We start from the raw sequence: 57671 nt of genomic DNA, 5'->3' as shown, positions 1-57671 counted from the left end.
GGTGAGCGTGGATGTAGCCGTCGCGCGTACCATATAAAACCAGGCACGGTATGTGTTCCAAGCGCTGCAACTCGGCGGTGCAATCATAATGGAGGCAGTCTTGATACAAGCGATCAACCGCCACGGCATCGGCCTTTTTCCCATAAGCGCGGAGCTCTTGTTCATCCTTTTCGTTTGTCTTATGGGTAAACGCCAGGAGCCTGGCCAAAAAATCGGTTTTGCCCGCCTTCATGAGCCAAATGCCGGCATGGAACAACCGGCGCAACAACCACGTGGACACTTTCGGAAAACCGCCGGACAAAATGAGCGTTCGAACGCGTTCCGGGTATCGCAAAGCGAAGTCCAGGGCGATGACGCCGCCCGCGGAATAGCCGACGATATGGGCGCTCTGTAAACCGAGATGGTCGAGCAATTCCCGCAAATCATCGACATGGCGGGCCAAGGCATCCTTCCCGCCCCGTCCCCTGCTGCGCCCGTGGCCGCGCAAGTCGTAGAGGATCACCCGATAGTCGGTTTGCAAAACGCGTTGATGTTTAAAGACCACGTGTCCCATCAGCGGCGGGTGAATGAAAAGGATGGGGTCCCCCGCAGCGCCGAAGATTTCATAATACAATGGCACGCCATCCGAGGTTTCCATTCGAGGCACGGCGGCACCTCCCCGTGTTATTTAGAAGAGGCGATCATGGAGACGATCCATTCAAAAGTGCGAAATCCGAGATAAATGCCGATGATGCCGGTGATGCCGGCAAGCGCAGGCGGCGCGGGAATCGGCAGCTTGAGCCAGGCAAAAAGGAAGCCGACGGCAAATCCGGTTAAAAGCGCAAGAATGGCGACTTTCATCATCATTTCCCCCTTCATCGCTATTGTTTGCCCGTTCCGAAAAAATCATGTGAACGAGTGAATTCAAAGTAAAATTTAGTGTAAGAAAATTGATGCTGATGGTCAATCGATATAAGCATATTACAGAATTTGTTGAAATCTTGTATTATGCCAAGAGTTTTTTGTCGATTCCGATCAAAAAAAACCCTTTCGGAAGCCGTGACGGGCTTCCGAAAGGGTTTTGCCAAAAGAGGCTTTTTTTGCCTTCATGGCCGTATCCTCGGCTTTTTCTGAAAAGCCCAAGCCATCCATCGTTTTGATTCATCCATAACGGGAGCATTTTAATGCGCTTTTTTCAGCTGAAAATTGAGATGAAACCAGCCGACATCCTGTCCCTGCAAGTACAAGTGATAGCCTAAGTCGATGTGCCCGCAGCCTTGCTCCTCATGCCAACGGACATGGCAACGGTCGGTTTCCGTCAATGTGCGCATCATTCCCAAGGGGGTTTCATAGGTGCCTTCCGTCGACGCGCCGGCTTTTAACGGCTGGCGCATGGCCACCGGCCCTTTCCGCAAAATCATCCCTTCGCCGTCTTGGATTTTAATCGTATGGTCGACCGGACCGATGTCTTTGACTTCCTCGCGGTAGCGAAGGTAAAAGACCGCGCCCTTTTTGTACAGGACGCCGTCCGTATACAACTCCATCTCTTCCGTCGGCCCATCCGGCCGCATGACTTTGCTTATTAAATGAATCATGACCGGTTGTTGAAAATCCGCTGCTTGCTTGTCGGTGTAGGATCGGTTCACGTTGTTCATCGCAAAAACTCCTCAAACCAACGCCCATGCCTTGGTCATCGAACCATGGTTTAAGCGCCGGAAGCCGGCTTCCCTACCCAACCGAGCAACATTTCACGGACGAATTTGCTGGCGGCGATGGCGGTCTGCTCGGTCGGATCATAGGCGGGAGCCACTTCGACGAGATCGGCGCCTACCACGCGGACGTCGGAACGGGCGATGAGAACGATCGCTTCGAGCAGCTCCTTGGAGGTGATACCGCCGGCCTCGGCCGTGCCCGTCCCGGGCGCAAAAGCCGGATCCAGCACATCGATGTCGATCGTCACATACACGTTGCGGCCGGCAAGGGTGGGCAAATGGCGCTTCAACGGTTCGGCGACTTCGAACTTTTCCAAGGTCATGCCGGACGTCCGCGCGTATTCGAATTCCTCGCGCATGCCGGAACGAATGCCGAAAGAATAAACGTTTTCCGGACCGAGAAGCTCGCACGCCTTCCGAATGGGGGTGGCGTGCGACAGCGTTTCGCCCTCGTATTCCGTGCGCAGATCGGCGTGCGCGTCGATATGGATCAACGCCAAATCCGGATATTTTTTATGCATGGCCTTGAGGATCGGCCACGTGACGAGATGTTCGCCGCCGAGCCCGAGCGGAAATTTCCCGTCGGCCAAGAGCCGATCGACATACGCTTCAATCATGTCAAGGCTCTTGGCGGGGTTTCCGAACGGCAGCAACATATCCCCCGCATCAAAATAACGGACTTCCTCCAGATGGCGATCCATGTAAGGCGAATATTCTTCAAGGCCGATGGACGCCTCGCGAATCCGCGCCGGGCCGAAGCGGGATCCCGGCCGGAAGCTGACGGTGAAGTCCATCGGCATGCCATAGATCACCGCATCGGCCGATTCATAATCCGAACGGCTCATGATAAAGACTTTTCCCGAATACGCTTCATCAAACTTCATCGGTGCGCTTCTCCTTTCCTATCCGGATGCCCCAACCGCCGCGCGCTCCGGCATCCGCCATGACTTCCGTAAAGAATTTCTTCCGCATTCCAAACGGCTTTTGCCCCGAGTATAAACTCAGTCGAAAACCCGGCCACGGCGGCTGAAGGGTTAAGCTTTCAAGGCCGCCGCTTCCATGGCGAAACGGCCACCGCCTTGCCCGTTCGACCGCGGCCGTTTTCCTTCATTTCGTCAAATCCGCGACAAATTTCGGCAACACAAACGCCGCGAAATGCAGATCCTTGGTGTAGTATTTCGTGCCCACATCGCGGAAGCGCCCCGCGTCGACCTTCAGCGGATCGTACTTTTTCGAACCGAGCGTAAACGTCCAAAGCCCGCTCGGATAGGTCGGGATATTGGCGGTATACAAGCGCGTGATCGGGAAAATTTCCTTCACGTCCCTGAATACTTTACGGATTAAATCCGCTTTGAACCACGGGTTATCGGTCTGGGCGATGAACAGCCCGTCCTCTTTCAACGCCTTGGAAATCCCTTCATAAAATCCTTTTTCAAACAATTTGACGGCGGGGCCGACCGGTTCGGTGGAATCGACCATGATCACATCATAGGCGTCGCGGCTTTCCGCGATGTGCATAAAACCGTCGCCGACGATCACTTCCACCTTCGGATGGTCAAAAGCCGACGCAATCGACGGCAAATATTTTTTCGACGTTTCGATGACCTTGCCGTCGATTTCCACGAGCGTGACTTTTTCCACTTCCGGATGCTTCACGACTTCCCGCAACACGCCGCCATCGCCGCCGCCGACGACCAACACGCGCCGAGGGTTCGGGTGGGTGAACAGCGGCACGTGGGCGACCATTTCATGGTAGACAAATTCGTCTCTCTCCGTCGTCATGACCATGCCGTCCAGCGTCAGCATGTTGCCGAATTCTTCCGTTTCGAGCATATCCAATTTTTGATAAGGCGTTTGTTCCGTATGTAAAGTCCTTTTAATCTTCGCCGTGATTCCAAAACGTTCCGTTTGTTTTTCCGTAAACCAAAGCTCCATGTGCTTCGTCACTCCCTGCATGTCCTTTGATCACCGCTCCGCATGGCAACCGTAAGCCAAACCGGGCCGGTGCGTTCGTTCCATTTCCCTGAACGCCGGATCGATCCTCTTCTTATTGCGGTCTTTGCGGAGGATCTGCCGCCGCGTTGTCCTGCGACATCTATGCGTTTCGATATCTTTTGCACCGAACAGCCGCGAGCCCCGCTTATTCGGCAACGGACGGACCCGCTTCATCCGATACAAAAAAAGTATAGTTGAATGGCTGTAAAAAGCAAGAACGGAAACGGCTCGGACGTTCGCAGGCCTCCTCAGTCAAACGGCCGACTTCGACCTGCCGTCCATTGCAACTTTAACTTTGAATCGAAAGCCGCAACGTTCGGCAGCCCTTTTGCTGTCTAACGATCCGCCATCGCCTCGAAAAACCGGCCACGGTTCGAAAAATCCGTCCCAACAATCGCCCCATCGACAGGGCGGGCGATATGGCGCCGATCCGGTCGAGAAAAGGCGCGGCCCAACCGACAACTGCAACGGATCAAACCGCCAATCCTCGACGGAAACGGCCGCCGGGCGGCAATGGCCCGAATCGGGTCGAAAGCTGCCCATCGAAACCTGAACAGCGGCAGACAACCGGGCGGACGTTGCGACTTCTTTCGACACCCTTGGAAAACGGGCTTAAAAAAGGCCGGACCGTCGGCGAACGGCCCAACCCGCACATCGAACGTTTACCGCCCGCTCCTTTTTTCCATACTGCAAGTGTAGCCGATGGGGCTGCAAACGAAACCGTGAGTCATAAAGGTCACGCGCCGATCACGGCAAGCTGGCCGCCACGTGGGCAGCTGCCGTCCACATTTTCCAAGAAATCCGGCGAATCCGGGCAGCAAAACCGGGGACCGCGCCGGCCGTCCAAAGCCGGCCTCCGCACCCGCCAAGCCAAACAGCCTGACGCGCGCACCGAAGCGGATACCCATGCCATTTTGTAAAACCGGATACCTTAACGTCGGAAACGACCGCCGTCCAATACAACCAGATACACCGTGACGCCATCACGGCACACAGCTAGATGAGGGGGCGAATGAGATGGACCCTGTGGCCGGCAAGTCCCGCAAACCCAAAATGTATTTGAAATGGTTTATGAAGATCTGCATCGGGAGCGTCACCCTCTGCGCGTTCCTGTTTGCGAGCCTGCTGCTCTATGCCAAAATTCTCGGTCCTCCTTCTATTAAAGTGCCGCAAACCACGCTTTTTTACAGCGCCGACGGCAAAGTGTTCGCCGAGGCCGAACATCAAAACCAAAACCGCTATTGGGTGCCGCTCAACGAGCTGGCCGAACCGCTCGTCAGCGCCACGGTCGCCGTCGAAGACCAGCGCTTTTTCAAGCATCACGGTTTCGACGTCCGCCGCATCATGGGCTCGGCTTTAAAAGATGTCGCCACCCTGTCGAAAGCGGAAGGAGCGAGCACGCTGACCATGCAGCTGGCCCGCAGCCTTTATCTGTATAACGACAAAACGTGGAAGCGGAAATTCCTCGAAGCCTTTTATACCCTGCGCCTTGAAACGAATTATTCCAAAAAGGAAATTCTTGAGGGCTATTTGAACACCGTATATTACGGCCACGGCATGTACGGGGCGGAGGCGGCCAGCCACTATTACTTCGGCAAGCGCGCCCGCGATTTGAATTTGGCGGAAGCGAGCCTGCTCGCGGGCATTCCGAAAGGGCCGAGCTACTATACGCCCGACGACTACTACGCAAACGCGAAACAGCGCCAGCGCATCGTTTTAAACGCGATGGCGAAAGCCGGCTACATCAGCGCAAGCGAAGCGCAAAGCGCCTATCGTCAACCGGTCCACATTATCAAAGACCATCCTTCCGGACCGAACGAGGCGCCCTATTTTCAAGAGGCGGTGCTGGATGAGCTGCACGACAAGATTCATTTGGACGACCAAACGATCGCGACCGGAGGCTTAAAGATTTATACGACTCTTGATCCCCGCTTGCAAAAAAAGGCGGAGAAATGGGTGAACAAAGTCATCGATCCCGGCTCCGACATCCAGGCGGCATTGGTGACGATGGATCCGAGAACCGGTGCGGTGCAGGCGCTGATCGGCGGCCGCGATGGCGCCAAACAGTCGTACAATTTGGCGATCAAAGCGAAGCGCCAGCCCGGTTCCAGTTTTAAACCCTTTTTATATTACGCCGCCTTGCGCCATGGCTTCACGCCGTCGACACCGCTTTCAAGCGAACCGACCACCTTTGTTTTCGATCACGGCCACAGCAAATATGCCCCCGAAAATTACGGGGGGTATTACGCCGGCGGCCCGATCACGCTGATGCAGGCGCTAGCGCTGTCCGACAACATCTACGCGGTCAAAACGCATTTGGCAATCGGCATGAATCAACTGGTCGACACCGCGCGGAAAATGGGCATCACAAGTCCGCTCTCGCCCATTCCTTCGCTGGCGCTCGGCACGAAGGAAGTGAGCGTCATGGAAATGGCACGGGCGTATAGCACGATCGCCAACGGCGGCGCGCGGATCACGCCGCACTATGTCACGAAAATCGTCGATCGGAAAGGAAACACCATCTACGAATGGAAACCCGAAAAAGAACAAGTGCTGGACAAAGCGACCGCATTCGTCTTATCCCAGCTGATGACCGGCATTTTTGATCCGAAACTCAACGACTACGCGAAAGTGACGGGCGAGAGCGTCCGCCATCTGTTAACCCATAAGATCGCGGCCAAAACGGGCTCGACAAACACGGACAGCTGGATGATCGGCTTTACCCCGCAGTTGACAACGGCGGTTTGGGTCGGTTACAACGATCATCGCACCATTCAGACCTATCCCGATGCCGGCTATTCAAAAGAAATTTGGGCGCATTACATGGAGGATGCTCTTAAAGGCAAACCGAAAAACAGCTTCAAACCTCCAAAGGGCGTCGTCAAGGTTTGGGTGGATCCCGACACCGGGAAGCTGGCGACCGACGCCTGTCCGAACGCCCGTGCGACCTACTACCTCGCTGGCACCGAACCGACCGAAACCTGCGACCAACATAAAGGCCACCGCCTCGATTTCGGCGCGCCTTCCAAACGCCACAAACATGACGGCGACCACTTTTTCAACCGGATTTTCAATCATTGGCCTTGGTGAAAAACGGGGCTCGGGTGCGGCTTAACGCATACCCGAGCCGTTTTGTTTTACACTTGAACGTGGGGACCGCAACGATTTTTACGCGGAACCGCGGGGATGAGGAAAGAAAAGGCCGGAAAGCCCGGCGGGTATGAAGCCAAGCGAAAATAGAGGCGGGGCTGAAAAGAAAGCGATGCCAAAACGGTACGCGGCGCGAATGGACGCCAAATGGTCGTCTTTCATCAAAGCATGAAAGCAAGGCTCGGACTCGGACGCTTGGGCTGCCCGCGGATCGGGGGAATCCGCGCATGGGCCGCCTTCATTGGCGTCCGAGCAGGCAAGCGGCGATCTTTTTATCGCTTTCTCGGCGAACGGGCACCTAACTGCCGAGCGAAACCCGAACGGCAAGCCCGGCGCCCTCCGACAAACAAAAGCCGCGAGCCCGGGCTCACGGCTTTTGTTTGTCCTGTAATATGCGCGCTATCTTCAGTTTACGGTCAGAACGAGATGGACACAAGGTTTTCACTAAATGTTCAAGAAAGTGTCATATTTTTCATTCAGGGGCTTGGCTTCAAACGTCCAATTGTTTTTTCAGTTCTTCGTTGGCGCGCTCCCACATGCCTTTGTCGTGATTGATGAGAAAGTCGCGCAAGATTTTTTTCGACTCGACGTCCATTTCATCGAGGACGACTTTCCCCTTCAGCGCCTTATCCATCTTATTGACGTGATCGGCCAAGATTTTATAGCCGCGCTTTTTCTCGCGGTTGATCACCATTTCCGCGGCGCCGGCGCCGGCATAATACGGGCCGTCTTTGCCGCGCTCCGTCATGAGCCAGACGAGCCAATACAGCTTGCCCCCGGCTGAATCTTCACGGTTGGTCGTAAACCGGATGCGCCGCTCGACCTGGCTGCGCGCATGGAGGGCGCCAAAGTCCACCGTGGCCGTTTTCTCCTGCGGATCAATGATAATCGGCGAGATGTTGTCCAAATTGATCGTCCCGACGCCGAAACCGCCGTGACCCGATGTCGAGTCGCCGCCCAATATATTAAAGCCCGGGTTCTTCTGTTCAAAAATATCCTTCATGCATCGTTCCTCCTTGTGAACCATGCCCATTGCGGCTATCGTTCCAATCCACCTGCTTTAAGTTTATCATATCCGCTCTGCCTTGAGGAATGATCAAGCCGCCCGTTTGCTGACGGTCGTTTATACACTAAGAATGGACCATATCGGCACCGCCCATTCGCCCTTTAAGACCGTTCGCCCAACGGTAGAGGATTGGCGACGTTCTCGAGCGGAACCCGATGACAGGCGACGAGCCGGCCGTCCGCCTCAAAAAAGCAACGGTATTCATAAATTCCCGATTCGTTGAGCATCATCGGCAGGAAACGTTTGACGTGGGCCGCCACGCCGAGGTTATCCGGATGGATAATCCAATCCAACGCTTTCCATTCGAGGATGCCTTCATCGGTCACTCTAGGCGTCGCGTAATCATAATCGTCGGGCAGGGCGGCGACAAAGGCATACATTCCCGACCCGTTGCCCCGGTTCCACGTGACGATCCCTTTGAACTCGACTTTCCGCAGCGGGATGCCGGTTTCTTCGCGAATTTCCCTGATCACGCCATCCTCGGGTGTTTCCCCCGCTTCCAGCTTGCCGCCGACGCCGTTCCACACGCCCATCTGCGGCGCGGTGTTGCGGTTGAGCATCAGGATGTCCTTCCCGCGTTTGATAAAACAAATCGTATATTTCAACATCGCGAACCGCCTTTCCGTGATTCACCCGGCTTCGTCTTCATTGTTGAAAAGAAAAATCGTGCCGCGCCACGAATCGCCCCTCATCGCTCTTTCATCAAACCGGCCCTTTGTGTAACCGCTGATGACCTGCCGCCAAAAGGCTCGGGCTCCGCCATTGCTTTCCGCGACCCGCACTTCCCAATCGCCGCGATGCTGGGCAAAGACGTGCCGGGCCGCCGCTTCGCCGATCCCTCTCCGCCGGTATTTGCGCATGACGAAAAACTCGGCGATGGAATGTCCTTCCACCAACAAAACGCCGTGCCGGTTTACGAGCGCGAAGCCAGCGTACTGTTGGTCGACCATGATGAAATAAGGAAAACGGCCGGCTTCCGTCCAGTAGTGATCGAAAAATTTGTATTCGTAACGGCCGTGGCGATTGACGTCAAAACCCGCAAATTCGCTGAAATCGTAAAGATAAAATTGCATCAGGTGGCGCAGCACTTCTTTTTCTTCGAATGGAACGAGCTTGATGACGATCTCGATCAAGCCGAGCCTCCCCTTTATCCTTTACCGCGGTTGTCGCTCCGTCCACATGGCAAGCGCCTGATGAACCCAGCACCCCTCCAAACGCCCGCAGGACGAATGCTTCGTTTTTAACGCTCAACTTTTTGAAGCATCGGTCTTCAACAAGCTGTAGATTTCGACATCCACAAAATGATCGTAAAGCCATTGCGCATCGCGCAGCGTGCCTTCGTGAACAAAACCGAGCCGTTCCGGCACGGCCCGGCTTTTGCGGTTTTCCGTCGCGCAGCGAATGACGACCCGATGGAGATCGAGATGATGAAAAGCGTAATCGATTAAAGCCCGGCAAGCGCGCGTCATGATACCGCGGCCTTCATACTCTTTGGCAAGCCAGTAGCCGATCTCCGTGGAGCGGTTGGCGCGGTCGATGCCGTGAAAACCGATCATGCCGGCAATCTTCCCTTTGTAAAAGATTCCGGCTTGAAATCCGTTTTCTTCGGCGAATTGTTTGCGCCACGCCGCCAAAACCGGCTGATAATCTTCGGGCTTGTTCATGTTATCGACCCACGGCAACCATTCGCGCAAATGGGCGCGGTTGCGGTCGACAACGGCGAAGAAAGGCGCCGCGTCCGCCTGTTCCAACAACCTCAATACGATTTCCTCATCGACTTTATAGCTGAACATCATCCATTCCCCCCGCCGGTTACAAATAATAAGCGGACGCATCGCCGCTCGAAGCGCCGCCTTTCTCGCTTCATAGGGCGGAACCGCCCACAACCTTGGAAGTTGCGCCCCTTAACTGAGGATACCTCTGCTTCAACCCGGTCCGAGATGTCTTCAGAACAAGGAGCGCTCCGAACATGAGCGGGTCCACCTTATAGGTGAAAATGGGAAGACGCGCCCGTCTCCGCCGCAGCCTTTTGTAAAGAAGCGATGAACCGAAACGCTTCGTCGATCTCCTCGTCGCTGTAATGCTGCTTTTGTTTGACGACCTTCACTTTTTCGATGACGGCTTCTTTCGGCAAATTATTAAAATACAAAACCGTGGAGACGAGTTCGAGAAACCGGGCGTTTTGGTCGTTCAACGTTTGCACCAGCGCGTCGATGCCCGGCATGTCGATCTCATAGTGGCTCAAAAACCGCTCGCCCTGTTCGGTTAAGGTATAGCGGTACTGATGATAGCCACCCTTTTCTTCTTTGAGCTCGTCCATCAAATTCAAATTGCAAAGCTCTTCAATCTTCAGCGTCAATTCTTCCGAATAGGGGCCGTAAAAATGAAATTGGAATTTTTCTTGGAACGGGTAATTCAATTTTTTCAATATGTATATCATCTTTTGCAGCTTTTTTCTGCCAACGATTTCGCCCGCGTGCCGGATGAGGCCGAGCAGTTTGGCGTGCTCTTCCAACATGCTGATTCCCCCTCGTCATTTCAACAACTCTTTAATCCTTAACTTCGCCGCCCGGCGGTCGCTGAGATCGTCGATGAAATCGGCGGGATAGTAGAGTTTATGGTCGGTGCGCTTCTTGCCCGATATCGCTTCGACGACATCGGATTCACGCGACAGTTCGCGCAGGCTTCCGTCCGGCATTAAAAGGTGAATCGGCAAACGTTCGCCTTCTTCTCCGGGCCGGTAAAAATCATATGGCAAATCCGATGAAGAATCGACGACGAGATAATAATCCGGATCGATCCCCGCCTCCGTAAAAGCCTCGCGCAATTCCGTATACCGTTCGAGATTCGTCGGGCTGAATTCCACGTACTTAAAAAGCCGGCGATTGACGAAACGCGAGCAGAGGTCGGCGAGGATCGGGTCCGGTTCGTCCTGCCATACTTCAAAATAATAGAGGATGACGGCTTCATCGAGGCGGAGGTAATCGGCGAGCCCGATGTTATCCCGGAACAGCGGCGAAAGCAGGCCCGGTTCGTGTTTAAAGCGATAACCGGTTTCGAATAGCTTTTTCGCCCGGTGCAAAATCTTGCGGAGGATGACTTCCGCGCTCCGCGTCACGGGGTGAAAATAGACCTGCCAGTACATTTGATAACGGCTCATGATGTAATCTTCGACGGCGTGCATGCCGCTGCGCTTGAAGACGACTTGGTCGTCCCTGGGCCGCATCACCCGCCAAATCCGCTCAAGGTCGAAATGCCCGTAGCTCACCCCGGTAAAATAGGCATCGCGCAACAAATAGTCCATGCGGTCGGCATCGATCTGGCTTGAGATGAGGCTGACGATCAATTTGTTTTCATAGGTTTTGGCGATGACGTCCGCGACCTTTTCCGGAAAATGCGCCCCCATCCGCTCGAGCACGGCATGAACTTCCGTATCGCCCAAAATGATGTCCCGCGTGAACTGCTCGTGATCCGTCCCGAACACTTTTTCAAACGAATGGGAAAACGGCCCGTGCCCGACGTCGTGCAAAAGCGCCGCCGCGAGCGCAAGCAGCCGTTCTTCTTCATCCCAATGGACATAGTTTTTCAATTCCTCGATGATTCGCCGCATGATCTCGTAAACGCCGAGAGAATGGCTGAAGCGGCTGTGTTCGGCGCCGTGAAACGTCAAAAACGTCGTGCCGAGCTGGCGGATGCGGCGCAACCGCTGAAATTCCTTCGTGCCGATCAAATCCCAAATCAAGCGATCGCGCACGTGCACATAGCGATGGACCGGATCTTTGAACACTTTTTCCTCATCAAGCTCTTCAAACCGCCGCGTCAACATGCCTCACATCCTGTCTAATCTTGTTTTTCATTATAGCGATTTCGCTTCCGGTTTTAAATAACTTCATCGGAAATCCCGGAACCGGCGCTTGGGTTCGCCTGCAGCGGGGAAATCCGCCTCTCATGGCGCCGCATCAACCTTTTTCTCCTCCGCGTTCAATTTTCATGATGAAAAAACAAGTGTGATACAATAACAGCGGCAATCGGAAAAACCGCCGTCCAACCGTGCGCCGTAACCGGACGGATTTCACGGCTAAAAGAAGACGGCTGACAACCGTTCCAGCGCAAGCGGCAGTTTGCCTTGCTCTGATGCGCGATTCGATTTGAAACCGAACAAGCGAAGGTGACACGATGCTTTTACATCTCATTGACCGTTGGCGTTTCTTCGACCAAACCGCGCCGCGGGCCTCATTTGATCCCAAACACTCATTCGCAATTGATGATACGCTTTGCCAATCGGTGGGAACCGGCGATTCGCCCGCCGTCGTCCGCGCTTGGGTGCATCGGCCGACCGTGTCCCTCGGCATTCAGGACACCCGCCTCCCCCACTTGGATGAAGGGCTAAAGTGGATAAAAAACCGCGGTTATCGATACATCGTGCGGAATTCCGGCGGCCTCGCCGTCGTGCTTGACGAAGGGGTGCTCAACCTGTCGCTCATCCTCCCGGACAAACAGAGGTTGTCGATCGATGACGCCTTTGAAGCGATGGTCGAACTCGTCCGCCGCACGCTTGCCGATTACCGCTTAAACATTGAAGCCAAGGAGATCGTCGGATCGTATTGCCCGGGCCGTTATGATCTGAGCGTCGGCGGCAAAAAATTCGCCGGCATCGCTCAACGCCGGCTGCGCAACGGCGTGGCCGTACAAATTTACTTGTGCGTCACCGGTTCCGGCGCCGAGCGGGCCGAGCTCATCCGCGCCTTTTACATGATCGCGTCGGGAGGCGATCTTTCCGCCCATCGCTGCCCCGATGTCCGTCCTGAAGTGATGGCCTCTCTTGAAGAATTGGCCAGCCGCGCCCTCACGATCTCGTCATTGACCGCCGCCCTTCGCCGTGCGCTCTCGGAAAACGCGACCGTTGAAGACGGGGCGTTGACCGCCGCCGAAACCGAGCGATATGAACGGGATTACGCGCGCATGCTCGAGCGCAATCAAAAACTGCTCGGTCCGCTCGCCGAATGACCGCCATCCTTCCGGCTCACCGCCGCCGCAGACATGGGCATTCGTGCATTTCTCCGGAATCGCTTCGTCATTCCCCGGCACATCGGAAAGATCGCATCCGCGAAAAGGCCGCGCTCGGCGCCGGAAAGCGGCCTCCCCGTGATCAAACGCACAGCGGCCATCACTACAATTCAATAAAAATGGGGATAAATAGTCCTATCATTGAAAAGATCCAGCAGCCCAGTGCGCTTTCAAAGGAGGACTGCACATGGACCCTATCATTAAAGAACGGGTGCGCGACCGGCGCCTGCACCCTCTCATCGTCACGGCGGAGGAAGCGGCTTCGTGGATCGAAGACGGCATGACGTTGGGCCTGAGCGGTTTTACCCGGGCCGGCGACGCCAAAGCCGTTCCCCTCGCTCTCGCCGAACGGGCCAAACAATCCCCATTAAAGGTGAACCTCTATACCGGGGCATCGCTCGGTTCGGACGTCGATAAAGTCCTAGCGGAAAACGGGGCGGTTAAAAGGCGATTACCTTTTCAGGCCGATCGCACGATGAGGGAGAAAATCAACCGCGGCGAACTTTTATATATCGATCAGCACTTATCCCATACCGCCGAAGACGTCCGCACCGGCGTGCTCGGCGCCATCGACTTCGCCATCGTGGAGGCATGCGCCATCACCGAGGACGGCGCGATCGTCCCAACGACCTCCGTCGGCAACACGCCCATCTTCGTCGAAATGGCGAAGCACATTATCATTGAATTGAACATCGCCCAACCGCTCATCCTCGAAGGCATTCACGACATCGGCTCCGTCGGCCCTTACGGCGCGCGGGCGCCATTGCCGATCCAGTCGCCGCGCGACCGTTTCGGCACGGCCGCGATACCGGTGGATGTGAAGAAAATACGGGGGATCGTCATCACTGAAACGCTCGACTCACCGTCCACCATTTCGCAACCGGATGACGAGACCGCGCGCATCGCCGGGCATCTCCTCGACTTTCTAGAACAAGAGGTGAAAGCGAAGCGGCTTCCGGAAAACCTTGCGCCCATTCAATCGGGAATCGGCACGATCGCCAACGCCGTGCTCGGCGGATTGCTGGCGTCACCCTTCTCTCACTTAGAATTCTATTCCGAAGTGCTCCAAGACGCCGTTTTTGACCTGCTGGACAGCGGCAAGGCGGACTTCGCTTCAGGCTGTTCGATCACGCTTTCGAAGGCGCGGATGCAAGAGGTGTTCACCCATTTCGAGCGCTACCGCAACCGTCTCGTCCTTCGGCCGCAAGAGATTTCCAACCACCCGGAAATCATCCGGCGGTTGGGCGTGATCGCCATCAACACCGCTTTGGAAGCCGACATTTACGGGAACGTCAATTCCACGCACGTCCTGGGCACAAACATGATGAACGGCATCGGCGGCTCGGGGGATTTCGCCCGCAATGCCCGGCTTTCTATTTTTGTGACGAAATCGCTCGCGAAAGACGGCCGCATCTCCTCCATCGTGCCGTTCGTCTCCCATGTCGACCATACCGAGCACGACGTCGACGTCCTGATCACCGAACAAGGTTATGCCGATTTGCGCGGACTGGCACCGCGGGAACGGGCGCGACTCATCATCGACCGTTGCGCGCATCCTTTATATAAAGATCCGCTCCGCGACTATTTCGAAGAGGCGTTGGCGCGCGGCGGCCAGACGCCGCATCTTCTCGAAAAAGCCCTTTCCTGGCACATTCGCTATGCGCGGACCGGTTCCATGTTGGAAGAACATTCCATCACTACTGGAAAATGAGGACGGTTCAACGTACACAAGGCGGCCGAAGACGGCACGCCTACTTTTTATACGTATCCTCCTGGTCGACTCGTGCGAGCAGACGATCCAATTTTTCCAGCCATTCGCGTTGCAACGCGGCCTGATCGCGAAAAAAGAGAAATCCCCTGTACAAGAACAGTGCAACCAAGACGAAAAAGCATAAAGTCATAATGGTGATGAGACTGAATATCACCATGCAAATCGCCGCGCTTTTAAAAAACGGGTGTTCCCGAAAACCGAAGCCGCCGTGTGCATTCGCGCTAACCGCAATGACATGGCGGCCATCCCTTCTTACTTCTTTATTCGTCATCAGCCGGCCGGCTCCTCCCAACCAACCGGAGTTATGCGATGGAATCGGCGGAACGCGTCGGTCGCAAAAAAGGATCGGCCAAGGCGCCCAAAATCGGACGAATTTATGACAGTCGGCTTATGGATGGGGCTGTATGGGCGGCCGTCGTGGTAATATAAACGTAGTGATCACGTATTTCGAGGAGTGAATGCGATGAACGAGGCCATTCAAACGTTGGACGGTTGGTATTGTTTACACGATTTTCGCACCATCGACTGGGCAGCGTGGAAACAGCTTCCGAGTGCGGAGCGGCAGAAGGCATTGGATGAATTCGGAAGATTGCTCGACAAATGGGACGAAACGATGAAGGCAAAGGCAGGCAGCTATGCGTTTTATTCGATCGTCGGGCAAAAAGCCGATTTTCTCCTCATGTGGCTGCGCCCGACAATGGATGAGTTGAACGACATCGAAACCGCCTTCAACAAAACAAGGCTCGCCGATTTTACCCAACCGAGCTATTCCTACGTCTCGGTCGTGGAATTGAGCAACTACCTCGGCTCCCAGTCCGATGAGGACCCTTACGAAAACCCGCGCATTAAAGCGCGCCTTTATCCGATTTTGCCGAGGACGAAATACATCTGTTTTTACCCGATGGACAAGCGCCGCGCACCCGGAGAAAACTGGTACATGCTGTCCATGGATGAACGGCGCGAACTCATGAAGACCCACGGTGAGACCGGCCGCCGTTACGCCGGCAAAGTGAAACAAATCATCACCGGTTCCATCGGGTTCGACGATTGGGAATGGGGAGTGACGTTGTTCTCCGACGACGTCCTTCAGTTCAAAAAACTCGTCTATGAAATGCGCTTCGATGAAGTCAGCGCAAAATACGGCGAATTCGGCGAATTTTTCGTCGGTCCGCTTTTAACCAAAGAGAAATTTGCGAAAATGCTTGCCGTGGACTAAAAAAGATGGAGGCGACCCGAGCGAAGTCAGGCGCTTGCGGTCGCCCCTCTCTTTTTCCGCACCGTTTACGCCTGCGACCAGCGACCGCCCCCAGGCGCTCAGGCGGCCGAACCCGCCCGCCCTTGCCAAACCCCCGATTCTTGAAGCATATTTCCCCGCCATCCGTCATAAACATGATCGTAGAGCTTGCGTCATCGACCGACGCCCGCCGCCACACCCCCTTCCTTTCTGCTGACCGTGATTCTTTCTTAAAAGCATAGCACCCGTTTTATATCCTTTTGTGAGGAGTGAGCGCCATTGGCGAATGAAAATTCTTTCAGACCCAATCCGCAAAACTGGCCATACGGACAAGCGCCGCAAGCCCCGGCGTCCCAGGGCCAGGCGCCCAAACCCCAACCGATCCAGGGGCAAAATCCGCAAGGGCAACCGCCGTCGGGCCAAGGCCCGCAAAGCCCGCCGTCATATGCACCGCCATACTATCCCCAATACGCTCCGGGGCCATCCCAACCGTATTCCGGTCCGGCCGCCGGCCCTCTTTATCCGACGCTGGGCGGGATGCCAACTTCACCGCAGCAAGTCCTGCCGCCGACCATGGAAACGTCTTACATCGAGAACATTTTGCGCCTGAATCGTGAAAGGGTCGCGACGGTCTACATGACGTTTGAACACCAAGGCGGCGGCGAATCTAAGGTGTTTCGCGGCGAAATTGAAGCGGCCGGCCGCGACCACGTCATCATCAACGACAACAAGACGGGCACGCGCTACTTGCTCCCGCTTGTCTATTTGGATTACGTCACCTTCCAGGGCCCGATCAACTATTTTTACCCTTACCGTTGACGCAAGGCGGCCGGATGAAACGATGCCCACGCGGAGGCGATCGCTCCTAAGACATGCACGGGTTAGGGCGGTAAAAAGACGAAATGGCGTCCCAGAAGGGATTCGAACCCCTGACCGACGGCTTAGAAGGCCGTTGCTCAATCCAGCTGATCCAAGCATCGCTGAAGCCGGCCTGAAGACGCGCGGCTTTTCACCGTCACACTCTGCTTTTACATCGTTTTGACAATAAAGAACGCCCGGGGCTCCCATCACCAGAAAGCCCCGGGCGTCGTTTCGTCGATTGACCGACCCATACGGGCGATAACCTGTTCAACTTATTAATAGAAGAATACAGAACGGCGGCTACGCTTTGAGCACGGCAACGATCACAAGCAGCCAAGAGGCGAGGAACAAGAGACCGCCGATCGGCGTAATCGCACCGAGCCCGTCGATGCGCGTCACGCTTAATAGATAAAGGCTGCCGGAGAACAAGACTATGCCGGCAAACATCAACCAACCCGCCCAGCCGATTAAAGCGTTCTGGCCATCGGCAAGTTTTCCCGCCAGAATGCCGATTAATATGAGGCCAACGGCGTGCAGCATGTGATACTGAACCCCGGTGTGGTAAATGTCCAAATAGTGCGCCGACAGCTTGTTCTTCAAACCGTGGGCCCCGAACGCGCCGAGCGCGATGGACAGAAAAGCGTTGGCCGCCCCTAATGCGACGAAAAGTTTGAACACCCTCATCCCCTCCTTTGCGGTAAACTCCAGCGCCAAAATCGTTGCATGCCGGGCTACTTCGACGCCTTCAGGCGATCGGCGAAGCGATAAAAGCGGGCGACGACGGCCTGCATGCGCCTTTTGTTCGCGCCGAAGTCGGAAAAGCCCAGGCGGGATGCGGAGCGAAAGTGAATCACTTTTTTCGCCTCGTCAAAATAGAACTCCACGTCGTGGTAAAACTCGAAGAGATACGTCCTCGCTTCCGCATAAATATAGGGCCCCTCGTCGATTTTCACCTCGGTCTTCGGCAAGGTTTTCAAAACGGAAAGAAGCGTCGCTTTGGCTTCTTCCAGCGTCAGCCCTTCATAATTGATCGGCGGCATGCGCCGGTTCGGATTTTTTTGCTCCGTCGACACGCAATTGGCCGTTTTCGGGCAGGGTGCCAACCCGCCGTTGACAAGCCCAGCAGGACCGGCCTTTTTCGTCATGATCATCATCCTTATATAAGACCTTCACCCCGCAAAAATGGATGATGCCGCTTGAAAAAAGCATGCCGTCATCCTTCACGCGCAGATGAAAGCCGAAATAAAATTTTATAACCAGCGGCGACCAAAACCCGCCGCCTCCTCATTCATATCAAACACTTTCATTATAAAGATTTCGGACGGCCCGGGTCAAAAGGAGCGCCCTTGCCGACACGTAAAGGCCACCCTCAGCCGGATGAAACCGACTTGGGGTGGCCTTGCCATTGCCCGTTATAACACCGGTTTTATAATAATTGAATATTTCTCGTGATGGGAATATCTTTCATCGTCTGCAATCCGGGTTTGCCGTCGAGCGCAACGATTTTCGCTGTATTAATTACAATGGACGCCGTCGCGGAATCGCCAAAAACCCCGCCCGGAATCACGAGTTTTTGCTTCATGTCGCCGTCGATTTCGATGGTGTCTTCGGGATCATCGACCGAAGCCGCCATGACCAAATCAAGTTCAATCCGTCGGCCGTCTTTTGTAACCGCCTTGGATATTTGATGCAAGCCAATGACCTCTCCCGCTTTCACATCAAAATGCGGCAAGGTCAACGGCTGATCCGTCACGACCGGGCTGATAAAGTTTTCGACTTTTTCAAGCTCAAAACGGAGACCGGCAGCAATCAGGCGAAGCGATTCTTCAAGGCCAACGTGGCCGATTTTACCTTCCGCGGCCAGTCGATTGAACTCATCGACCGCCATGCCCATGCCAACTTTTTTCTGTAAAGGCAGGCGGCGTTTCTTTACATCCACGCGGCGTGACACCCGTATCGACGAGATCGTGCTTAAAACCGATGTCAAGCTGAGGACGAGCGTATCCATGACATATCCGGGGTTCACGCCTGAGCCGATGATCGTGACGCCTTTTTCCTTGGCAAAGCGGTCCATTTCCTCCGCCAGTTCCGGATAGCGGTGCCAAGGATACGAAAGTTGTTCACAGGTGGACACGACGGAAAATCCACAATCGACCAATTCTTTGATTTGCGGCCACACGACGGACAAGTTCGAACCGGTCGCGTGAATGGCGATCAGAGGATGCCTGCCGGCCCGTTGGACTTCCTTAATAGAAGCAACCACTTGAATGCCGCGTTTTTCGGTTCCGATTAATTCCCCGATATCTTTGCCGACTTTATTCGGATCAATATCAACCGCTCCGATGACCTTGCCCGGCAAATATTGCTCGCATTTTTTCAAAATTTCCAATCCGATTGGCCCAAGTCCGTAGACAACCAGTCCTAAACGTTCCAGTGATTCGGTCATCTCATTTCCCCCTCCCAGTAGCACCCAAATCTTAACAAATCGAGCCGGGATTGAGAAATACGGCCTTCTTATATATTGATAAGGGAGAAATATAAATCCGCGCGGCTTTATCGATCCTCTTTTAACGCCATCAGCAACTGAATCAGCGCTTTTACATGTTTTCTCATATACGGATTTTGCTCCCAAATTGCGGCAATCGAAATCTCTAAATGCGTATCCTCCAGCTCCAAATAAACAACCCCTTTATTTGGATCAATCAATTTGAACATATCCATGGGCATCAAGGTGACGCCGAGATTGTCCGCTACAATATTCGCAATCGTCATCAGTTCGAAACCGCTGCCGATCGTTTTAGGCGTAAACCCCGCCGTTTGACAGGCCGTTTGTACCAGCTTGTGAAGCGCCGCGGAATGATGGGAGTCATAATTTAAAAAGATATCCTCTTTCAATTCGCGCAAAGATATGGTTTTCCGCGCTGCAAGCTTATGATGGGCGGAAACGACCGCGCCGATGGTTGAGCGTTCCAGCTCTAAATATTCAATTCCATCTTGATTCGTTGAAGGGCGGCCGCCCACCGTCCGAATGAAGCCGATATGAAATTCTTTATTTTTTATGAGTTGAGTCACCATCGCCGAGTTCGTTTCCAAAATACTAAATTCAATAGAGGGAAATTGTTCATGCAAAGCCTTCATGACTTTAGGCAAAAACAAGCTGGCCGCCGTCGGGATCGTCGCAATCTTTAAAACGCCGGGCGCCTTCGTTGCATCCATGATATTTGAAATCGTATGTTCAATCTGCTCAAAAGAATGGACGACTTTCTCAAATAAGTACTTCCCCTCTTCCGTCAATTCGACTTTCCGGGTCGTTCGATGCAATAACTTAATCCCCAGTTGTTCTTCAAGCATATGAATTTGCTGACTGATCCCGGGCTGAGAAACGTGAAGCTTCTTGGAAGCCTCGGTGAAGTTTAAATTCTTGGCGACTTCGACAAAATATCGTAAGGCGAGCAAATTCATCCGATCACCTCATACGCTGAACACATCAAATCTTTCATAACAAATAAGAGATGCCCGCGCAAATATGCCTAAATATTTTAAGAAGAGGAGACGTTTACATATCTTAAAGTATAACAAAATTCGATAAATATTAAGCGGAAACGCGGAAGATTCGACCATGCCGCAAACGGCTTCCCCGTCGGAGACACGTCCACCTGCATTCACTCAGGGGGCACGGGACAATGCCGCCGCTTCCGGGGAATTCATAACTTGAGCTTATTATTATATACACATTTATTATTTTACAAATCAATTCCGTTTTGCTAAGATCTTATTATCCCGCTTTATGCAATTCGACTCACCCAACACAATGCAAGCGCTAACAAGAATTGGAAAACCCGGCTGCAGGAACGATCATCACTATAGATGCAAGGGGGAGAATCTATGAAAAAGTTTTTTGCTTTTCAAGTACTCATCGGCATGGTCATTGGTGCCCTGATCGGCTATCTCTTCCCTAATTTCGGTCAAGCCTTAAACCCAATCGGAACTATGTTCATCAATCTAATAAAAATGATTGTTGTACCCATTGTCTTTACGACCATTGTTATTGGCGTAGCAGGCAGCGGCGGAAAAAAAAGCATGGGAAAATTAGGGCTTAAAACCATCATTTGGTTCGAGTTTATTACAAGCCTGATATTGATCATCGGCCTTGTGCTGGCCAACCTTTTGGGGCCGGGCAAAGGCATTGATCTCTCACATCTTGCCAAACAAGATATCGGCGCCTTGCAAGCAAACGCCGCCAAAGTCGCCGACTTTAAATCCATGATCGTGGATATCATTCCAAGCAACGTCTTCAAAGCGATGGCGGACGGCAATTTATTAGCGGTCTTGTTCTTCGCGGTGGTCTTCGGAGTGGCCGCCGGCAAAATCGGCAAGGCATCGGAACCGGTCTTGAACTTTATGCGATCGACCGCGGATATTATGTTTAAAGTCACACAGATGGTCATGGCCACCGCGCCCATCGGCGTCCTGGCCCTGATGGCCTCTTCGGTCGGGAAATACGGTTTAGCCCTATTGGTGCCGATGCTGAAATTGATCGGCGTGGTTTATTTAGGGTTGCTCATCATTATTTTCGGTCTGTTCCCGCTCATCGCCTACTTCCTTAAGATCCGCTATTTTGAAGTCTTTAAAATGATATGGGACTTGTTCCTCATCGCCTTCTCGACAACGAGCAACGAAACCATCCTTCCGCAATTGATGAAGAGGATGGAAGATTATGGTTGTTCAAAGCGCGTCGTTTCATTTGTCATTCCATCCGGATTATCGCTGAACTGTGACGGGTCAACGCTCTATCTGTCGGTATGCTCGATTTTCTTGGCGCAAGCTTTCGGCATTCCGATGGATTTAAAACAACAGCTGTTTTTGATGCTGGTGTTGGTCGTCACATCCAAAGGCATCGCCGCCGTGCCGTCGGGTTCTCTCGTCGTCCTCTTGGCGAGCGCCACGGCCGTCGGTCTTCCTGTTGAAGGCGTCGCGATGATCGCCGGCATCGACCGTGTGCTGGACATGGCCCGCACGGCTTGCAATACGCCTGGACATGCCTTGGCGTCCATTGTCATTTCAAAATGGGAAAATGAATTCCGCCAAGAAAACCAACCGGCTTCTTCGATTAAAGAACCGGCGCCTTCAAATTCATAATTGCGCCCATGAACGCTTTTAAAAAGCATATCTTATGTTCCTCAAAATTAAATGAAGGGAAGACCCCTCCGTTCATCGGAGTTGAACCGGGTCTTCCCTTTTTTATCTGCCCATTCCTCTCCCGGCTTTTGATTCATTTTTATGCACTCCCCGTTTTGCAAGCGGGGCGCCGCGTCAGCTGAACGCCGGCGCCTTTTCCAAAGACGGCGCGCGGCGATGGCGCGTCGTCTGCTCAAAAGCGTAGCCCATCTCGATGAGTTTCGGTTCTTCAAACGCGCGCGCCGTAAACGTGATGCCGACTGGCTCCCCTTCATCGGTAAAACCGGCCGGAACGTTGATCGAAGGATAACCGGCTTTCGCGGCGATGCCGGCGCCCCAGCTTGACGGGAAGACGAGCGCATCGAGCCGGTATTCCGCCATGACACGGTCAATCCCGTCCGTCCTCGCATAGCGCAAATCATCGAGCCTGGCTTGGATATACTCGCGTTCGGCCAACGTCCCGCTCGTCTTTTCAGACGCCTCGAGAAGCGACTGGCCGTAGCGCAAGGCGGCATCGGCATGCGCGGCGTTGAAAGCGATCAGCTCCCGCAGACTGTGAACGGGCACGTGCGGAGCGACGCTTTTCAAATAATGGTTCAAAGCCGGTTTGAATTCATAGATTAACACGTCGATGCTTTCTTCCGCCGGCGCTTCCGGGATCGTGACCGGATCGAGGATTTCCGCCCCGAGCGCCTCCATCGCTTTCAAAGCCTCGTCGATGCGCGCGACGATGGGCGCCGGACAACCCTCGTAAAACCGCGGCCGCGGCACGCCGATCCGTTTGCCTTTCAGCCCGTTCGCGTTTAAAAACGCGGTGTAATCTTGCGCCTGATGAAACGCCGCCAACCCGGTGACGGGGTCCTCGGGATCTTCACCGGCCAAAAAATTCAACAACAGGGCGGCGTCCCGGACCGTCCTCGCCATCGGCCCGGCGGTGTCTTGACTGTGGCTGATCGGAATGATGCCCGTGCGGCTGACGAGGCCGATCGTCGGTTTGATCCCGACAATATTGTTTTGGCTCGCCGGGTTAAGTATCGATCCCGATGTCTCGGTGCCGACGGCGAGGGCGGTGAAATTGGCGGCGACCGCGGCCGCCGAACCCGAGCTTGATCCTCCGACGTCGAAGCGGCCGGGACCGTACGGATTTTGCACTTGGCCGCCGCGCGAACTGTATCCGCTCGGCATGCGGTCGCTCATAAAATTTGCCCATTCGGTCATGTTCGCCTTGCCCAATATCACCGCTCCGGCCTTCCGCAGTTTTTTTACGATAAAAGCGTCCCGGGCGGCGTAGGCATCCTTTAACGCGATCGAGCCGGCGCTCGTGTGGCACTTATCCGCGGTATCGATATTGTCCTTCAACAACACCGGGACGCCGTGCAGCGGGCTGCGCGGCCCCCGTTCTTTGCGCTCGGCGTCGCGCGCCGCCGCTATGTATTCCGCGTCGGGATTTAACTCCAAGACAGCATTGATCAAATCGTTATATCGCGCGATCCGCTTCATATAAAAATGGACGAGTTCCACTGAACTCAAGGTTCCGTCCGCCATGGCCCGCTGAAGGCTGTGAACGTCGGCTTCCAACGGAAAATCGGTCGGTTTCACCATCACCAGCATCCCCCCGGTTTTTATTTTCCTTCTTTTCAGATATAAACGCGCACAGATCCCTGGGGCGCAACGATTTGACATCCATTGACAAAGGCGTTTGTCGATAGGATACCTGAATTTTCGCCATCGTTCCAGTCGCCACTCCGACGATTTTCCCATTTTTCGTTTCTTGCCGCAGAAAAAAAATCGGGGCGCTGCTGGATAGCGCCCCGATCCGCTTTTTTTATGCTTCTTTCGCTTTCTTTTTCGACAGATAGTTCAAAAATTCTCCGATGATGACGACAACCACTGCCAGCAGAACGGGGATGCCTTTTTCGGCGATCACCCCGATCTCCTCGACCCACTCTTTCAGGATATCGTCGCCGACGATCATTTCTCCGGCCGTATAGCCGAGCAGCGCGGCACCGAGGACGACGATGATGGGCATGCGGTCCATCAATTTCATCAACAATTGACTGCCCCAGATGATCAACGGGATGCTGATGGCCAAACCGACGATGATCAACAACAGATTGTTGCCCGCGATTCCCGCCACCGCCACGACGTTATCCAAACTCATAATAAAATCGGCAAGGATGATCGTCCGGATCGCCCCGAACAAGGTCGAGCTCGCCCTCAGATCGGTTTCTTCATCCCCTCGCAGGAGATTGACGGCAATCCAAACGAGGAGCAAGCCGCCGACGATTTTCAAAAACGGTATTTGCAACAGCTCAACGGCGACAAAAGTCAATACGACGCGCAAGACAATGGCGCCGAAACTCCCCCAAAATACCGCCTTCTTCTGCTGCTCTCGCGGCAATTTTCGGCAGGCCAGGGCAATGACGACGGCATTGTCACCGCTGAGCACGATATTTATGAGAATGATTTTCAATAATCCGATGATAAATTCTCCATCCATTTGCGCCCTCTCCTAACTTTACCCTTCCAGTATAAAGTTTCGCGGGCCGTTGATCAACCAAATCCCCTTTTGCGGATTATTCCGTTTTATAAATTAGGTTCCTTTCGATTTATTCTTTATTTTATAATCAAGTGTTGAGAGGGGGACTTTCTATGAGGACAATGCGACAGGCCATGACGTGGCTCGTGCCGGTCGGCATCGCCGCCATTTTGTTCATGGCCGCCTGGGGGAAAGCGTTCACGGAAGAAAGGCAGCTGCCGTCGGAAGGTTGGAGCCGGACGATCCATCCTTCCCTGTCTACCGATTTGAAACAACCATTCGTCGATAAAAATCGCGACGGCGTCCGACTCTATACCATCGACCGGAACCAGGTCCATGTCAGTCTGTTAACCCCGGATTTAAAACTAAAACCGCTCGCCGCGCTGAAGACGGGAGCGATCGACCGCATCATCTGGGCGAAAGACCGCCAAGTGATATATAAGCGGGACGACGGCCTCTATCGCTTTGACGGAAAATCCGTTCGTTTGATCGCCGAGCGGGCCGAAGCGACCGCTTGCGTCAACGGCGAAGTGTTCTACTCCGATCCCGACAGACTCAAAGCCTACGATACCGCTACCGGCAAAACGGAAACGGTCGCCGCGTTCCAAGCTCCGGTGGAAGCCGTCGCCGCCTACGGAACAAAAGGGGCGGCCAAAATCGTGGCGATCACAAAGGCCCCGTCGGCCGCCTACCGCTTTTACATGATCAGCGAAGACCATCCGGCGCCGCAGCCCAAGGCGTTCGCGCAATGGGGCAGCAACTTCCAAGGAACCGTCGGCGATGTGCAATTGATCGAACACGGCGGCAACGCGGGCATTTTTTATACCACCCATATTTTCAAGCAAGGGGACATCGTGTCCCACTATTATTTCGAAAGGCCGTTCAATCAGCTGGAAAACCCGGAAAAACCGAAGGTCTTGGACGATCGGCCGCTCTCATTCATCGACAAAGCGACGGGAGCCGACTTGCGCGATCCCGATGATTTGCGATTGGCCATGATCGGCGGAAAACCGGTCCTTCTGTTCAGCGCCAAAGGCAAACGGACGCTGCGCGACGACGCGATCAATATTTATGAAGCGCACACGGATCCAAGCGGCCGTTGGGTGGCCGAGCGCCGCAGCACATCAACGAATATTTCCCGCCTGCCGTTTTTTATCGACGAGCAAACCATCGCTTGGTTAGACCTCGATTCCGGATCGCGGTATCAAATCGGCCTGGCGAGTCGAGATCCCCATGCGATCGAACGGAGCATGAAGGTCACGGCGCAAGACTTTTCGCAATCCTTCTCTGAAGCGGCGCTCTCCATATCGCGGATCTTCATTTTGTTTTTGCTTTCGATCGGCTACGCCATTCCGGCGATCGCGGTTTACGCCTTGATCGCTTTTCTGAAAGTGGAGTGGATCGAACGGGACTCGCCGTGGGTCAAACGGCTCGTTTTGGGCGCTTTTCTCATCGCCCAATACTTTCTTGCCTCCCGCATTAAAACGCCGCTTTTTCAGCATTATGCGCCCGGCTATTTATCGTTTCCGATGAGCGAATGGGTCATCCCGACCGTGCTGGCGGTTGCGGCGTGGCTCTTGACCCGATGGGTGAAGCGCCCCGCTTGGTCGATCCTCGCCGAAACCTTTTACGCCATGGGCCTCTTTGCGGTCATGGAACTCTTTGCGTTCGGCCCGTACTTCTTTTAAGGATAAGAACGCTTCGAATGAAGCTAAAGGCCTGGTCAAAGGCATAGCGCCGCCTTGAAAGCCCGAGATTTGACCATCCCTTTTGCCGACCTGAGCGAATCTTTCAAGATGACGAAACGTCCTAAACGCGGGCATAGGCAAACAGTTTGACAGAAAAAAAACAGGGTCTCGGCAACGACCCTGCTTCAAAGCGGCGGGACACCGGAAACCGGCGTCCCGTTTTTTACACCCCAAACCTGCGATCCGCCGATTGAGACGGGGCGGCAGATTCGTTTTTTCGATCGTCCCCGCCGACGACCCTGTCCGCGCGAACACCCAAAAAGCAAGCGGGCAATGCTCGCGCCGCGAACGCCTCATTCTTTATAGAGCTTGTAGAGCGCTTGCGTGCCGCTGTCTGCCTCGCCCCGTTCGGCAAGCGCCTCATAACGCTCTTTGGCAAGCGCCAGCCCCGGCGCGCGCAGCCCCATCTTTGCGGCGCTCTCCAACGCAATCGTCATATCCTTGATGAAATGTTTGACGTAAAAGCCGGGGGCAAAATCGCCTTTTAACATGCGCGGCGCCAAATTGGACAACGACCAGCTCGCCGCCGCCCCGTTGGAAATGCTCGCGAGCACGCGTTCCGGATCCAATCCGGCCCGCTCGGCGTAGGCCAGCGCTTCGCACACGCCTAGCATGTTCGCGGCGATCGTGATTTGATTGGCCATTTTCGTATGTTGGCCGCTCCCCGCTTTCCCTTGGTAGACGATATTTTCGCCCATCGCTTTAAAGATCGGCAACATCCGTTGAAAGGCGTCTTCATCGCCGCCGACCATGATGGAAAGCGTGCCGTTTCGCGCGCCGATGTCGCCGCCGGAAACCGGCGCATCCAAGGCGGCGATCCCTTTGGCTTTCGCCTCTTCATAAATTTTGATCGCCAATTCAGGCGAGGACGTCGTCATGTCGATGACCGTCGCCCCGGCCTTGGCGTTGTCGAGGATGCCGCCGTTAAAATAAATGGCCTCGACATCTTTCGGATAGCCGACGATCGTGATGATGATGTCGGCATCCTTCGCGAGCTCGGCCACGGAATCCCGCCAGACCGCCCCGTCCTTGATAAGCGGCTCCGCCTTCGCTTTCGTGCGGTTAAACACGCGGACCGAATATCCGGATTTTAAGAGCTGGCGCACCATGCCGCTGCCCATCACGCCGGTGCCGATAAAGCCGATGACCGGTTGTTTCTCCATGCTGCAAGCCTCCCCTTTCCAATCGTTCTTACGTTCATCGTATCATAAAATTCGCGCTTGGTCGGCCGGCGTTTTCCTTACTGAAATCCCTTTCAAAGGGCGGCTGATAATTATCGGATGAATCGCATCATTCCTCCTGTTTAAAGAAATTAATGAACACAAAAATTATGTTTTATATTTTTTTAAATATATTTGTCAAAACTTTTAATTCCTATTTTTTAGTTGAAATCCGCTGTGTTTTTTCCATTTATTAGCATTTCGCGAAGAAATATAGGACAAAAGTCCCGGTTGAGAGGGAGAAAATTGTCGGAACTGAAGAAAAGTATCGGACGTTCAACGCGATTCCGGCCATCACGGCAACATCGGCCGGCGATGACGCATCCTCCCATCGGCCGTTCCTTGATCGGCCGGAATCGTCCGCATCATTGAGCGATTTTGTTGTCGGTCAAGGTTTTTGCGGCGGCCGCTCGGTTTTTTTTCGCCCCCAAGGCCACCACTCCGCACATGGCGGCAAGGATCACCGCATACTTGATGAGCGGATGAGGAACGAGCCCGGCGACGAACGGTTCGGCGAAGATCATCTTTCCCGCCGTGTAGGCAAGAATGGCGGATCCGGCATAAATCAGCCAGCTGAAGCGGTCGAGCAACCGAATGAACAACGTGCTCCCCCACATCACGATCGGCACGCTGACGAACAGACCAATGGTGACCAGAAGGTAGCTGTCATGGCTGGCGCCGGCAATGGCGAGGACGTTATCCAGCCCCATCAAAGCATCGGCGAGGATAATCGTCCGCACGGCTTTCCAAAGCGTCTCGCCCGCCGGCACTTCTTCTTGCTCCTTTTGATCGACGAGCAAACGATAAGCGATGCGAAGGAGCAGCAATCCCCCTATAAGATGGAGACCGGGAATCTTTAATAGCGTCACGATGAGGACCGCCGCCAGCACGCGGATTCCGACCGCCCCCAAGGCGCCCAAGAGGATGACTTTTTTCCGGTCGCGGGCCGGCAGCTTCCGGGCGGCAAGCCCGATGACGATGGCGTTGTCCCCCGCGAGCACGAGATCGATGCCGACGATCAACAAGAGCGACGACCAAAACTCCCATGAAAAAATCGCCATCAACGTTACGCCCCTTCTGTTGGAATTCAAACAGCCCCCGCCCGATCAGGCGAAGGCTGTTCAAACAAAAAGACCTTCGCCTGTCTTAAGGCAAAGGTCTTGCCAACAACGGTAACGTTGCCAACAAGGCCGGGGACGGCGTCCCGTAATGACGACCTTGCTGTCCGGCTACTCCCCTTTGGGCTGTTTAATTACTTTAATTTTATGAAGCGTGCGAGCCGCCGTCAACCAAAAACTTTCACAAAATGGTGACATTGAGGTGAACGTTTTTCCGGTTCAGGCATCCGTGCGCCGCCAACCGAGGCCCTCGGGAGCGGGCGTCCGTCTACACCATCGCCCGATGCCCACCATACCTTATTGTTGAAGCCAATGATCAAGGGGGAGATAAGATTGACGGACAACGGCCAAAACTTGCCGAAAAAACCCGAAAATCCAGTGGTGCCGTTCATCGGCGGCGATTTATTGAGGAAGATCGATGAATTCTTTAACAGCGATTTCCACCGCAGTCTTTTGGACTCCATGGATGCTTTTTTTCAAAATCATCCGTTGGCTTGGGGCTTTCCCGTCGACGTGTATGAAACGGAGACGGAATGGATCGTGCGGGCGGACCTTCCCGGCGTCGACAAGGACGACATTCATATCGAAACGCTTGGGGACCGCTTAAGAATCGCCGTGATCAACAACGAACAGCTTGAGGAAAACAACGAAGCCAGCAATTATTACCGCCGGGAACGCCGCTACCATCGGGCCGAACGCGTCATCCCGCTGCCCTACACGATTCACAGGCCGCAAACCCGGGCCAGCTACCGCAACGGCATCCTGGAAATTAGGGGCCCGAAATATCCGAAAACCCGCCAAACTTTGGACATCGAATAAAAAAGGATCGCGCGCGGCGATCCTTATTGTTGCGGGTGCGGACAAGCCCACCCTTCTCCAATCGAAAGGAACGGCGTGCCGACCGATTGGCATGCCTGAGCCCGCCAAAGAGTCCTCACGGGGCAGGTTGGTCTGCATCGCGCGGCCCATCCCATACGAGCCGAGTGACGCGCGTGTAATCCCCCCGGGCCACCTCTTCTTTGGTGGCCTTCGCCTCGAGCTCCGCATCGTCGTCGATTCCGGTCGCGATCGTCGGGGTGTCAGGTGCCTTTCGTTTTTCCTGGCGGTCCAATGAAACGGCCTCCTTGCTAAAAGATGATCGCGCCCATGCGCTTTGGCTTAGTTTGTCCGGAATCGAGCCGTTTCATCGCCGCAGCCGCCCGGTCGATCCTTTGGAAGGTTTGCGAAAGAGCGCACCGGTCGGTCGCACGAACCGACGCTGCCAAAAGATCACTCTTCGTAAATCATCTTCCGCGTCATCCCGCCGTCGACGATCAGGTTAATGCCCGTTACAAAATCGTTCGTTTCATCCGACAAATAAAGGCACGCTTTCGCGATGTCTTCAGGTTTGCCGACGCGGCCGGAAAAATGTTGAAGATGGTCGCGCTCGCTCAATGCGCCGTAATCGCCCGTTTCGATCCACCCCGGGCTGATCGCGTTCACCGTGATGCGCGCCTCGCTTAAAGACGCCGCCAATGCATGCGTCAATCCGATGATGCCGGCCTTCGTCGCCGCATAGGCTTCCGAATGTTTTTCGGACATGAGCGCTCGCGTCGAAGCGATATTCACGATCGAACCGTGAATGTTTTTTTCCTTCATCAGCTTGGCGGCTTCGCGGGCGCACAGAAAATAACCGCGCAAATTAATGTTCACCACGTCATCCCATTCTTCGATCGTCCATTCGTCCATCGGCTTAAAGCGGGAAACCCCGGCGTTATTGATCAAAACGTCCACGCGACCGAACGCGTCGCGCACGTAGTTAAAAAGAGCCACCACATCGGAAGGACGGCGGACATCGGTGTGATGAAAATGCGCATCGCCGCCGGCTTTACGGATGTTCGCAGCGGTCTGTTCGCCGGCGTTGTCGTCGATGTCGGCGAGCACGACGGCGTCCCCGCGGCGGGCGAACGCCTCGGCGACCCCTTTTCCGATGCCGTTCGCCCCGCCGGTCACGACGACGACCCGATTTGTCCCGTTCATCGCTTCACCCCCTCATCCTCCGCTTTCTCTCGCCCGAGACAAGCGGTTTTTATCGGGTTTCGTCTTTGACGACTTCTATAACGATCTTGCCTTTGGCATGGCCGCTTTCGCTGCGTTCGTGCGCTTTCTTCAGCCCTTCTTCGCTGAACGGCAACACCGTATCGATGAGCGGTTTCAAGCGGCCGTCTTCGATCATTTTTCCGAGCTCTTCCAGCTGTTTGCCGTTCGGCTCCATCCAGATCAAACCCGCCTTGACGTTTTTCGCCTTGGCTTTTTCTTGATCCGGCGCCTGCAAGATCGACACGAGCACACCGCCCGGCTTGAGGACCTCGAAGCTTTCTTCTTGCGTCTTTCCGCCTATGGTATCCAAGACGACATCAAATTCGCCGGCATCGGAAAGCGAATCGGTCACATAGTTCAAGAAATGATCGGCACCGAGATTTTTAATGATTTCGGCGCTTTGGGAACTGCCCGTGGCCGTGACCTCCGCGCCTTTCGCCTTAGCGATTTGAATGGCAAAGCTGCCGACGCCGCCCGCACCCCCGTGGATGAGGACGCGATCGCCCTTTTTGAGGCCGGCGAATTCGACAAGGCTTTGCCAAGCGGTGAGACCGGCAAGCGGAACGGCGGCCGCTTCCGTAAACGTCGCGTTTTTCGGCATGGGGGCAACGTGCGCCTCGTCGACGGCGATATATTCGGCATACGTGCCGCGTTCGGTCGTCGCCGGCCGCGTAAAGACGCGATCACCCACCTCAAAGCGGGTGACCTTTGCGCCGACCCGTTCGACGACGCCGGCCGCGTCCCAACCGAGAATAATCGGGAAATGAAAGGGCAGGCGGCTTTTCAAATAGCCTTCGCGAACCTTCCAATCGATCGGATTGATCGAAGTGGCGTGGATTTTAATCAAGACTTCGTTATCCTTCGGCAACGGTTTCGGCACTTCGTATTCTTTCAGTTGATCCCTTCCGCCGTATGCATTAATGACGATCGCCTTCATGGTTTTTCATGACCTCCTTAATGATTTAAGGGATGCGCCGCATCCCGGGCAGGAATGCGTTGGCAACGAATGATCGCGCAGCGTTTGCCTAGTGGATAACGAAAACAAAAGCGGCGCCCGCCACGCCGCCCCGCTTGGGCGCCGCGGGCGAAACCTTCGGGAAGCGTCGCCCCGGCCCCTTCCCGTTTCAAACCGCCATCCAGGCGGAACCCATCAACCTTTGGGGCCGATCGTCGCCGGTACGGCAGGAGGCCGCGCCTTTTTTCAACCGGATCAAGCAAAAAGGCCTCCGCCTTCCGGGCGGGCATCTTATTCGGAAACGCCGCGCCCCATCCGCCGATTAAAAAACGGAGGCCGAAGCGGTTAGGGCGAGGGCGCGACGCGGATGCGGACGGGTCAGGAGATTTCGTCGGGATCCCGTCCCGTGCGCAGATTTTGGTTGAGCGCATCGATTTTTTTCATGTCCTCGTCCGAAAGCTCGAAATCGAACACGTCGGCGTTTTCGATGATCCGCTCCTTGCGCACCGACTTCGGGATGGTGATGAGCCCGTGCTGCAAATCCCAACGGATGATGATTTGCGCCGGCGTTTTGCCGTATTTTTTCGCGAGGTCGACGAGCGTCGGCTCATCCATCAAGCGGCCGCGCATGAGCGGGCTCCACGCCTCGACTTGAATGCCTTTTTCCTTGCAGTAAGCCCGGACATCTTCCTGCGTAAGGCGGGGATGCAATTCGATTTGATTGACCGCAGGCGTCACTTCACTGTCCTCGAAGAGTTCCTCGAGATGATGAATTTTAAAATTCGACACGCCGATGGCGCGGACGTAGCCCTCTCTATAAAGCTTCTCGAGCGCCCGCCAAGTCTCTTTGAATTTTCCTTTGATTGGCCAGTGAATCAAGTAAAGATCGACATAGTCAAATCCAAGTTTTTTGCGGCTTTCCTCAAAAGCGGCAAGCGTCGACTCGTAGCCTTGGCGATCGTTCCACACCTTGGTCGTGACGAACACGTCTTCGCGGCGGAGGCCGGACGTCCGGATCGCTTCGCCGACGCCTTTTTCATTTTCATAAAAAGCGGCGGTATCGATCGACCGGTAGCCCGCCTCCAAAGCGGCGTGAACGGCTTGAATGACTTCACCGCCGTCCTTCACCTTATAGACGCCGAGGCCGAGCCGCGGCATGCGCACCCCATTGTTCAGCTCGACCGTATCCGCAATATCGCGCACCATCGAAACCCCTCCTCGTATTCTTTTTTATAATATTGCCACAGCCGGACGAAAAAGCGGTAACGGGCTGCTCGATCACACAGGTCTTTTCCGATCCGGTACATTCAAAAGTCCCTGATGAAGAGGCGACGTTTACATTTTTATAACCCATGAACCGGACGCGCGATCGGCGACGGCCGACCGCCGCAAGCCTCGCCCGACGCCGTCACGGCAGGTTGCGGATGCGCCAATCGATTTCTTTTTCGCCAATGCTTTTTAAAAAAGCGTTCGCGCGCGAGAAGGGGCGGCTGCCGAAAAACCCGCTGTAAGCGGAATACGGGCTCGGATGCGGCGACTTGATGATAAAGTGGCGCGACGTATCGATGAGCGCTTCCTTTTCTTGCGCGTTTCGCCCCCAAAGGATGAAAACGATCGGCTTGTCCCGGTCGCTCAACTTGCGAATGATGCTGTCGGTGAGGCGCTCCCATCCCTTACCGCGGTGGGAATTCGGCGCGCGGTGGCGGACGGTCAGCACCGTGTTGAGCAGTAAAACGCCCTGCCGCGTCCAATCGACCAAACAACCATGGTTGGGGATGTCATATCCCAAGTCGTCGCGCAGCTCCTTGAAAATATTTTGCAGCGACGGCGGCTGCGGGACGCCCGGTTTCACGGAAAAGCTTAAGCCGTGGGCCTGACCCGGCCCGTGATACGGGTCCTGGCCAAGGATGACCGCCTTGACATCCTTATAGGCGGTGTAATGCAGCGCGTTATAAATGTCGTGGGGTGCGGGATAAACGATGTGATGGGTGTACTCGTACTTTAAAAACTCGCGCAACCGCAAATAATAATCGCTGGCAAATTCTTCTTTCAACAGTTCGCCCCAATCGTTTTTCAAACGAACGGCCATCGAATCCCTCCCCTTGCCGCATCAGGCGGTTTTTCTCATTCTCTCGCATCCCGGGTCGCACCCCGCGAACACCCGAGACTGATGAAGCAATCAACCTATGCGATGGCGCACGACAACCCGTTATTTTTGCCCAGGTTCCGGACCCGGACGTCGGAGCTTAATAAACGACTTGCCAATTGCCGTCCGTTTCCGCCTTGATCACTTTGTGTTTCAATATGTAATTGGCAATGAGTTCGGACATGTCGATCGGGATGTCTTTGACGACCGGCTTGCCTTTATACATGTGATAATTTCCGCCGCCCGCCGCGCGGTAGTTGTTCATGACGACGTCATATTCACCGTCCGGATCGACCGGCTTGCCTTTGTAATTTAATTTCGTCACCCGATCGCCCTTCGGCCGCCGGATGTCCAAGACATACTCAATGCCTTCCCACATGTCATAATTATAATGCTGCGGCTTCGGCGCCGTAAATTCATCGCTCACACGCACGCCGCCGTCCTCGTCGATTTCGAAGTAAGTCGCCGACCTCTCCAGGGCGGCTTTAATGTCCCGGCCGGTGACGCGCAGGACGACGAGCGTGTTCGGGTATACATAATTGGCCACGACGCTGCGCATCGTCACGTCGGGGGGAAATCCCGGCGATTGATTATCGAAAAGCGCGGTATTGGAGATGTCGACGCCCGCCGCCTCCATTTGCACGCGGTTGATGAATTCGATGAGCGGATGGTCCTTCAGTCGGACGGCGAGCGGATCGTCGATGCGCATATCCCCTTCGATCCGTCCGATCGGCTGGTCGAGCCAGCGCTGAGTCTGCTCTTCATACGGCGCGATCAAACGGACGACGTCGGCATCCGCCTCCACATCATTGACGCATAAGAGCTCAGACGTTTTCGACTGCACACGGAAGCCTTCCGGCGTTTTTTCCAGCGTGACGGTCACTTTGCCGAGACAGGCGCCAAACGATCCCGGCTGGATGACGGCGACGCCGTTGACCGTTTTACCCGCAATCTTCTGATGCTGGTGGCCGGTGAGAAGAACATCGATGCCGTCGACCTCCATGCACAGTTCATATCCTTGGTTTTCACCGGTAAGTGCTTCCACCGGCTCGCCGGTGTCGAGATCGCGCTCAAACCCGCCGTGATAAGAAACGACGACGAGATCGACGCCTGCCTCTTCCTTTAAATGCTTCACCCAATGCTTCGCGCAGATGACCGCGTCGTCAAAGCGCAAGCCACGGATGTGATCGGGTTTTTCCCAGTTGGGTATGTATGGTGTCGTCAATCCAAGCAGCCCGACGCGCAGCCCGTTGGCAAAAGTTTTTATGATATAAGGTGTGCCGAAATGCGGCTCGTCCGTTTTGCTGTCCACGATATTGGCAGAAAGCCATGGAAAGCGGGATTCGCGGACGGCCTGTTCAAGGAGGCCCAAGCCGTAATTGAACTCGTGGTTGCGATGATCGCGGCGTCATAGCCGAGGTGATTAAAGATTTGCATCATCGGGTTCGGCTCATGTGGTTGGAACTTGGCGTAATGATACGTCAACGGCGTGCCCTGGATGCTGTCACCGTTGTCGACAATGAGCAGATATTCATTCAGCGCTTTTTCGCGCTTGATGAGCGTCGCGATTTTCGCGAGGCCTGAAGCTTCCGGCTGGTTGGTTCCGTAATTGAGGGGCAACACATGCCCGTGCACATCGCTCGTCACCAAAATCGTCACCTGACATGTTCCCATCGAATCTTTCCTTTCATCTATACTCGTATCTCGTATTTTGTCAAAAATCGCGCTTATTTTACAGTATACCAAACCGGATGATCATGAACAGACCGCCCCTTGGGTTTCTGCCCGACCCAGTGACCCGAGGAAACAGAGCCGCCGTTTCGCCGAGCCGGTTCAGTCTTGTAAACTAAAAACTTTTAATAAGCTAAACAAAAATTATAATTTTTCTTTACAAAAAATTGATGTTTAACTCTTTTTTTATGCTATATTTATTGAGAAGACATTTTTGATTTTTAGGGAGGTTCCTTCATGCTCAAACGCTTGACGGTCTTATTCGCCGCCCTCTTCTTGCTTTTGGGCGTGCTCGCCGCCTGTGGAAGCAATAAAGATGACAACGCTTCCAACGGCTCCAAATCTTCGGGCAAGGGCTATGTCCCGAAACAATTGACGATCGGCTTCGTGCCGTCGCAAAACGCCGAAACCTTGGAAGCGCGCGCGAAACCGCTCGCCGAACTCCTGCAAAAACGGCTTGGCATTCCGGTTAAGGTCACCGTGACGACCGACTACAACGCGGTCGTTCAAGCCATGAAATCCAAACAATTGGATCTCGGCTTCCTGCCGCCGACCGATTATGTCATCGCCCACAGCCAAGGCGCCGCGGACGTTCTGCTGCAAGCGCTCCGCTACGGCGTCAATCCCGAAAACGGTGCGAATACCGATGAACTCGTCGATTACTACTACGCGGTCATGCTCGTGCGCAAAGATTCCGGCATCAACGACGTCAAAGATTTGAAAGGCAAAAAAGTCGCGTGGCAATCGCCGACCTCGTCCGCCGGTTACGTCTGGCCGGCCATTTACATGAAAGAACACGGCGTGGATGCACAAAAAGACGTGAAAGGCGTTACCCTTCAAGGACACGACAAAGCGGTCGAGGCGCTCTTGAACGGCGACGTCGACGCGGCTGCAGTGTTCCTCGACGCCCGCAACATTGTCAAACAAGAGCATCCCGACGCATGGGATAAAACGAAAATCCTCTTTACGACCGAAAAGATTCCGAACGATACGATCAGCGTCCGTCCGGACATGAACGACAAATGGAAAAAGAAAATCGCCGACGCTTTCGTCGCGATCGGAAAAGACCCCAAAGGGAAAGACATCATTTTCAACATTTACTCTCACGTCGGATATACGCCTTCCAAAGACTCCAACTTTGACATCGTTCGCGAGTACAACGATAAAATCAAAGAAATCGGCAAATAAACGGAACAGGCGCTTCCCCGCGGGAAGCGCCTGTTTGATCCATGCCGCCTTTTACATGGCCACGCCGAAGAAAGTCCGTTATAAACCGTATAAAAATATCGGCCAACGCCACTTGTTCAATTGAATCAATTGCTTATGCAATTTCCCGTCGACCCGCCAATAAACGAGCACCTCGACCTTGTCGGTATCTTTGGGCCGTGGAACAAAATCAACAAATCCCGTCCCATTGCTAGTATCCGTGGCTTTGCGTTTAATGGTGAAATCTTCTTCTTTCTCGCCCGCTTCAAGCTTTCCATTTATTCTGTATTGCGTAAGCGTTACAATTGCCCGCTCGCCTTCTTTTTTAGAACCTTTCCATTCCAAGAATCCATAATACAACTTATAATGTTTCTCCATCAACAAGATACCTTTCCAATTGTGATCCTTGCTTCGGCCTACCCATTTTGGGGCGGTGAAAAAGTACACGCAAGCCAAATAAATCGCAAAGAACACCATTACACAAGCGAGCGGAACCGTCATCCACAATATTTTTTTCAATGTTTCACCACTTTCACGGCCATGAATCGGCCAATTCGATAATATCAAAATGGGGATACTCCCATAAGTAATTTTATAAATTGCACTATTGTTTCACCGAAGAATCGACGCCAAAAAAGAGGGATAGCACATAGATAAACTACCGAGGATTTTTATGGGTTGCGGGCGGATTTTATTTATCTTTACTTGCAGGTTTCTTTATCGTTTGATGGAACAATCCCCGGGGCGACGGGCCCCCGGGGATTTCCTTAAACCAAGCGTTTGCGGATCGCGCCGGAAATGTAGTCGATGATCGTGACCATCACGATGATGCCGATCAAAATGATGCCGACGCGGTCCCACGTATGCCCTTGCAAGGCGAAGATGAGCGGCGCGCCGATCCCGCCGGCGCCGACGATGCCGAGGATCGTCGCGGCGCGGACGCTCACTTCAAACCGGTACAACGTATAGGACATGAATTCCGGCAGCACTTGCGGAACGATCGCGAACCAGAGCGTTTGCAGGCGGTTCGCGCCCGATGCGATCAGCGCCTCGCGCGGAGAAAGATCCATGTTCTCGATCGATTCCCCGAACAGCTTCCCAAGCATCCCGACCGAATGAAAGCCGAGGGCCAGAATGCCGGCGAACGGCCCGAGCCCGACGGCGGCGATGAACAAGATCGCCATGATGAGCTCGGGAAAGACGCGGATGGCGGACAAGACGAATTTCCCGGTGCCGGAAATCCAGCGCCTGCGGCTCATGTTCCGCGCCGCCCAGAAGGCAAAGGGAATGCAAAGCACGGCGGAAATAAACGTGCCGAGAACAGCGATGGCCAGCGTGTCGATGAGCGCGTGCAGCAAGTCTTCGCCGCCCGGTTCTACGATGTAATCCCAGTCGGGGTGAATGATGCCGTTAAATATCGCTTTGATCGACTGACCGGCGTTCGGATTGATTTTGAAGTCCTTAACAAATCCGCGAAAGGCCCAGGCATAAATGAGGATGACGACGGCGGCGATCACCCCTATTTTCAGGCGCCGCCAAATGAGCCGTTTGCGCACGTCTTTGGGCAACAGAGCTTTCTTGTTTACGGTTTCTGTCCTCATAGCAATTTCTCCCGGATTTTGTTGCTTATAAATTCAATAACGGCAACGACGATCAGCGTATACAAAATGATCGTGATCACGCGGTTGTACTGAAAGGAAGCCAGCATGTTGTTCAAGATGATGCCGATGCCGCCGGCGCCGACATACCCGAGAATGACCGCCGCCCGCACGTTGATTTCAAACGCATACAGAAAATACGACATAAAATGGGCCGCGACCTGCGGGACGACGCCGAAAAACACCCACTGGATTTTATTCGCGCCGACCGCTGTCATCGCTTCGAGCGGTCCCGGGTCGATCGCTTCGACCGCTTCATAGGCCAGTTTGGCGATGATGCCGAGGGAAAACACCGTGATCGCGCAAATGCCGGCGACCGGACCGATGCCGAAGATCGGAACGAACAGCGCGGCGAGCAAAAGCTCGGGAATCGTCCGGATCAAATTTAAAATGAATCGGGCCGGATAAAAGAGAAACGGCGAGCGCGTCACGTTGCGCGACGATAAAAGAATGATGGGGATGGATAAAATTCCGCCGAAGGTCGTTCCCAAAATAGCGATGCGGATCGTCTCTAACATCGGACCGGTGACGTAATCGAAATAGCCCCAGTCCGGCGGCAGCATATCGGCGAGCGCCGAAAAAATGTTGGGAATGCCCGAGAACAAATCCTGAAACGAGACTTGCGTGCGATAGCCGCTGCCCCACAACAATAAAAGAAGAAAAATAACGGATAAAAGCGTTTTGATGCGAGAAAGCTGCCTTCTCTTTGCAACATCCATCATTTTTGCGCCTCCAACAGCTCGTCTTCTTTGATCGGGCGCCCGTAAATTTCGGCGAATACCGCATCCGTCGCCGCTTCGACGGGACCGTCAAAGACGATTTCACCGGCGCGCACCCCGATGATCCGCTGCGCATATTGGCGGGCGAGATCGATAAAATGCAGATTGACAATGGTCGTAATGCCAAGCTCTTCATTAATCCGCTTCAAATCGTCCATCACTTGCCGCGTCGTCAACGGGTCGAGCGAAGCGACCGGCTCGTCCGCCAAGATAATCTTGGCTTGCTGGGCCAACGCGCGGGCGATGGAAACGCGCTGCTGTTGGCCGCCGGACAATTCGTCGGCGCGCGCGTACGCCTTATCGCGGATGTTGACGCGTTCCAACGCTTCGAGGGCCAGCCGTATGTCTTCCTTCGGCCAAAGGCCGAGCAGCGTCCGCAAGGTGGAATGGTAACCGACGCGGCCGGACAGAACGTTGCGCAACACCGATGACCGCTTGACGAGGTTGAAGTTTTGGAAAATCATCCCGATGTCGCGGCGCATCTGCAACAACTTTTTTCCCCTCGCCGCCGTAATCGACTCGCCGTCGATGAAAATCTCGCCTTCCGTAATTTCGTGAAGCCGGTTGATCGACCTTAAAAGCGTGGATTTCCCGGCCCCCGACAGGCCGACGATGACGACAAATTCGCCTTTGTTAATCTTTAAGTTGATGTTTTTCAAGCCAACCGTTCCGTTCGGATAAATTTTGGTGACTCCCTTGAACTCGATCATGAATACAACCAACTTCCTTTAATAAATAGTTTTTAATTTTTAGCCTCCAACGACGGTTCATTTTAAATGTAACAATCTTTATTTCTTAACTCAATACACAATTCCGCTTTTTCTAAGAGCCCCTATGGAAAACGGAATCTGGATACGGCAGACGGACGCTTTTCGCCCGGCCGCCGGCCAACAGGTTTGTCCCGCTACGCTCTTGTGACGCCACACCCTTTTTGAACAAAAAATAAAGCCCGGGTTTCCCACGGGCTATCTCCCTACCTCTTTGCCGAACGCGCAATTAAGGTTCAAAGGCGATCGGTTCGTTGATTTCAATTAAATGGCCATCCGGATCGCGGAAATGAGCGACGCGGATTCCCCAATCTTTTCGGTCATGCGGTTCGTTGATGAAACGCACGCCTTTCTCACTTAAGGTTCGATAGTAGGCATCGACGCTGTCGACGCGGAAGACCAAACAATGCGTGTCCATGGAATCGCGATCGGCGGGCAAATGGCCGGTTCCGAGCGCCTCGGCCATAAAGCGCCGATCGAACAAAGCGATTTCGGAGCCGCCGTTGGTTTTAAAATCGGCGTACATCGATTGCTCATCTCCCCAGCCAACTTCAAAACCGAGCACATCGCGATAAAACAAAAAGCATTCTTCATAGTTTTGGACCAACAAACGGACATGCGTGAATGTCAAGCGTGCCTCCTCCATTTCTTTAATCGATTCCTTTTTTCCTTCGACAGGCTCCACCAAAATCCTTCTTCATAAAACCTTGGGATTTGCCGAATTTCCATGCATTTCGAGGCATGCCGTCAAAAAGTGTCCGATAGGAGAGGGACAAAAGATTCGTTCCTTTCATAGAGAAATCTCCCGATGATTTCTGCCGGAACCGGCCGGTTTTCGTTTTTCGGGCGATTTATTTATAGGAAACCGCTTGGCCGCCGAATTGATGCCAAGCCGCAAGAAAATCGGATTTGTCGGCGCGGCGGTTTTTCTCTCCGGTCAACGGATCGTTGAAGTAGACGGCGTCGCGGTCGTATCCCGTAAGCAAAACCGCATGCTCTTTTTTCGTCACTCGAATGGTGCCCGCATCCGTCACCCACGTTTCCCATTCCTCGTCGGGCACTTTTTTAAATGTGCTCGAAACGATCACCCAGACCGGCTTTCCGGCTGAAAGGCTCGCCTGCACCACCTGAAAGCCCTTCCCCGTCAAATCGACGACGCGATCGTGCAAATAGCGCCTGGCCAAGTCGGCGATCGGTCCATGGTAGACGCCGAGGCCCGGTTTTTCATAGCTGTAAATGTCACCGACAAAGCCGACGTTCGGATTGCCGAAATGGACCTGCCCGTCAATGATGCGCCGCGGAGCGGGGTCTTTCTTGATTTCCTTCGCCAACGTCATTTTATCGACGCGGACGCCCGCCGATTTTAAGAGCATCGTGAGGCTGGCCACTTCACAGCCGCGGTCAAGTTCGGGCTGTTGCCGGACGACCGGCGCCTCGATGCGCACGCCGTCCTTCCGCTGCGCGGGATGCCGTCGCGCCGGGTCGATGACGACATGGTAATAATCAGAAAAATGGACATGGCCGCGAACGTCGGCCGGCTGATCGCGCCATGAGACAACGATGGCAGCCGCGGTGCCAACGATGGCCACAAAATATATCAAAATCGACAAGGTTTTCCCCAACATCTTCTCCCTGCCCGAAAAGATATTCTTAAAGAATTATAAGCCGGTGCATTGCCGGTGCAAAAGCCCCATTTTTTAAAACGGATAAACATGAATTTTTTTGTCCGGATATTAAAAATTGCTAGAATCCCCGCCATTCCTAGGCTAAAATACCTAGCGAGAGCCTTTGGCTTTGCAAATTCGTTCATATTTTAGAAGAAGATAAATAGATATAATCATATTAAGGAGGGGGTCCAATGTCCGTAAAACGCCTGGCGTTCGCCTGCATCGCCGCCGTTTTGCTCGTCCTGTTGAACGGTTGTTCCAAAAACGAAGAAACGCCGTCCGCGGCGTTCAGCCGATACATAAAAGCTTGGAACGATCAAAACTTTGAAAAAATGTACGGCATGTTGTCGACGAACGCGAAAAACGACATTTCCAAAAAGGAGTTTGTCAAACGCTATAAAGACATTTACGCCGGCATCGAAGCCCGCCATTTAAAAGTGACGTTCGACCGGCCGAAAAACGAAAAGAATTCGGACGACACGAACAAACAAGCGTTGACCTACCACGTCAAAATGAGCACCATCGCCGGATCGCTCCGGTTTTCGGGAAAAGTCAACCTCATTAAAGTCAAAAAAGGCGATAAAGTGAACTGGACGGTCGACTGGAACCGCTCCATGCTCCTGCCCGGGTTGAAAGATGGCGAATTTGTCCGCGTTAAAACGATTCCGTCGAAACGCGGCGAAATCGTTGACCGCAACGGCAACGGACTCGCCATCAACGGCCAAGCGGTGCAGATCGGTCTCTATCCCGCCCAATTGGAAGGGCATGCCGACACGAAGGCGAAGCTGGCCGCGCTGCTGCACATCCCGCTGACGTCCATCGAAAACGCCCTGTCCGCGTCATGGGTGACGCCCAATACCTTTGTGCCCATAAAAACCGTTTCCGCTCTGGACACGAAAACCATTGAACAAGCTTCCCGGCTTCCCGGGGTCATGACGCAAAACGTGGCGGCGCGCGTCTATCCGTGCGGAGCGGCTTGCGCCCATCTTACCGGTTACATCGGAACGATCACGAAAGAACAGTTGGAAAAGTACAAGGATAAAGGCTATACGGCGACATCCGTCATCGGAAAAAACGGCCTTGAACAACTCCTCGAGGATAAACTGCGCGGCATCGACGGCCATGCGATCGTCATCACGGACGAAGAAGGCGACGAGCTCCGGACCGTGGCCGAAAAGCCGGCGAAAAACGGCAAAGACGTGCAATTGACCATCGACGTCAACGTGCAAAAAGCGCTGTATAACGAATTGAAAAAAGATACGGGTACGGCGGCGGCGATGGATCCGACGACCGGCGATGTCCTCGCCCTCGTCAGCGCGCCGTCATTCGACCCGAACGCGTTCGCCCTCGGCATCTCTCAGTCCGGCTATGACCAACTGATAAACGATCCGAATAAACCGTTGTTGAACCGCTTCTCCAAATCATTTGCGCCGGGCTCGTCGATCAAACCGCTCGTCGCGGCGATCGCCCTGAAAAACGGAACCATACAGCCCGACACCACGATGACGATTACCGGAAAAACGTGGAAGAAGGAGAATTGGAAAGACTTCCACATCACGCGCGTCGACTCGCTCGCCAAAGTCAATTTGCGCGACGCCATCGTGTATTCCGATAACATTTATTTCGCCCGGCTCGCTTTAAAAATCGGCGCCGATCGGCTGATTTCGGGATTGAAGGCTTTCGGTTTCACCGAGACGCTGCCGGTTGAATACCCGATGGACGCCTCCCAAATTTCGAACAGCGGAAACTTCACGAGCGAAGCGATGCTCGCCAACTCCGGTTACGGCCAAGGCGAAATCGCCGTCAACCCGCTGCATCTCGCGGTGACCTATACCGCCTTCGTCAACGGGGGCAACATCGTCAAACCGCATCTGATCAAAACCGGCGAAACGACGAAGCCGTCGTATTGGAAAAAAGGCGTCATATCGGGGGAAACGGCCAAAACGATCTATAACGACATGGTTCAAGTCTTTTCGAGCCCTGAAGGCACCGCTTATAAACCGATCGTCGAGGGCGCGCCGCCCCTCGCCGGCAAAACCGGCACGGCCGAATTAAAGGACAAACAAGGCGAAAAAGGCACGGAAAACGGCTGGGTCGTCGCCTTCAACACCAACCGTCCGAGCCTTGAAATCGCAATGATGATCGAACATGTCGAAAACAGGGGCGGCAGCCATTACGTCGTCGGCAAAGTCAAAAACGCTTTTAAAACGCTATGGAAATAAAAAGCCGAAAATCAAGCAGAGGCTCAATGAAGCCAATTGGACGGCTCGGTGTCTCCTCTCCGCGCAGCCATGATTTCAACGGTTGCGCGGACCGAAACAAAAAGCCGGCCGGCGCTCCAACATCTTGAGAGGAAAAACAGGATCCTGCCTTTGTGCAGTCGGGCGCTGCATCCGGGACCGGGCCTTCATGAATCAACCGGCTGGCCGGGCCTGCCACACAGAAAAACCGCGGGGATTGCCCGCGGTTTTTTTCTTATTGGAAATGTTTTTTGACGTAAGCGACGACGTCTTCAGCGGTATCGAGATTGAGAATCGCGTCCGTGTGCGATTCCGCGATTTGTTTCGAGAGCTTCCGCAATTGGCTGCGCGCCGGCAGGATCGACGTCGCGCTCATGCTGAATTCATCCAGGCCGAGGCCGAGGAGAATCGGGATCGCCGTCTCATCGCCCGCCATTTCTCCGCACATGCCGACCCACTTGCCTTCTTTGTGGGCCGCTTGAATGACTTGGTGAACGAGCCGCAGAATGGCGGGATGGTACGGTTGATAGAGATAAGATACCCGTTCGTTCATGCGATCGGCGGCAAGCGTATACTGAATGAGATCGTTCGTGCCGATGCTGAAGAAGTCGACTTCTTTGGCGAAACGGTCCGCCAGCACGGCTGTCGCCGGAATTTCGACCATCATGCCGATTTCCAAGGCTTGCGAAACGGCGACGCCTTCCGCGACAAGCTTATCCTTTTCTTCCGCCAAAATCGCTTTCGCTTGGCGCAGTTCCTCAAGCGTCGCGATCATCGGGAACATGATTTTCAAATTGCCGTAGACGCTTGCCCGCAAAAGCGCGCGCAATTGCGTGCGGAAGATATCTTGCCGCTCGAGGCACAAACGGATCGCCCGGAAACCGAGGAACGGGTTCAGTTCTTGGGGCATGTCCAAATAGGGCAGCTCTTTGTCGCCGCCGATATCCAGCGTACGGATGACGACCGGTTTGCCTTCCATCGCTTCCAAAACTTTTTTGTACGCCTCAAATTGCTCGTCTTCCGACGGCAGCTGATCGCGGCCCATGTACAGAAATTCTGTCCGGTAAAGGCCGATCGCTTCCGCCCCGTTGCTCAGAACGCCTTCCAAATCGTTGGGGTTGCCGATGTTGGCGCCGAGCTCGACGTGCACGCCGTCGGCGGTGACGGTGCGTTCATTGACGAGTTTTTTCCATTCGGCTTTTTGCTTTTGATAATCGTCTTGTTTTTTCCGATAGGCCTTGATTTCCTCTTCCGTCGGGTCGATGATCACTTCGCCGGCCAAGCCATCGACGATCACGGTCACGCCGTTTTTCACGTTCTCAGTGATCGTCTTCGTGCCGACGACGGCGGGAATTTCCATCGAGCGCGACATGATCGCCGAATGCGACGTCCGCCCCCCGATGTTCGTCGCAAAACCGAGCACGTAACGGCGGTTGAGCTGCGCGGTGTCCGACGGCGTCAAATCGTCGGCCACGACGATGACTTCCTCGGAAATCGTCGCCGGGGAAGCGAAGGAAACCCCGAGAAGGTGCCCTAAAATCCGTTTCGTCACGTCACGGATGTCGGAAGCCCGTTCTTTCATATATTCATTATCCATGTTTTCAAAAATGGTAATGAAATCGTTGGCCACGGCGTCCAATGCGTATTCGGCGTTGACGCCCTCTTCTTCAATCTTTCGCTCGACGGTTCCGATCAGTTCCGGATCGGCGAGGACGAGCAAATGCGCTTCGAAGATGGCGGCTTTATCCGCTCCAAGCTCTTCATTCGCTTTATTTTTGATCGTTTCGAGTTCAGCTTTCGATTGTTCGACCGCTTGGCGGAAGCGTTCAACTTCGGCTCGGGTGTCTTCCACGCGCCGTTTTTCAATGGAATAATCCGGGTGTTCCAGCACGAAAGCCTTGGCGATCGCAATCCCGGACGAAGCGGCGATGCCCGCCATTTTAACGGATGCCATGCAAAATCTCCTTTCTCTCAAGCATTCAACCTTCCGTCATCTTATTATTAAGCACTCGGGAGAAAAAAGCTAGGAAAAAGGACACAAAATTTTATTCTTCACGCACCGGTTTTTTCCATAGCCCGTAGATGACGCCCGTGACGGCCGCCCCGATGAGGATGGCCAATATATACAACAATTTGCTGCCGTCGACGAACGGGATGACGAACACGCCGCCGTGAGGCGCTCGCAGGCCGATTCCGAAGTACAGAGCCAAGCCGCCGGCGACCGCCGATCCAATGACGCTCGAGACGATCACGCGAACGGGGTCGGCTGCGGCAAACGGGATTGCGCCTTCCGTAATGAACGCCGCTCCGAGCGCGTACGCGGTTTTGCCCGCGCTCCGCTCTTCCGCCGTAAACTTTTTCGCAAACAAGGTCGTGGCGAGCGCCATGCCGAGCGGCGGAACCATGCCTCCGGCCATGGTAGCCGCTTGCGGATGGAAATTGCCCGCATCAATCATCGCCAAACCGAAGGTATAAGCCGCTTTATTGATCGGACCGCCCATGTCGATCGCCATCATGGCGCCGAGCACCATGCCGAGAAGCACCATGTTGCCGGTGCCGAGGCTGTTCAACCAATCGGTGATCGCATGCATGATCGCGCCGATCGGACGGTCAATGAAATACATGATGATGCCGGTGAAGAACATGCCGAACACCGGGAAGAGCAACACCGGTTTTAAGCCTTCCAACGATTGCGGCAAGACGCGGAATGCTTTTTGCAGCAAAAGGACGATGTAACCCGCCAAAAATCCGGCAATCAAGCCGCCGAGGAAACCCGCGCCGCTCGTCGCCGCCATAAATCCGCCAACCATGCCCGGAGCGAGACCCGGCCGTTCCGCAATGCTGTAGGCGATGTAGCCGGCCAAAATCGGCACCATCAACGCCATGGCGTGGGCGCCGCCGATTTGATTCAAGATATAAGCGAATTCGTTGTATTGCTTGGAATGCGGATCGGCGGCGTGAATGCCGAAGAAAAACGACAGCGCGATCAAAATCCCGCCGCCCACGACAAACGGCAGCATGAAGGAAACCCCGTTCATCAAATGGCGATAAAACGCCGGCTGTTTCGCTTTGCGCTCGGCTTTGCTTTGAGCGATCGCCTGTTGATAGCTGCTCCCTCCGCCGCGATATATCGGAGCGTCTCCGGATACCACGCGTTGAATGAGCGTTTCCGGTTCACGAATGCCGGCCGTCACCGGAGCTTCAACGACCGGCTTGCCGACAAACGGCTCCATATCCACTTTCGTATCGGCGGCGATAATGACCCCGATCGCCTCTTCAATGTCTTCGGCCGTCAAGCGGTTTTTGACCCCGGTCGATCCGTTCGTTTGGACTTTGATCTCATAGCCCATTTCTTTCGCCTTGGCCTTTAAGGCATCCGCAGCCATGTATGTGTGGGCGATCCCGGTCGGACAGCCCGTCACCGCGACGATTTTCCCTTTGCTTGCCGCAGATTTTAATTGATCGCCGCTGACCGACAGCGCGTCGTTTTCGGCGTCCGGCGCTTGCTCCTGCCGTTCAAAGAGGGCGATGATTTCCGCTTCGGAAGTGGCGTTCAACAGACTTTCGCGAAAATCGGCTTTCAATAAATAGGTCGACAGCTTGGACAGCATTTCCAAATGCTCGTCGTTCGCCCCTTCGCTCGCGGCGATCATGAAAAAGAGATGAGCCGGTTTTCCATCCAGCGATTCATAATCGACGCCGCTTGCGGAACGTCCAAACGCGATCGCCGGGGTGTTCACGGCAGCCGTCTTGGCGTGGGGAATGGCGACGCCGTCTCCGACACCGGTCGTCATTTCCCGTTCCCGTTTCCAAAGCGCTTGGCGATAACCGTCGAGATCGGCAATTTTTCCGGCATCCATCAAAACTTGCGACAGTTCGTCAATGACTTCGGCTTTGGTCGAAGCCTTCAAGTCCAACCGGATCGTTTCCGGCGTTAAAAGTTCCGTTATTTTCACGAAGGTTCACCTCAATGCCTTTTTTCTCGGATCGTGCTTAAAGCAATCCGGGGCCATATTTTTTCTACATCTTCCGCGGTGCACAAATCATCGGAAAAAGCGGTCGCGGTTCCGGCGGCCACCCCGAAGCGGAACGCTTCCGCCGGCGCCATTCCTTTTTCGAGCGCCGCCAAAAATCCGGCGACGAGCGAATCGCCACTGCCGACGGTGCTCCGGATTTGGCCTTGCGGCACCGACGCCCGGAGCGCCGCCTCGCGATTCATGAACAAGGCGCCGTCCGCCCCGAGAGAAACGATGACGTTTTCCACGCCTTCATCCAGCAATTTCTCCGCATAGAGGACCGTCTCTTCCACCGTTTGGATGTCGGTGGCGAACAATTGTCCGAGCTCATCGCGGTTCGGCTTGATGAGGTACGGACGGGCGGCGATCGCCTCGGCCAACGGCCGGCCGGACGTGTCGACCACCGGTTTGACGCCCGCCGGCAGCTTTTCAATGATCCTCCGGTAGATATCCGGGGGAAGCGAAGCCGGGACGCTGCCGGCCATCACAAACACATCGCCGGCATTCAAGCGGCCGAGCACGGAAAGCAGGCGCTCGACATCCTCCTGAGAAATCGGTTGGGGCGCTCCGTTCAATTCCGTTTCCCGATCCGCGCTGATCTTGACGTTAATGCGCGTCAAACCTTCCAGAACGGTAAATTCTGCGGAAATGCCTTCCTCCGCCAAAAAGCGCCGTATAAAGTCGCCGGTAAAGCCGCCGATGAAACCGAAGGCCCGGCTGTCGACACCCAAGCGTTTGAGCACCCTGGAAACGTTGATCCCTTTCCCGCCCGGACGCACGGCGGTCTCTATCGCCCGGTTTAACCGGCCGACATTTAACGCTTCTAACCTCATAAAGTAGTCCAAAGAAGGATTTAATGTTAAAGTCGCAATCATGCTGTCACCACTTCTATATTTGTCAAATTTTGAAACTCGCGAAGCCGTTCCACATTCTTGGAGGCATTCGTGATAATGGTCAGTCGCTCCAACGGATGGACCAAAGCGAACGATATTTTGCCGAACTTCGTTTCATCGGCCAGCACGTAAATGTCTTCGGACAATTCCATGGCCAAACGCTTAATGTGCGCTTCCTCGGGATCCGGTGTCGTCAAACCGTGCAAGAGATGAATGCCGTTAATGCCGATGAAACATTTATCAAAGCGATATTGGCTGAGGGCATCGAGCGCTCCTCTTCCGACCAGCGCCTTGGTCGCCGGTTTGACGACTCCGCCGATCAGATAGGTCTTGAGATCGCGCTCAAGGCAGCGCTCGGCGACGGGCAACCCGTTCGTCACGACGACAATGTCTTGGGGCAAATGATCGATCATTTGTAACGTGGTCGTCCCGGCGTCGAGATAAATGCAATCGCCTTTTTGGACCATGGCAGCCGCACGGCGGCCGATAGCGGCCTTTTCTTCCCGCATTTCGGTCAACCGTTCGCCGACAGGCCGGTCTTCGGCTTTAATCCCGAGCGTTTCGGCGCCGCCGTGGAAGCGGATCAATTTTCCCGCTTCTTCCAACTGATGAAGATCGCGGCGGACCGTCGCCTCGGAGCTTCGCGTCGCCTCCGCTAATTCGCGAACGGTCGCCGCTCCTTTTTCTTTTAGTATTCTCAAGATCATCCTTTGTCTTTCCGGTGTCAGCATCCGGTCACCTCATCGCATGAACATCCTATAGACCGCTAAATCAATAAAAGCGATTTCAGTGTTATGATACGCTCATATATAATCAATTTCAAGCGTAATCCGTCACAAAACGACAAAATCAATCAAATTCATTCAAATCCGCCGTTTTTCGTTTATTAAATTCTTCCAACTCGGGACGGTCCGTTTTTTCCTCGTCGAGGCATGCTATAATCAGACGTAACGAAAACTAAAATTTTCCGATGCCAGCGATCGTCGAACGACCCGCATTTTTGCCGTCGGCTGCGAATGTTATATTTATGGCATCTTTTTTTATATCGAACCGCGCCGCTCACAGCGCTACTGTTGAACCTGGACGGACAAACGCACGCCCGCGCCCATGCTTGATGAAGGACCTATGTCCTAATATCCAAGCCGGCCGACGGCTTGGATAAGCGGTTGATCCTTGGGCCGCTTGGCAGAATCGGGCTCCGAAAATCCCACGGGACCTTTGGATTGGCGTCTCTTATAAAGAAAGAAAACAAGGGGAGGATGACGTGATATGGATCATTTGCAGCACTATTGGTCCGCCCACGTCGACGATGTCGAACGGGCGTTATGGGATTTGGCGAAAATCATCGCCCTGTTTGTGATCTCGCGCATCGCCATAAAAATCAGCAACCGCCTCATCCGCCGCTTTTTTCAATTAAACGGCAAGCTGGATGAACGGCGCCGGGAAACGCTGGTGTCGCTGTTTACCAACATCGTAAAATACGCCGTTTACTTCATCTTGCTGCTCACCGTTTTGCCGATCTTCGGCGTCAACATCGGCGGGCTGCTCGCCGGAGCCGGCGTCGCGGGCATCGCCGTCGCGTTCGGCGCCCAAAGCTTGATCAAAGATTTCTTCAACGGCTTCTTTATCATTTTCGAAGATCAATTCGGCGTCGGCGATACCGTAAAAATCAATAATGTCGTCGGCCAAGTCCATTCCATCGGCTTGCGCGTGACGACCTTGAAAGTTTGGACGGGCGAGCTCGAGATCATTCCGAACGGCCAAATCACACAGGTCACCAATTATTCGAAATTCAACTCGATGGCGGTCATTGAAGTCAACATCGGTTACGGGACTCCCGAAAAAGAAGCGATCACCATCATTGAAAACGTGCTGGCGGAATTGAAGAAGACGTGCGAGGACATCGTCGGGGACGTTGAGGTGTTGGGTGTCCAATCGCTGAACGATCATAATTACACCATTCGCGCGACCGCGGAATGCGCGCCGAACGCGCGCTTCGGCGTCGAGCGGCTGGCTCGTCAAAAAATCCGCGAAGCGTTGCAGGAAGCCGGCGTCGACCTTCCCTATCAAAAAGTCGTCTACTTGCAAGAACAGGAGGGCGGCGAACCGAGCCGGGAAAACTCGTGATCGGTGCGCCCGCAATAGGCCTGAGGGCGGCCCCGGCACCGCCCATGCGGGCCACCGTAGGCAAACGGTGGCTTGCCCTCTACCCGGCTTGATTTGCAAGTGCCCGTTTTCCCGTTTCTTCTTTCGCCAGAAGTGATCCCGTTGCTCCGCCTCGTGCACCCTACGTGAACAAAGCGACGCCCGAGCCACCCATGCAAAAAGCGGTGCCCGCCGGCTTCCGCCGAAACAAAAAACCGGTTGCCTTCAAGGCAGCCGGTTAAATCGTTTATGTACGCCGTTCTTCCATTTGCCGGTCCATTTATCCCACAATTCCTTGGCGGTCCAGTTCATCTTGATCACCATGGCCCAAGCGAACGCCAAGATGACGATATCGACCGGTTGGTTTTGAATGCCGAGAACAAGATTAATGATGAAGACATAAGACATCGCGACGGTCACACAAATGCCGAGGATCTCAAGGATTCCCTTGAGCTTCATCAAGTCCACGCTCATACCCCCGTCACATTTCCTGTTTTTAATCTTAATACAATCCAGAATAAAGGTAAAGCACATTTTTGCGGCGAGGCATCCGCCCGTTCGCCTCCGAGATCCAGACACCCAATCATCAGTCTATGTTTCGCCGCTCGGTCCTATTCCCTTTATCGTCTTCTATCAACCCGATACCACGCATGAAAGAAACGGGCGGCGCTTTTGAGAATCCCAAGCATAAAGGCCTCACTTTAAATATTTTATATCAATTATTAAATACGAATTCATATGATTTGAAAGCGATTAAAAGACGGGACTACAATATTCAGTGAAAGGAGTGATGTATGTCATGGCACTGAACAAACAATTCATAGACGGGGAATGGAGAGACGGCAAAAGTGCAACCGTTTACGAGATGACCAATCCTTACAACAACCAAGTCATTGATAGGGTCAAACTCGCAAACAAGGAGGACATAGACGAAGCGTATCGAGCCGCCCAGCGGGCCCAAGCGGAATGGGCCAAAGTCCCTGCAGAAGAGAAACGGCGCATCATTTTAAAAGCGGCGGATATTTTGGAACGGCGCCAAAAAGAAGCCATTGATTTTCTGGTGAAAGAAACCGGTTCAACGGTCATCAAATCCACCATGGAAGTCCAGGCGACCATCGATCTCATCAAGGAAACAGCGAACTGGCCGGATAAAGTGGGCGTGGGCCAAGTCTTTCCATCCGCTGACCCTACCAAAGAAAATCTCGTCTTCCGTGAACCGGCAGGTGTCGTTGGCATCATCAGTCCGTGGAACTGGCCGCTTTTCCTAAGCGTTCGCGCCGTGGCTCCGGCCGTCGCGGTTGGAGACGCGGTCGTGCTCAAACCCGACCTGCAATCGCAAATCACCGGCGGGTTCCTGATCGCCGAGATCTATGAAGAAGCGGGGCTTCCCAAAGGAGTGCTGAACGTCATCACCGCAGACATCCCCGAAATTGGCGACGCCTTCATCGAACATCCGATTCCGCGCATCATTTCGTTTACCGGTTCGACCGCGGTCGGGCGGCACATCGGCGAAGTCGCCGGCCGCAACCTCAAGCGCGTCGCTCTTGAACTCGGCGGCAACAGCCCGCTTGTCATTCTCGAGGACGCCGACCTCGACGCGGCGGTGGATGCGGCCATCTTCGGCAAGTACATTCACCAAGGCCAAATCTGCATGATTACAAACCGCATCCTCGTCCATCGCAAGCATTACGATGAATTCGTGAAGCGGTTCGTCGAACGCGCCAAACAAATTCCGTACGGCGACCCGGCCGATCCGAACGTCATCATCGGCCCGATCATCAATGAACGGCAAATCGAAAAAATCCTCGGCTTTGTCGAACTTGGCAAATCCGAAGGCGCGAAATTGGTCCTCGAAGGCCAACGCATCGGCAACGTCCTGACGCCGTTCGTCTTCGCGGACGTCAAGAACGATTCACAGCTCGCCCAAAGCGAAATTTTCGGCCCGGTGGCGACCATCATTCCTTTCGACACGGATGAAGAAGGCATTCGCTTGGCCAACGAAACCGAATACGGGTTGTCGGCCGCGGTATTTACCAAAGATCTAGAACATGGCATCGACATCGCCCGTCGACTGGAAAGCGGCATGGCGCACGTCAACGACCAAACGGTCAACATCACGCCGGAGACGCCCTTTGGCGGAGAGAAATTTTCCGGACTGGGCCGATACGGCGGCGAGTTCGCCTTTGAGGAATTCACAACGGTCAAATGGGTATCGGTGCAAAAAGAACGCCGCCAATTCCCGTTCTAAGAAATCGGATCGGCAAACGGCAGGGAATTTACCCTGCCGTTTGTTTCTGTTTTAGATTAGCTTCGCTTCACAATGAAAGCGGATTTGGATAGAAAATATGGGCCGATCTCCATCCACCCCTTAAATCTTTCCATGCAGTAAGATTAGGAAGTTTTTATCCTGTTCCCGCCCATGATCCCAAGAAGGAATCATTCACCATATCCCATATCTTCTCTTTTAATAAATAATTTTTACCTTGAATGCTTTCACAGCGCCTAAACCATTTTGGCAGAACCGATTGCGGTTGAACATTCTCCGCCATAAAACGCTTCGATTTGTATTCATTCCCTTTTCTAAAAACCGAAGGCCATCGCCACGTCGAAAAGAATACGAACAACCCCCCCGCCCTTTAATGGACGAGGGGCTTGCCCACGCCTTCCCCGCTGTCCACTCACAGCGAGGAAAACTCAATATCGCCTCTTACATTCCGAAGGACATCACCCAAATGGAGCCGGCGACGACCGCAAGCGCAATGAGGAAGCCAAATGCCATCGAAATGGTCTGAAAGGCGCCTTCATGTTCATTCAGGTGCATAAACATGAGGAGCTGGACAAGCACTTGAAAAATCGCGAGCACTACGATCGCCGCGAGCGTCATCGTCGTCGGCAGCGCGCCCGACAAGACGACAAACAGGGCGGCAAACGTCAAGACGAGCGACAGGATAAACCCGATGATATGTTTCCACGGAAAGCCGTGATGATCATCGTGCGTAAAGGATTGATTTTTTTCCATATTACAGCACCAGCCCCGTTAAATAGACTGCCGTGAAAATGAACACCCAGACGACATCGAGAAAATGCCAGTACAGGCCGACGATGAAAGCTTTTCGCGCCGTCACCGGATTGATGCCGTAAAGTCCGAGCTGAATCATCACGGCGATCATCCACAAAATGCCCAAGCTGACGTGCGCCCCGTGCGTCCCGACCAGGATGTAGAAGCTCGACAGAAAAGCGCTCGTCGAAAGCGTCGCGCCTTCGCCGACGTAGTCGACGAATTCCTTGACTTCCATGCCGATAAATCCGAGGCCAAAAAGCAACGTGATCAGAAGCCAAGCCAAAACCCCGGCTTTATTGCGCCGTCTCAGTTCATGGATGCCAAGCCCGCAAGTAAAGCTCGAGGTCAGGAGGAGGAGGGTTTCGATCAAGAAACCCTTCACCTCGTAAAGATCATGTGCCGTCGGGCCGCCCGCCGTGTGGTGCAAATAAGCCAGATACACCGCGAACAGACACGAGAACAAGACGACTTCGGCCCCAAGGAACACCCAGAAACCGAAAATCTTCATTTGTCCGTCCTTGGTGGCATATTCCAAAGGTCCGCGACTTTCCGTCGCGACTGCATGAGTCTCGGACATCGTTACAACCTCCCCGCTGCGCGCTCCGTGCGCTCGATTTCTTCAACCGGTATGTGATGCCCTTCATCTTTTTCAAAGGAGCGCAGCGCCAGGCACAGAAAGACACCGATCAATCCGATGACGCCGAGCCAAAGCCATTCGAACACAAATCCGAAACCGGCGATGAAGAACAAAACCGAGATGACAAACGGCCGGTAGGAATTGTCGGGCATGTGAATCGGCTCGAGCGGCTGTTTCCGCCATTTTTCCACTTCGCCGTTTTTCTTCATTTCCCAGAAAGCGTCAAGCGACTTCACTTCGGGAATCGTCGCGAAGTTGTACTCGGGAGCCGGCGAGGACACCGCCCATTCCAAGGTGCGGCCATTCCACGGATCGCCGGTCGTGTCGCGTTCGCCATAACGGGCGCTCCAGTAAATGTTGTAAACCATGATGATAAAGGCCACACCCATAGCAAACGCGCCGATCGTTTCAATGAAGTTCCACGGCGTCCAACCGAGATCCGCCGGATAAGTGTAAAGGCGCCGCGTCATGCCCATGAGACCGACAAAATGCATCGGCAGGAAGCAGACGTTAAATCCGATGACGAAAATCCAGAACGCCCATTTGCCCAAACGTTCATTCAGCATATGCCCGAACATTTTCGGCCACCAGTAATGCAACCCGGCGAACACCGCAAAGACGGTGCCGGCGATCAAGACGTAGTGGAAGTGGGCGATCAGGAAATAACTGTTGTGATATTGGAAGTCGGCCGGCACGACCGCCAGCATGACGCCCGTAATCCCACCGATGACAAAGTTCGGGATAAAGGCGAGCGCCCACAAGTTCGCGGTTGTAAACCGAATTTTCGCCTTATACAGCGTAAGCAGCCAGTTGAAGATTTTCACGCCGGTCGGAATCGCGATCAACATCGTCGACACGCCGAAAAACGAGTTGACGGCCGGCCCTGCGCCCATCGCAAAGAAGTGGTGGACCCACACGAAGAAGCTGAGGACGCAGATGACGATCATCGACCAAACCATGGCCTTGTAACCGAACAACTTCTTCCCAGCAAACGTGCTGATCACTTCCGAGAAAATCCCAAAAGCCGGCAGGATGACGATATACACTTCGGGGTGACCCCAAATCCAGAACAAGTTTGCCCACATCATCGGCATGCCGCCGCTGTCGGCGGTGAAGAAGTGCGCGCCGAACAAGCGGTCGATCGTCAGCATCGCCAGCGCAACCGTCAGGACCGGGAACGCAAAGACGATGATGACCGACGTAATTAAGGACGCCCACGTGAACATCGGCATTTTCATAAGCGTCATGCCCGGGGCCCGCATTTTCAAAATCGTCACGATAAAGTTGATGCCGCTGGCGAGCGTCCCGATGCCGGACAATTGCAAACCGATGAGGTAGTAGTTTTCTCCGACACCCGGATCCAAGCCTTTTTCCGCCAGCGGGGTGTAACTGGTCCAACCGGCGTCCGGTGAACCGCCGATGACGAAAGACAGGTTAAAGAGCAACGCGCCGAAGAAGAACAGCCAGAAACTGATCGCGTTCAAATACGGAAACGCGACATCACGCGCGCCGATCTGAAGCGGCATGGCGACGTTGATCAAACCGAAGAGGAACGGCATCGCCATAAAAAAGATCATGATCGTGCCGTGCGTCGTGAAAATTTCATTGTAGTGCTGCGCATTCAAAAAATGAAGATTCGGAAGCGCAAGCTGCGCCCGCATGAGCAAGCCGTCCGCGCCGCCGCGGAACAGCATCGCGAGCGCCGCAATGATGTACATGATCCCGATTTTTTTATGGTCAACGGTCGTCAGCCATTCTTTCCAGAGCCATTTCCACTTTTTGAAATAAGTGAGAACGAAGACGATGGCCAAGCTGACAAGGATGATGGCGACATCGGCCATGTAAATCATCGGTTCCCCGGTGACGAAGAAATCATGGAGAAGGAAATCCTTAATGTTTTCCATGTTCACTGGCTTCTCCCCCTTTCATTCCCGGCATATCCATGTCCGACGCGTGTTCCAACTCGGCCGGATAGGAAGAGTAAACTTTCTTGCCGACAAGGCCCGGTTTCAAAAGCTTTTTGTATTCCTTCATCGTCAAGGCCGGGGCCTCCGCTTTCACCTTATCGGCCCATTTATCGAAATCCGCTTGTTTTTGCGCAACGACGGTGAACGTCATATGGGCGAAATTCTCGCCGTTGAAGTTGGCCGCCCGTCCGTCATATCGGCCGGGTTTGTCGGCCTCCAGCCACAGCTCGGTTTTCATGTCAGGCATGGTGTACATCTGTCCGCCCAGGGACGGAACCCAGAAGGAGTTCATCGCCCCAGCAGAAGTCAACACGAAATGCACCGGGCGGTCGGCGGGAATATGCACCACGTTCACGGTTTCAATGCCTTGTTCCGGGTAACGGAACAGCCATTTCCACTCCGCCGACGTGACTTCGATCGTGATCGGTTTTTTATCCGGGCTCGGGTTTTTCATCGAATCATGAATCGTGATCACGGTCGGTATGGCGAGCAAAAGAATAATGATAATCGGAATGGTCGTCCATAAAATTTCCAGTTTGGTGTTGCCTTCCAAATCCGGTTCATAATCATCGTCATTGGCGCGATTCGCGCGGTATTTAAAGACGACGAAACCGAAAAGGGTGAAAACGGTTAACAACACGAAAAGCATTAAAATGGAAGACCAAATGATCATATGAAATTGTTTTTCGGCCACTGGACCTTGCGGCTGCAAAACCGGCACGTCGCAGCCCGTCAAGGCGAATATCGATAAACCGAATAACATCAATGATTTCAGCGCTTTCTTTACCACGAGGACCTTTCCTCCCTCCGCTTACCGAAGCCCGCGACATTCCGCCAAAAAGGGCGGAATCGGCATCGTCACTTTCAAGCTGCATTCGGTCCATTCTTCTCTGCTCACCCATCTTAACAGATTGCCAGGCGGCCTGATCGACCCTCCACCATCTTTCATGAAATGCTCATAACTTGATAACAAAACTGTCACGATTTCTCCTTTTTTTGTTCATAATTGGAAGCGGTTTTGTGATGCCCGTCACGGAAAATCGCGGAAATACCGCGGTTTTGGCGGGTTCGGTTTTCTCCTTTTTG

The 57671-nt window shown here is 54.1% G+C and carries 53 protein-coding genes and 1 pseudogene (1 of these 54 only partly in view); 12 read left to right on the top strand and 42 right to left on the bottom strand.

The window, feature by feature from the left end; genetic code table 11:
- The 5 genes from CCB157_RS01570 to speE all read right to left on the bottom strand — a co-directional run.
- Nucleotides 1–637 carry the 5' portion of an alpha/beta fold hydrolase gene (locus tag CCB157_RS01570; protein ID WP_077614172.1) on the bottom strand. 149 nt of this gene lie to the left of the window's left edge, so 637 of the gene's 786 nt are visible here — the first part of the coding sequence; it begins with the start codon at nt 635–637; the stop codon falls past the left edge of the window.
- A 26-nt stretch (nt 638–663) separates the two neighbouring features.
- Nucleotides 664–840, bottom strand: coding sequence for a XapX domain-containing protein (locus CCB157_RS01565; protein ID WP_077614171.1), 177 nt, complete (start codon nt 838–840; stop codon nt 664–666).
- Between the two features lie 320 nt (nt 841–1160).
- Nucleotides 1161–1634, bottom strand: coding sequence for a YwiB family protein (locus tag CCB157_RS01560; protein WP_077614170.1), 474 nt, complete (start codon nt 1632–1634; stop codon nt 1161–1163).
- A gap of 50 nt (nt 1635–1684) precedes the next feature.
- A complete protein-coding gene (gene speB / locus CCB157_RS01555) occupies nt 1685–2575 on the bottom strand; it encodes an agmatinase (RefSeq protein WP_077614169.1) in 891 nt (296 codons plus the stop codon).
- A 223-nt stretch (nt 2576–2798) separates the two neighbouring features.
- On the bottom strand, nt 2799–3626 hold the full coding sequence (speE, locus tag CCB157_RS01550; protein ID WP_077614168.1) for a polyamine aminopropyltransferase: 828 nt from the start codon (nt 3624–3626) through the stop codon (nt 2799–2801).
- Nucleotides 3627–4703: 1077 nt separating this feature from the next.
- Between speE and CCB157_RS01535 the strand changes: the two genes are divergently transcribed.
- The gene (locus CCB157_RS01535) at nt 4704–6776 is read left to right on the top strand and encodes a transglycosylase domain-containing protein (RefSeq protein ID WP_077614165.1); all 2073 of its coding nucleotides are present in this window, start codon (nt 4704–4706) and stop codon (nt 6774–6776) included.
- A 550-nt stretch (nt 6777–7326) separates the two neighbouring features.
- Here the strand turns inward: CCB157_RS01535 and CCB157_RS01525 are convergent.
- The 6 genes from CCB157_RS01525 to CCB157_RS01500 all read right to left on the bottom strand — a co-directional run bounded on the left by CCB157_RS01525 (nt 7327) and on the right by CCB157_RS01500 (nt 11728).
- Complete coding sequence (locus CCB157_RS01525; protein WP_143286880.1) at nt 7327–7839, bottom strand: YwhD family protein; 513 nt, start codon at nt 7837–7839, stop codon at nt 7327–7329.
- A 164-nt stretch (nt 7840–8003) separates the two neighbouring features.
- A complete protein-coding gene (locus CCB157_RS01520; RefSeq protein WP_077614163.1) occupies nt 8004–8510 on the bottom strand; it encodes an NUDIX hydrolase in 507 nt (168 codons plus the stop codon).
- A 21-nt stretch (nt 8511–8531) separates the two neighbouring features.
- Nucleotides 8532–9035, bottom strand: coding sequence for a GNAT family N-acetyltransferase (locus tag CCB157_RS01515; protein WP_077614162.1), 504 nt, complete (start codon nt 9033–9035; stop codon nt 8532–8534).
- A 114-nt stretch (nt 9036–9149) separates the two neighbouring features.
- On the bottom strand, nt 9150–9695 hold the full coding sequence (locus CCB157_RS01510; RefSeq protein WP_077614161.1) for a GNAT family N-acetyltransferase: 546 nt from the start codon (nt 9693–9695) through the stop codon (nt 9150–9152).
- 191 nt (nt 9696–9886) lie between these two features.
- On the bottom strand, nt 9887–10420 hold the full coding sequence (locus tag CCB157_RS01505) for a YwgA family protein (RefSeq protein WP_077614160.1): 534 nt from the start codon (nt 10418–10420) through the stop codon (nt 9887–9889).
- A 15-nt stretch (nt 10421–10435) separates the two neighbouring features.
- On the bottom strand, nt 10436–11728 hold the full coding sequence (locus CCB157_RS01500) for an HD domain-containing protein (protein WP_077614159.1): 1293 nt from the start codon (nt 11726–11728) through the stop codon (nt 10436–10438).
- A 350-nt stretch (nt 11729–12078) separates the two neighbouring features.
- On the opposite strand from CCB157_RS01500, the gene CCB157_RS01495 reads away from it, so the two are divergent.
- Nucleotides 12079–12909: a lipoate--protein ligase family protein gene (locus tag CCB157_RS01495; RefSeq protein ID WP_077614158.1), complete on the top strand. Its 831-nt coding sequence runs from the start codon at nt 12079–12081 to the stop codon at nt 12907–12909.
- A gap of 247 nt (nt 12910–13156) precedes the next feature.
- Nucleotides 13157–14680 (top strand): succinyl-CoA:acetate CoA-transferase ScpC, encoded by a 1524-nt coding sequence (gene scpC / locus CCB157_RS01490; protein ID WP_077614157.1) that lies wholly within the window; start codon nt 13157–13159, stop codon nt 14678–14680.
- 40 nt (nt 14681–14720) lie between these two features.
- Here scpC and CCB157_RS01485 read toward each other — a convergent pair whose 3' ends face one another.
- Nucleotides 14721–15011 carry a hypothetical protein gene (locus CCB157_RS01485; protein WP_077614156.1) on the bottom strand — a complete coding sequence of 97 codons (291 nt, stop codon included), beginning with the start codon at nt 15009–15011 and terminating at the stop codon, nt 14721–14723.
- Nucleotides 15012–15203: 192 nt separating this feature from the next.
- Here CCB157_RS01485 and hemQ point away from each other — a divergent pair, with 192 nt between their 5' ends.
- Both hemQ and gerQ read left to right on the top strand, forming a co-directional pair.
- The gene (gene hemQ, locus CCB157_RS01480; RefSeq protein ID WP_077614155.1) at nt 15204–15956 is read left to right on the top strand and encodes a hydrogen peroxide-dependent heme synthase; all 753 of its coding nucleotides are present in this window, start codon (nt 15204–15206) and stop codon (nt 15954–15956) included.
- Between the two features lie 297 nt (nt 15957–16253).
- Nucleotides 16254–16793, top strand: coding sequence for a spore coat protein GerQ (gene gerQ, locus CCB157_RS17915; protein WP_238594549.1), 540 nt, complete (start codon nt 16254–16256; stop codon nt 16791–16793).
- A 342-nt stretch (nt 16794–17135) separates the two neighbouring features.
- On the opposite strand, the gene CCB157_RS01470 is transcribed toward gerQ, so the two are convergent.
- The 4 genes from CCB157_RS01470 to CCB157_RS01455 form a co-directional block, all read right to left on the bottom strand.
- A complete protein-coding gene (locus tag CCB157_RS01470; protein ID WP_238594548.1) occupies nt 17136–17513 on the bottom strand; it encodes a DUF423 domain-containing protein in 378 nt (125 codons plus the stop codon).
- A 53-nt stretch (nt 17514–17566) separates the two neighbouring features.
- Entirely contained in the window at nt 17567–17980 is a 414-nt protein-coding gene (locus CCB157_RS01465; protein WP_158077164.1) for a DUF1499 domain-containing protein, read from the bottom strand.
- Nucleotides 17981–18261: 281 nt separating this feature from the next.
- Nucleotides 18262–19281, bottom strand: coding sequence for an NAD(P)H-dependent amine dehydrogenase family protein (locus CCB157_RS01460; RefSeq protein ID WP_077614152.1), 1020 nt, complete (start codon nt 19279–19281; stop codon nt 18262–18264).
- Nucleotides 19282–19388: 107 nt separating this feature from the next.
- Nucleotides 19389–20297: a LysR family transcriptional regulator gene (locus tag CCB157_RS01455; protein WP_077614151.1), complete on the bottom strand. Its 909-nt coding sequence runs from the start codon at nt 20295–20297 to the stop codon at nt 19389–19391.
- A 423-nt stretch (nt 20298–20720) separates the two neighbouring features.
- On the opposite strand from CCB157_RS01455, the gene CCB157_RS01450 reads away from it, so the two are divergent.
- Nucleotides 20721–21974 carry a dicarboxylate/amino acid:cation symporter gene (locus CCB157_RS01450; RefSeq protein WP_077614150.1) on the top strand — a complete coding sequence of 418 codons (1254 nt, stop codon included), beginning with the start codon at nt 20721–20723 and terminating at the stop codon, nt 21972–21974.
- 174 nt (nt 21975–22148) lie between these two features.
- Here CCB157_RS01450 and CCB157_RS01445 read toward each other — a convergent pair whose 3' ends face one another.
- Together CCB157_RS01445 and CCB157_RS01440 are read right to left on the bottom strand one after the other, a co-directional pair.
- Complete coding sequence (locus tag CCB157_RS01445) at nt 22149–23615, bottom strand: amidase (RefSeq protein WP_077614149.1); 1467 nt, start codon at nt 23613–23615, stop codon at nt 22149–22151.
- A gap of 223 nt (nt 23616–23838) precedes the next feature.
- Nucleotides 23839–24513 (bottom strand): TerC family protein, encoded by a 675-nt coding sequence (locus tag CCB157_RS01440; protein ID WP_077614148.1) that lies wholly within the window; start codon nt 24511–24513, stop codon nt 23839–23841.
- 152 nt (nt 24514–24665) lie between these two features.
- Here CCB157_RS01440 and CCB157_RS01435 point away from each other — a divergent pair, with 152 nt between their 5' ends.
- A complete protein-coding gene (locus tag CCB157_RS01435; protein ID WP_077614147.1) occupies nt 24666–26240 on the top strand; it encodes a hypothetical protein in 1575 nt (524 codons plus the stop codon).
- Nucleotides 26241–26593: 353 nt separating this feature from the next.
- Here the strand turns inward: CCB157_RS01435 and CCB157_RS01430 are convergent, their stop codons facing one another.
- Nucleotides 26594–27463 carry an NAD(P)-dependent oxidoreductase gene (locus CCB157_RS01430; RefSeq protein WP_077614146.1) on the bottom strand — a complete coding sequence of 290 codons (870 nt, stop codon included), beginning with the start codon at nt 27461–27463 and terminating at the stop codon, nt 26594–26596.
- A gap of 422 nt (nt 27464–27885) precedes the next feature.
- The gene (locus CCB157_RS01425) at nt 27886–28581 is read right to left on the bottom strand and encodes a TerC family protein (RefSeq protein ID WP_077614145.1); all 696 of its coding nucleotides are present in this window, start codon (nt 28579–28581) and stop codon (nt 27886–27888) included.
- 390 nt (nt 28582–28971) lie between these two features.
- On the opposite strand from CCB157_RS01425, the gene CCB157_RS01420 reads away from it, so the two are divergent.
- Entirely contained in the window at nt 28972–29457 is a 486-nt protein-coding gene (locus CCB157_RS01420; RefSeq protein WP_158077163.1) for an Hsp20/alpha crystallin family protein, read from the top strand.
- A 115-nt stretch (nt 29458–29572) separates the two neighbouring features.
- Here CCB157_RS01420 and CCB157_RS17840 read toward each other — a convergent pair whose 3' ends face one another.
- From CCB157_RS17840 to CCB157_RS01390, 6 genes and pseudogenes are all read right to left on the bottom strand, one after another.
- Entirely contained in the window at nt 29573–29749 is a 177-nt protein-coding gene (locus CCB157_RS17840; protein ID WP_193432239.1) for a hypothetical protein, read from the bottom strand.
- A 158-nt stretch (nt 29750–29907) separates the two neighbouring features.
- Nucleotides 29908–30657 (bottom strand): SDR family NAD(P)-dependent oxidoreductase, encoded by a 750-nt coding sequence (locus CCB157_RS01415; RefSeq protein WP_077614143.1) that lies wholly within the window; start codon nt 30655–30657, stop codon nt 29908–29910.
- A gap of 49 nt (nt 30658–30706) precedes the next feature.
- On the bottom strand, nt 30707–31654 hold the full coding sequence (locus CCB157_RS01410) for an NADP-dependent oxidoreductase (protein WP_077614142.1): 948 nt from the start codon (nt 31652–31654) through the stop codon (nt 30707–30709).
- A gap of 396 nt (nt 31655–32050) precedes the next feature.
- Nucleotides 32051–32878, bottom strand: coding sequence for an aldo/keto reductase (locus CCB157_RS01400; protein WP_077614140.1), 828 nt, complete (start codon nt 32876–32878; stop codon nt 32051–32053).
- Between the two features lie 202 nt (nt 32879–33080).
- Nucleotides 33081–33761 (bottom strand): uracil-DNA glycosylase, encoded by a 681-nt coding sequence (locus CCB157_RS01395; RefSeq protein ID WP_077614139.1) that lies wholly within the window; start codon nt 33759–33761, stop codon nt 33081–33083.
- A gap of 157 nt (nt 33762–33918) precedes the next feature.
- A pseudogene (locus tag CCB157_RS01390) lies at nt 33919–35492 on the bottom strand (bifunctional metallophosphatase/5'-nucleotidase).
- Between the two features lie 294 nt (nt 35493–35786).
- Here CCB157_RS01390 and CCB157_RS01385 point away from each other — a divergent pair.
- Nucleotides 35787–36737, top strand: a complete 951-nt coding sequence (locus tag CCB157_RS01385; protein ID WP_077614138.1) for a phosphate/phosphite/phosphonate ABC transporter substrate-binding protein — start codon at nt 35787–35789, stop codon at nt 36735–36737.
- Between the two features lie 78 nt (nt 36738–36815).
- Here the strand turns inward: CCB157_RS01385 and CCB157_RS01380 are convergent, their stop codons facing one another.
- The 7 genes from CCB157_RS01380 to CCB157_RS01355 form a co-directional block, all read right to left on the bottom strand.
- The gene (locus CCB157_RS01380) at nt 36816–37322 is read right to left on the bottom strand and encodes a hypothetical protein (RefSeq protein WP_143286878.1); all 507 of its coding nucleotides are present in this window, start codon (nt 37320–37322) and stop codon (nt 36816–36818) included.
- A gap of 200 nt (nt 37323–37522) precedes the next feature.
- Complete coding sequence (gene phnE, locus CCB157_RS01375; protein WP_077614136.1) at nt 37523–38356, bottom strand: phosphonate ABC transporter, permease protein PhnE; 834 nt, start codon at nt 38354–38356, stop codon at nt 37523–37525.
- The gene (gene phnE / locus CCB157_RS01370) at nt 38353–39132 is read right to left on the bottom strand and encodes a phosphonate ABC transporter, permease protein PhnE (RefSeq protein ID WP_077614238.1); all 780 of its coding nucleotides are present in this window, start codon (nt 39130–39132) and stop codon (nt 38353–38355) included. The genes phnE (CCB157_RS01375) and phnE (CCB157_RS01370) overlap by 4 nt, the downstream gene beginning before the upstream one ends.
- Nucleotides 39132–39902, bottom strand: a complete 771-nt coding sequence (phnC, locus tag CCB157_RS01365; RefSeq protein WP_077614135.1) for a phosphonate ABC transporter ATP-binding protein — start codon at nt 39900–39902, stop codon at nt 39132–39134. The genes phnE (CCB157_RS01370) and phnC overlap by 1 nt, the downstream gene beginning before the upstream one ends.
- A 286-nt stretch (nt 39903–40188) precedes the next feature.
- Nucleotides 40189–40590, bottom strand: a complete 402-nt coding sequence (locus CCB157_RS01360; protein WP_143286877.1) for a VOC family protein — start codon at nt 40588–40590, stop codon at nt 40189–40191.
- A gap of 19 nt (nt 40591–40609) precedes the next feature.
- Nucleotides 40610–40753, bottom strand: a complete 144-nt coding sequence (locus tag CCB157_RS17505) for a hypothetical protein (protein ID WP_158077162.1) — start codon at nt 40751–40753, stop codon at nt 40610–40612.
- Between the two features lie 57 nt (nt 40754–40810).
- Nucleotides 40811–41584, bottom strand: coding sequence for a C39 family peptidase (locus CCB157_RS01355; RefSeq protein ID WP_077614134.1), 774 nt, complete (start codon nt 41582–41584; stop codon nt 40811–40813).
- Between the two features lie 233 nt (nt 41585–41817).
- Between CCB157_RS01355 and CCB157_RS01350 the strand changes: the two genes are divergently transcribed.
- Nucleotides 41818–43848, top strand: coding sequence for a penicillin-binding transpeptidase domain-containing protein (locus CCB157_RS01350; RefSeq protein WP_077614133.1), 2031 nt, complete (start codon nt 41818–41820; stop codon nt 43846–43848).
- A gap of 253 nt (nt 43849–44101) precedes the next feature.
- On the opposite strand, the gene ptsP is transcribed toward CCB157_RS01350, so the two are convergent.
- The 4 genes from ptsP to CCB157_RS01330 form a co-directional block, all read right to left on the bottom strand.
- Complete coding sequence (ptsP, locus tag CCB157_RS01345; protein ID WP_077614132.1) at nt 44102–45820, bottom strand: phosphoenolpyruvate--protein phosphotransferase; 1719 nt, start codon at nt 45818–45820, stop codon at nt 44102–44104.
- Between the two features lie 91 nt (nt 45821–45911).
- Nucleotides 45912–47822 carry a PTS fructose transporter subunit IIABC gene (locus tag CCB157_RS01340; RefSeq protein ID WP_077614131.1) on the bottom strand — a complete coding sequence of 637 codons (1911 nt, stop codon included), beginning with the start codon at nt 47820–47822 and terminating at the stop codon, nt 45912–45914.
- Between the two features lie 11 nt (nt 47823–47833).
- On the bottom strand, nt 47834–48757 hold the full coding sequence (pfkB, locus tag CCB157_RS01335; protein WP_077614130.1) for a 1-phosphofructokinase: 924 nt from the start codon (nt 48755–48757) through the stop codon (nt 47834–47836).
- Nucleotides 48754–49506 carry a DeoR/GlpR family DNA-binding transcription regulator gene (locus CCB157_RS01330; RefSeq protein WP_077614129.1) on the bottom strand — a complete coding sequence of 251 codons (753 nt, stop codon included), beginning with the start codon at nt 49504–49506 and terminating at the stop codon, nt 48754–48756. Before CCB157_RS01330 ends, pfkB begins: the two co-directional genes overlap by 4 nt.
- 538 nt (nt 49507–50044) lie before the next feature.
- Between CCB157_RS01330 and CCB157_RS01325 the strand changes: the two genes are divergently transcribed.
- Nucleotides 50045–50902, top strand: a complete 858-nt coding sequence (locus CCB157_RS01325) for a mechanosensitive ion channel family protein (RefSeq protein ID WP_077614128.1) — start codon at nt 50045–50047, stop codon at nt 50900–50902.
- Between the two features lie 243 nt (nt 50903–51145).
- On the opposite strand, the gene CCB157_RS01320 is transcribed toward CCB157_RS01325, so the two are convergent.
- Nucleotides 51146–51388: a hypothetical protein gene (locus CCB157_RS01320; protein WP_077614127.1), complete on the bottom strand. Its 243-nt coding sequence runs from the start codon at nt 51386–51388 to the stop codon at nt 51146–51148.
- 322 nt (nt 51389–51710) lie between these two features.
- Between CCB157_RS01320 and CCB157_RS01315 the strand changes: the two genes are divergently transcribed.
- Nucleotides 51711–53168: an aldehyde dehydrogenase family protein gene (locus tag CCB157_RS01315; RefSeq protein WP_143286876.1), complete on the top strand. Its 1458-nt coding sequence runs from the start codon at nt 51711–51713 to the stop codon at nt 53166–53168.
- A gap of 459 nt (nt 53169–53627) precedes the next feature.
- On the opposite strand, the gene qoxD is transcribed toward CCB157_RS01315, so the two are convergent.
- The 4 genes from qoxD to qoxA are packed head-to-tail and all read right to left on the bottom strand — an operon-like array spanning nt 53628 to nt 57375.
- Nucleotides 53628–53939 (bottom strand): cytochrome aa3 quinol oxidase subunit IV, encoded by a 312-nt coding sequence (qoxD, locus tag CCB157_RS01310; RefSeq protein WP_077614125.1) that lies wholly within the window; start codon nt 53937–53939, stop codon nt 53628–53630.
- A 1-nt stretch (nt 53940) separates the two neighbouring features.
- Nucleotides 53941–54558, bottom strand: coding sequence for a cytochrome aa3 quinol oxidase subunit III (qoxC, locus tag CCB157_RS01305; RefSeq protein WP_077614124.1), 618 nt, complete (start codon nt 54556–54558; stop codon nt 53941–53943).
- 2 nt (nt 54559–54560) lie between these two features.
- Nucleotides 54561–56522, bottom strand: coding sequence for a cytochrome aa3 quinol oxidase subunit I (qoxB, locus tag CCB157_RS01300; protein ID WP_077614236.1), 1962 nt, complete (start codon nt 56520–56522; stop codon nt 54561–54563).
- On the bottom strand, nt 56509–57375 hold the full coding sequence (gene qoxA, locus CCB157_RS01295; protein ID WP_238594547.1) for a cytochrome aa3 quinol oxidase subunit II: 867 nt from the start codon (nt 57373–57375) through the stop codon (nt 56509–56511). Before qoxA ends, qoxB begins: the two co-directional genes overlap by 14 nt.
- Between the last annotated feature and the right edge of the window lie 296 nt (nt 57376–57671).

This window comes from Caenibacillus caldisaponilyticus (assembly GCF_002003465.1).
In the GTDB taxonomy this organism is placed as follows: domain Bacteria; phylum Bacillota; class Bacilli; order Bacillales; family Sporolactobacillaceae; genus Caenibacillus; species Caenibacillus caldisaponilyticus.
The sequence above is the reverse complement of the archived record's forward strand: the minus strand, read 5'-3'. Positions and strand labels throughout refer to the sequence as shown.

Bases quoted from the DNA above. Each gene is read 5' to 3' on its own strand.
- CCB157_RS01385 (WP_077614138.1), top strand. From the start codon at position 35,787: ATGCTCAAACGCTTGACGGTCTTATTCGCCGCCCTCTTCTTGCTTTTG.
- CCB157_RS01445 (WP_077614149.1), bottom strand. From the start codon at position 23,615: ATGGTGAAACCGACCGATTTTCCGTTGGAAGCCGACGTTCACAGCCTT.
- speE (WP_077614168.1), bottom strand. From the start codon at position 3,626: ATGGAGCTTTGGTTTACGGAAAAACAAACGGAACGTTTTGGAATCACG.
- CCB157_RS01450 (WP_077614150.1), top strand. From the start codon at position 20,721: ATGAAAAAGTTTTTTGCTTTTCAAGTACTCATCGGCATGGTCATTGGT.
- CCB157_RS01425 (WP_077614145.1), bottom strand. From the start codon at position 28,581: ATGGCGATTTTTTCATGGGAGTTTTGGTCGTCGCTCTTGTTGATCGTC.
- CCB157_RS01395 (WP_077614139.1), bottom strand. From the start codon at position 33,761: ATGGCCGTTCGTTTGAAAAACGATTGGGGCGAACTGTTGAAAGAAGAA.
- ptsP (WP_077614132.1), bottom strand. From the start codon at position 45,820: ATGGCATCCGTTAAAATGGCGGGCATCGCCGCTTCGTCCGGGATTGCG.
- hemQ (WP_077614155.1), top strand. From the start codon at position 15,204: ATGAACGAGGCCATTCAAACGTTGGACGGTTGGTATTGTTTACACGAT.
- speB (WP_077614169.1), bottom strand. From the start codon at position 2,575: ATGAAGTTTGATGAAGCGTATTCGGGAAAAGTCTTTATCATGAGCCGT.
- CCB157_RS01525 (WP_143286880.1), bottom strand. From the start codon at position 7,839: ATGAAGGATATTTTTGAACAGAAGAACCCGGGCTTTAATATATTGGGC.
- CCB157_RS01430 (WP_077614146.1), bottom strand. From the start codon at position 27,463: ATGGAGAAACAACCGGTCATCGGCTTTATCGGCACCGGCGTGATGGGC.
- CCB157_RS17505 (WP_158077162.1), bottom strand. From the start codon at position 40,753: ATGAAAGGAACGAATCTTTTGTCCCTCTCCTATCGGACACTTTTTGAC.
- CCB157_RS01355 (WP_077614134.1), bottom strand. From the start codon at position 41,584: ATGTTGGGGAAAACCTTGTCGATTTTGATATATTTTGTGGCCATCGTT.
- qoxD (WP_077614125.1), bottom strand. From the start codon at position 53,939: ATGGAAAAAAATCAATCCTTTACGCACGATGATCATCACGGCTTTCCG.
- CCB157_RS01505 (WP_077614160.1), bottom strand. From the start codon at position 10,420: ATGTTGGAAGAGCACGCCAAACTGCTCGGCCTCATCCGGCACGCGGGC.
- CCB157_RS01440 (WP_077614148.1), bottom strand. From the start codon at position 24,513: ATGGATGGAGAATTTATCATCGGATTATTGAAAATCATTCTCATAAAT.
- CCB157_RS01410 (WP_077614142.1), bottom strand. From the start codon at position 31,654: ATGAAGGCGATCGTCATTAATGCATACGGCGGAAGGGATCAACTGAAA.
- CCB157_RS01415 (WP_077614143.1), bottom strand. From the start codon at position 30,657: ATGAACGGGACAAATCGGGTCGTCGTCGTGACCGGCGGGGCGAACGGC.
- CCB157_RS01460 (WP_077614152.1), bottom strand. From the start codon at position 19,281: ATGACCGAATCACTGGAACGTTTAGGACTGGTTGTCTACGGACTTGGG.
- CCB157_RS01560 (WP_077614170.1), bottom strand. From the start codon at position 1,634: ATGAACAACGTGAACCGATCCTACACCGACAAGCAAGCAGCGGATTTT.
- CCB157_RS01325 (WP_077614128.1), top strand. From the start codon at position 50,045: ATGGATCATTTGCAGCACTATTGGTCCGCCCACGTCGACGATGTCGAA.
- CCB157_RS01465 (WP_158077164.1), bottom strand. From the start codon at position 17,980: ATGACGAAAAAGGCCGGTCCTGCTGGGCTTGTCAACGGCGGGTTGGCA.
- pfkB (WP_077614130.1), bottom strand. From the start codon at position 48,757: ATGATTGCGACTTTAACATTAAATCCTTCTTTGGACTACTTTATGAGG.
- CCB157_RS01435 (WP_077614147.1), top strand. From the start codon at position 24,666: ATGAGGACAATGCGACAGGCCATGACGTGGCTCGTGCCGGTCGGCATC.
- CCB157_RS01485 (WP_077614156.1), bottom strand. From the start codon at position 15,011: ATGACGAATAAAGAAGTAAGAAGGGATGGCCGCCATGTCATTGCGGTT.
- CCB157_RS01500 (WP_077614159.1), bottom strand. From the start codon at position 11,728: ATGTTGACGCGGCGGTTTGAAGAGCTTGATGAGGAAAAAGTGTTCAAA.
- CCB157_RS01315 (WP_143286876.1), top strand. From the start codon at position 51,711: ATGTATGTCATGGCACTGAACAAACAATTCATAGACGGGGAATGGAGA.
- CCB157_RS01520 (WP_077614163.1), bottom strand. From the start codon at position 8,510: ATGTTGAAATATACGATTTGTTTTATCAAACGCGGGAAGGACATCCTG.
- qoxC (WP_077614124.1), bottom strand. From the start codon at position 54,558: ATGTCCGAGACTCATGCAGTCGCGACGGAAAGTCGCGGACCTTTGGAA.
- scpC (WP_077614157.1), top strand. From the start codon at position 13,157: ATGGACCCTATCATTAAAGAACGGGTGCGCGACCGGCGCCTGCACCCT.
- CCB157_RS01330 (WP_077614129.1), bottom strand. From the start codon at position 49,506: ATGCTGACACCGGAAAGACAAAGGATGATCTTGAGAATACTAAAAGAA.
- qoxB (WP_077614236.1), bottom strand. From the start codon at position 56,522: ATGGAAAACATTAAGGATTTCCTTCTCCATGATTTCTTCGTCACCGGG.
- CCB157_RS01510 (WP_077614161.1), bottom strand. From the start codon at position 9,695: ATGTTCAGCTATAAAGTCGATGAGGAAATCGTATTGAGGTTGTTGGAA.
- phnC (WP_077614135.1), bottom strand. From the start codon at position 39,902: ATGATCGAGTTCAAGGGAGTCACCAAAATTTATCCGAACGGAACGGTT.
- CCB157_RS01400 (WP_077614140.1), bottom strand. From the start codon at position 32,878: ATGGTGCGCGATATTGCGGATACGGTCGAGCTGAACAATGGGGTGCGC.
- CCB157_RS01455 (WP_077614151.1), bottom strand. From the start codon at position 20,297: ATGAATTTGCTCGCCTTACGATATTTTGTCGAAGTCGCCAAGAATTTA.
- CCB157_RS01565 (WP_077614171.1), bottom strand. From the start codon at position 840: ATGAAAGTCGCCATTCTTGCGCTTTTAACCGGATTTGCCGTCGGCTTC.
- phnE (WP_077614238.1), bottom strand. From the start codon at position 39,132: ATGGATGTTGCAAAGAGAAGGCAGCTTTCTCGCATCAAAACGCTTTTA.
- CCB157_RS01495 (WP_077614158.1), top strand. From the start codon at position 12,079: ATGCTTTTACATCTCATTGACCGTTGGCGTTTCTTCGACCAAACCGCG.
- phnE (WP_077614136.1), bottom strand. From the start codon at position 38,356: ATGAGGACAGAAACCGTAAACAAGAAAGCTCTGTTGCCCAAAGACGTG.
- CCB157_RS01535 (WP_077614165.1), top strand. From the start codon at position 4,704: ATGGACCCTGTGGCCGGCAAGTCCCGCAAACCCAAAATGTATTTGAAA.
- CCB157_RS01350 (WP_077614133.1), top strand. From the start codon at position 41,818: ATGTCCGTAAAACGCCTGGCGTTCGCCTGCATCGCCGCCGTTTTGCTC.